This is a genomic window from Pseudomonas sp. SWRI154, from assembly GCF_014268645.1.
GTDB lineage: Bacteria > Pseudomonadota > Gammaproteobacteria > Pseudomonadales > Pseudomonadaceae > Aquipseudomonas > Aquipseudomonas marvdashtae.
The window spans coordinates 112,791-169,039 of the sequence record NZ_JABWQW010000002.1 but is presented as its reverse complement, the minus strand read 5'-3'; the positions used below and the strand labels follow the sequence as shown (position 1 = coordinate 169,039).

At 60.1% G+C, this 56,249-nt stretch carries 51 protein-coding genes and 3 tRNA genes (2 of these 54 cut by a window edge); 33 read left to right on the top strand and 21 right to left on the bottom strand.

Translation table 11 applies throughout. The annotated features are described in order from the left end of the window. A protein-coding gene (locus HU806_RS02775; protein ID WP_186609793.1) for a LysR family transcriptional regulator crosses the window boundary here: on the top strand, positions 1–337 show its 3' end. The gene continues 551 nt to the left of window position 1, outside the view; only the last 337 of its 888 coding nucleotides appear in the window; its start codon lies beyond the left edge, outside the window; it ends in the stop codon at positions 335–337. A gap of 6 nt (positions 338–343) precedes the next feature. Here HU806_RS02775 and HU806_RS02770 read toward each other — a convergent pair whose 3' ends face one another. Next, the gene (locus tag HU806_RS02770) at positions 344–1,261 is read right to left on the bottom strand and encodes a LysR substrate-binding domain-containing protein (protein WP_186609792.1); all 918 of its coding nucleotides are present in this window, start codon (positions 1,259–1,261) and stop codon (positions 344–346) included. 227 nt (positions 1,262–1,488) lie between these two features. Here HU806_RS02770 and HU806_RS02765 point away from each other — a divergent pair, with 227 nt between their 5' ends. After that, the gene (locus HU806_RS02765; RefSeq protein ID WP_186609791.1) at positions 1,489–2,784 is read left to right on the top strand and encodes a cation:dicarboxylate symporter family transporter; all 1,296 of its coding nucleotides are present in this window, start codon (positions 1,489–1,491) and stop codon (positions 2,782–2,784) included. Positions 2,785–2,795: 11 nt separating this feature from the next. Then, positions 2,796–4,328, top strand: coding sequence for a cysteate racemase (gene cuyB, locus HU806_RS02760; RefSeq protein WP_186609790.1), 1,533 nt, complete (start codon positions 2,796–2,798; stop codon positions 4,326–4,328). On the opposite strand, the gene HU806_RS02755 is transcribed toward cuyB, so the two are convergent. Further along, positions 4,315–5,232 carry an AraC family transcriptional regulator gene (locus HU806_RS02755; protein WP_186609789.1) on the bottom strand — a complete coding sequence of 306 codons (918 nt, stop codon included), beginning with the start codon at positions 5,230–5,232 and terminating at the stop codon, positions 4,315–4,317. The genes cuyB and HU806_RS02755 overlap by 14 nt on opposite strands. 240 nt (positions 5,233–5,472) lie before the next feature. On the opposite strand from HU806_RS02755, the gene HU806_RS02750 reads away from it, so the two are divergent. Next, positions 5,473–6,696, top strand: coding sequence for an MFS transporter (locus HU806_RS02750; RefSeq protein WP_186609788.1), 1,224 nt, complete (start codon positions 5,473–5,475; stop codon positions 6,694–6,696). 149 nt (positions 6,697–6,845) lie between these two features. Continuing rightward, positions 6,846–7,100 (top strand): hypothetical protein, encoded by a 255-nt coding sequence (locus HU806_RS02745; RefSeq protein ID WP_186609787.1) that lies wholly within the window; start codon positions 6,846–6,848, stop codon positions 7,098–7,100. Positions 7,101–7,150: 50 nt separating this feature from the next. On the opposite strand, the gene HU806_RS02740 is transcribed toward HU806_RS02745, so the two are convergent. Both HU806_RS02740 and HU806_RS02735 read right to left on the bottom strand, forming a co-directional pair. Beyond that, the gene (locus HU806_RS02740; RefSeq protein WP_186609786.1) at positions 7,151–7,630 is read right to left on the bottom strand and encodes a hypothetical protein; all 480 of its coding nucleotides are present in this window, start codon (positions 7,628–7,630) and stop codon (positions 7,151–7,153) included. Between the two features lie 132 nt (positions 7,631–7,762). Continuing rightward, on the bottom strand, positions 7,763–8,905 hold the full coding sequence (locus HU806_RS02735; RefSeq protein WP_186609785.1) for a mechanosensitive ion channel family protein: 1,143 nt from the start codon (positions 8,903–8,905) through the stop codon (positions 7,763–7,765). Positions 8,906–9,100: 195 nt separating this feature from the next. Here HU806_RS02735 and arsN2 point away from each other — a divergent pair, with 195 nt between their 5' ends. After that, on the top strand, positions 9,101–9,526 hold the full coding sequence (arsN2, locus tag HU806_RS02730) for an arsenic resistance N-acetyltransferase ArsN2 (protein ID WP_189672347.1): 426 nt from the start codon (positions 9,101–9,103) through the stop codon (positions 9,524–9,526). Here arsN2 and chrA read toward each other — a convergent pair. Next, positions 9,523–10,878 carry a chromate efflux transporter gene (gene chrA, locus HU806_RS02725; protein ID WP_186609783.1) on the bottom strand — a complete coding sequence of 452 codons (1,356 nt, stop codon included), beginning with the start codon at positions 10,876–10,878 and terminating at the stop codon, positions 9,523–9,525. The two genes, arsN2 and chrA, sit on opposite strands and share 4 nt — an antisense overlap. Positions 10,879–11,058: 180 nt before the next feature. Between chrA and HU806_RS02720 the strand changes: the two genes are divergently transcribed. From HU806_RS02720 to HU806_RS02695, 6 genes are all read left to right on the top strand, one after another. After that, positions 11,059–11,718: a ribonuclease T2 family protein gene (locus tag HU806_RS02720; RefSeq protein ID WP_186609782.1), complete on the top strand. Its 660-nt coding sequence runs from the start codon at positions 11,059–11,061 to the stop codon at positions 11,716–11,718. Positions 11,719–11,905: 187 nt separating this feature from the next. Beyond that, a complete protein-coding gene (locus tag HU806_RS02715; RefSeq protein WP_186609781.1) occupies positions 11,906–13,477 on the top strand; it encodes a sensor domain-containing diguanylate cyclase in 1,572 nt (523 codons plus the stop codon). A 204-nt stretch (positions 13,478–13,681) separates the two neighbouring features. Then, entirely contained in the window at positions 13,682–16,258 is a 2,577-nt protein-coding gene (locus tag HU806_RS02710) for a bifunctional diguanylate cyclase/phosphodiesterase (RefSeq protein WP_186609780.1), read from the top strand. A 70-nt stretch (positions 16,259–16,328) separates the two neighbouring features. Next, positions 16,329–17,123 carry an exodeoxyribonuclease III gene (gene xth / locus HU806_RS02705; protein WP_186609779.1) on the top strand — a complete coding sequence of 265 codons (795 nt, stop codon included), beginning with the start codon at positions 16,329–16,331 and terminating at the stop codon, positions 17,121–17,123. A gap of 111 nt (positions 17,124–17,234) precedes the next feature. Then, positions 17,235–18,056, top strand: a complete 822-nt coding sequence (locus HU806_RS02700) for an arylamine N-acetyltransferase family protein (protein WP_186609778.1) — start codon at positions 17,235–17,237, stop codon at positions 18,054–18,056. Positions 18,057–18,193: 137 nt separating this feature from the next. After that, positions 18,194–19,714 carry a nucleobase:cation symporter-2 family protein gene (locus HU806_RS02695; RefSeq protein ID WP_186609777.1) on the top strand — a complete coding sequence of 507 codons (1,521 nt, stop codon included), beginning with the start codon at positions 18,194–18,196 and terminating at the stop codon, positions 19,712–19,714. An 82-nt stretch (positions 19,715–19,796) separates the two neighbouring features. Here HU806_RS02695 and HU806_RS02690 read toward each other — a convergent pair whose 3' ends face one another. Continuing rightward, positions 19,797–20,147 (bottom strand): hypothetical protein, encoded by a 351-nt coding sequence (locus tag HU806_RS02690; protein ID WP_186609776.1) that lies wholly within the window; start codon positions 20,145–20,147, stop codon positions 19,797–19,799. 246 nt (positions 20,148–20,393) lie between these two features. Here HU806_RS02690 and HU806_RS02685 point away from each other — a divergent pair, with 246 nt between their 5' ends. Next, complete coding sequence (locus HU806_RS02685; protein ID WP_186609775.1) at positions 20,394–21,215, top strand: shikimate 5-dehydrogenase; 822 nt, start codon at positions 20,394–20,396, stop codon at positions 21,213–21,215. Between the two features lie 6 nt (positions 21,216–21,221). Here HU806_RS02685 and HU806_RS02680 read toward each other — a convergent pair whose 3' ends face one another. After that, positions 21,222–21,869 carry a YceH family protein gene (locus HU806_RS02680; protein WP_186609774.1) on the bottom strand — a complete coding sequence of 216 codons (648 nt, stop codon included), beginning with the start codon at positions 21,867–21,869 and terminating at the stop codon, positions 21,222–21,224. A gap of 129 nt (positions 21,870–21,998) precedes the next feature. On the opposite strand from HU806_RS02680, the gene HU806_RS02675 reads away from it, so the two are divergent. Then, entirely contained in the window at positions 21,999–22,508 is a 510-nt protein-coding gene (locus tag HU806_RS02675) for a DUF1993 domain-containing protein (protein WP_186609773.1), read from the top strand. Between the two features lie 63 nt (positions 22,509–22,571). Here the strand turns inward: HU806_RS02675 and sstT are convergent, their stop codons facing one another. After that, on the bottom strand, positions 22,572–23,804 hold the full coding sequence (gene sstT, locus HU806_RS02670) for a serine/threonine transporter SstT (protein WP_186609772.1): 1,233 nt from the start codon (positions 23,802–23,804) through the stop codon (positions 22,572–22,574). On the opposite strand from sstT, the gene HU806_RS02665 reads away from it, so the two are divergent. Beyond that, positions 23,803–23,940, top strand: a complete 138-nt coding sequence (locus HU806_RS02665; RefSeq protein ID WP_186609771.1) for a hypothetical protein — start codon at positions 23,803–23,805, stop codon at positions 23,938–23,940. The two genes, sstT and HU806_RS02665, sit on opposite strands and share 2 nt — an antisense overlap. Before the next feature lie 144 nt (positions 23,941–24,084). After that, positions 24,085–25,245, top strand: coding sequence for an MFS transporter (locus tag HU806_RS02660; RefSeq protein ID WP_186609770.1), 1,161 nt, complete (start codon positions 24,085–24,087; stop codon positions 25,243–25,245). On the opposite strand, the gene nhaR is transcribed toward HU806_RS02660, so the two are convergent. Beyond that, positions 25,242–26,138, bottom strand: coding sequence for a transcriptional activator NhaR (gene nhaR, locus HU806_RS02655; protein WP_186609769.1), 897 nt, complete (start codon positions 26,136–26,138; stop codon positions 25,242–25,244). The genes HU806_RS02660 and nhaR overlap by 4 nt on opposite strands. 136 nt (positions 26,139–26,274) lie before the next feature. On the opposite strand from nhaR, the gene HU806_RS02650 reads away from it, so the two are divergent. Together HU806_RS02650 and HU806_RS02645 are read left to right on the top strand one after the other, a co-directional pair. After that, a complete protein-coding gene (locus HU806_RS02650; protein WP_186609768.1) occupies positions 26,275–26,538 on the top strand; it encodes a hypothetical protein in 264 nt (87 codons plus the stop codon). Between the two features lie 27 nt (positions 26,539–26,565). After that, the gene (locus HU806_RS02645; RefSeq protein WP_186609767.1) at positions 26,566–27,315 is read left to right on the top strand and encodes a TerC family protein; all 750 of its coding nucleotides are present in this window, start codon (positions 26,566–26,568) and stop codon (positions 27,313–27,315) included. Positions 27,316–27,379: 64 nt separating this feature from the next. On the opposite strand, the gene HU806_RS02640 is transcribed toward HU806_RS02645, so the two are convergent. After that, positions 27,380–27,544, bottom strand: coding sequence for a hypothetical protein (locus HU806_RS02640; RefSeq protein WP_186609766.1), 165 nt, complete (start codon positions 27,542–27,544; stop codon positions 27,380–27,382). A 224-nt stretch (positions 27,545–27,768) separates the two neighbouring features. Between HU806_RS02640 and HU806_RS02635 the strand changes: the two genes are divergently transcribed. Then, positions 27,769–28,446: a peptidase C39 family protein gene (locus HU806_RS02635; RefSeq protein ID WP_186609765.1), complete on the top strand. Its 678-nt coding sequence runs from the start codon at positions 27,769–27,771 to the stop codon at positions 28,444–28,446. A gap of 99 nt (positions 28,447–28,545) precedes the next feature. Further along, the gene (locus tag HU806_RS02630) at positions 28,546–28,755 is read left to right on the top strand and encodes a DUF6021 family protein (RefSeq protein WP_186609764.1); all 210 of its coding nucleotides are present in this window, start codon (positions 28,546–28,548) and stop codon (positions 28,753–28,755) included. Between the two features lie 90 nt (positions 28,756–28,845). Here the strand turns inward: HU806_RS02630 and pbpG are convergent, their stop codons facing one another. Both pbpG and folD read right to left on the bottom strand, forming a co-directional pair. After that, the gene (gene pbpG / locus HU806_RS02625; protein ID WP_186609763.1) at positions 28,846–29,784 is read right to left on the bottom strand and encodes a D-alanyl-D-alanine endopeptidase; all 939 of its coding nucleotides are present in this window, start codon (positions 29,782–29,784) and stop codon (positions 28,846–28,848) included. 272 nt (positions 29,785–30,056) lie between these two features. Beyond that, a complete protein-coding gene (folD, locus tag HU806_RS02620; protein WP_186609762.1) occupies positions 30,057–30,911 on the bottom strand; it encodes a bifunctional methylenetetrahydrofolate dehydrogenase/methenyltetrahydrofolate cyclohydrolase FolD in 855 nt (284 codons plus the stop codon). A gap of 281 nt (positions 30,912–31,192) precedes the next feature. Here folD and HU806_RS02615 point away from each other — a divergent pair. The 10 genes from HU806_RS02615 (at position 31,193) to HU806_RS02570 (ending at position 41,570) form a co-directional block, all read left to right on the top strand. Further along, positions 31,193–31,269, top strand: a tRNA-Arg gene (locus tag HU806_RS02615). Between the two features lie 41 nt (positions 31,270–31,310). Continuing rightward, positions 31,311–31,386, top strand: a tRNA-His gene (locus HU806_RS02610). Between the two features lie 58 nt (positions 31,387–31,444). Beyond that, positions 31,445–31,529: transfer RNA gene (locus HU806_RS02605), tRNA-Leu, on the top strand. Between the two features lie 424 nt (positions 31,530–31,953). Further along, complete coding sequence (tig, locus tag HU806_RS02600; RefSeq protein WP_186609761.1) at positions 31,954–33,264, top strand: trigger factor; 1,311 nt, start codon at positions 31,954–31,956, stop codon at positions 33,262–33,264. A 92-nt stretch (positions 33,265–33,356) separates the two neighbouring features. Beyond that, a complete protein-coding gene (gene clpP, locus HU806_RS02595; RefSeq protein WP_186609760.1) occupies positions 33,357–33,992 on the top strand; it encodes an ATP-dependent Clp endopeptidase proteolytic subunit ClpP in 636 nt (211 codons plus the stop codon). Positions 33,993–34,104: 112 nt separating this feature from the next. Then, on the top strand, positions 34,105–35,388 hold the full coding sequence (clpX, locus tag HU806_RS02590; RefSeq protein ID WP_003183176.1) for an ATP-dependent Clp protease ATP-binding subunit ClpX: 1,284 nt from the start codon (positions 34,105–34,107) through the stop codon (positions 35,386–35,388). 161 nt (positions 35,389–35,549) lie between these two features. Beyond that, positions 35,550–37,946 carry an endopeptidase La gene (lon, locus tag HU806_RS02585; protein WP_186609759.1) on the top strand — a complete coding sequence of 799 codons (2,397 nt, stop codon included), beginning with the start codon at positions 35,550–35,552 and terminating at the stop codon, positions 37,944–37,946. 149 nt (positions 37,947–38,095) lie between these two features. Beyond that, positions 38,096–38,368: an HU family DNA-binding protein gene (locus tag HU806_RS02580; RefSeq protein WP_008077714.1), complete on the top strand. Its 273-nt coding sequence runs from the start codon at positions 38,096–38,098 to the stop codon at positions 38,366–38,368. 224 nt (positions 38,369–38,592) lie between these two features. Beyond that, positions 38,593–40,464: a SurA N-terminal domain-containing protein gene (locus tag HU806_RS02575; protein WP_186609758.1), complete on the top strand. Its 1,872-nt coding sequence runs from the start codon at positions 38,593–38,595 to the stop codon at positions 40,462–40,464. 221 nt (positions 40,465–40,685) lie between these two features. Beyond that, complete coding sequence (locus HU806_RS02570; protein WP_186609757.1) at positions 40,686–41,570, top strand: DUF2242 domain-containing protein; 885 nt, start codon at positions 40,686–40,688, stop codon at positions 41,568–41,570. 298 nt (positions 41,571–41,868) lie between these two features. Here the strand turns inward: HU806_RS02570 and HU806_RS02565 are convergent, their stop codons facing one another. The 3 genes from HU806_RS02565 to HU806_RS02555 form a co-directional block, all read right to left on the bottom strand. Next, positions 41,869–42,906 (bottom strand): AraC family transcriptional regulator, encoded by a 1,038-nt coding sequence (locus HU806_RS02565; protein ID WP_186609756.1) that lies wholly within the window; start codon positions 42,904–42,906, stop codon positions 41,869–41,871. A gap of 2 nt (positions 42,907–42,908) precedes the next feature. Further along, positions 42,909–44,039 (bottom strand): carbon-nitrogen hydrolase family protein, encoded by a 1,131-nt coding sequence (locus HU806_RS02560; RefSeq protein ID WP_186609755.1) that lies wholly within the window; start codon positions 44,037–44,039, stop codon positions 42,909–42,911. A gap of 171 nt (positions 44,040–44,210) precedes the next feature. Further along, entirely contained in the window at positions 44,211–45,428 is a 1,218-nt protein-coding gene (locus HU806_RS02555; RefSeq protein WP_186609754.1) for a DUF3422 domain-containing protein, read from the bottom strand. Between the two features lie 240 nt (positions 45,429–45,668). Here HU806_RS02555 and HU806_RS02550 point away from each other — a divergent pair, with 240 nt between their 5' ends. Both HU806_RS02550 and HU806_RS02545 read left to right on the top strand, forming a co-directional pair. Next, the gene (locus HU806_RS02550) at positions 45,669–47,708 is read left to right on the top strand and encodes an NADPH-dependent 2,4-dienoyl-CoA reductase (RefSeq protein WP_186609753.1); all 2,040 of its coding nucleotides are present in this window, start codon (positions 45,669–45,671) and stop codon (positions 47,706–47,708) included. 97 nt (positions 47,709–47,805) lie between these two features. Continuing rightward, positions 47,806–48,714, top strand: a complete 909-nt coding sequence (locus HU806_RS02545) for a 1-aminocyclopropane-1-carboxylate deaminase/D-cysteine desulfhydrase (protein ID WP_186609752.1) — start codon at positions 47,806–47,808, stop codon at positions 48,712–48,714. Between the two features lie 7 nt (positions 48,715–48,721). Here HU806_RS02545 and tssI read toward each other — a convergent pair whose 3' ends face one another. Beyond that, positions 48,722–50,128, bottom strand: coding sequence for a type VI secretion system Vgr family protein (gene tssI / locus HU806_RS02540; protein ID WP_186609751.1), 1,407 nt, complete (start codon positions 50,126–50,128; stop codon positions 48,722–48,724). Positions 50,129–50,359: 231 nt separating this feature from the next. Between tssI and HU806_RS02535 the strand changes: the two genes are divergently transcribed. Beyond that, positions 50,360–51,064: a YebC/PmpR family DNA-binding transcriptional regulator gene (locus HU806_RS02535; RefSeq protein WP_030140051.1), complete on the top strand. Its 705-nt coding sequence runs from the start codon at positions 50,360–50,362 to the stop codon at positions 51,062–51,064. 3 nt (positions 51,065–51,067) lie between these two features. Here HU806_RS02535 and HU806_RS02530 read toward each other — a convergent pair whose 3' ends face one another. From HU806_RS02530 to HU806_RS02510, 5 genes are all read right to left on the bottom strand, one after another. Continuing rightward, complete coding sequence (locus tag HU806_RS02530; protein ID WP_186609750.1) at positions 51,068–52,420, bottom strand: leucine-rich repeat-containing protein kinase family protein; 1,353 nt, start codon at positions 52,418–52,420, stop codon at positions 51,068–51,070. Between the two features lie 156 nt (positions 52,421–52,576). After that, positions 52,577–53,638 (bottom strand): ABC transporter substrate-binding protein, encoded by a 1,062-nt coding sequence (locus tag HU806_RS02525; protein WP_186609749.1) that lies wholly within the window; start codon positions 53,636–53,638, stop codon positions 52,577–52,579. An 18-nt stretch (positions 53,639–53,656) separates the two neighbouring features. After that, positions 53,657–54,772 (bottom strand): NAD(P)/FAD-dependent oxidoreductase, encoded by a 1,116-nt coding sequence (locus tag HU806_RS02520; RefSeq protein WP_186609748.1) that lies wholly within the window; start codon positions 54,770–54,772, stop codon positions 53,657–53,659. Then, positions 54,769–56,124 carry an FAD/NAD(P)-dependent oxidoreductase gene (locus HU806_RS02515; protein ID WP_186609747.1) on the bottom strand — a complete coding sequence of 452 codons (1,356 nt, stop codon included), beginning with the start codon at positions 56,122–56,124 and terminating at the stop codon, positions 54,769–54,771. Before HU806_RS02515 ends, HU806_RS02520 begins: the two co-directional genes overlap by 4 nt. Next, positions 56,121–56,249, bottom strand: partial view of a (2Fe-2S)-binding protein gene (locus tag HU806_RS02510; protein ID WP_186609746.1) — the final stretch only. The gene runs 162 nt beyond the window's last position; 129 of the gene's 291 nt are visible here — the last part of the coding sequence; its start codon lies off the right edge, out of view — the gene reads right to left on this strand; its stop codon occupies positions 56,121–56,123. Before HU806_RS02510 ends, HU806_RS02515 begins: the two co-directional genes overlap by 4 nt.

Here is a 56,249-nt window from a genome sequence, read left to right as displayed (position 1 = left end):
ACTCAACGACCATCGATTGCTGACCTACGGGGTAGCCACTCAATGGACGCTCGGCAATGAAGGCGGCGAATCGACCACGCTGGATTGCCAGGGCACATTTCATACGGACACCATTACCGCCTTGCACGCCTGCGCCCGCGCGGGTGGTGGCATCGCCGCGTTCACCTTGACGACGGTGCAGGATGACTTGCTGGCGGGTAGGCTGGTGCGGATCCTGCCTGAGCACACCCTCGGGGAGCGGCACTACTACGCGCTTTATCCTCATGCCCGGCATCTGCCAGCCAAGGTTCGGGCGTTCGTCGATTACATGGCGCAGTACTACCAGGGTAAGGCCTGACCAGGACTAAGCCGACGGACGCAACGAAGCCCCTTCCAGGGTCTTCCATAACTTGCGCATCGTCGGATTGCGATTGGCAATCGCGCAATACGAGCGAATCTCCAGCCGCGTACTCCATTGCTCGTCACCGGCCCTGACCAGCAACCCTCGCTCCAGCTCATCGATCACTGCGCTTTGCGGCAACCAGGCCACGCCGTAGCCTTCGATTGCCATGCGCATCAGCAGCATCGCCATGTCGGCTTCATAACAGCGCTCCAGCGCGGCCGGGGCCTGGCCGTTCCTGATGACAATGTCGGCGACACGGCCGAGGAACGTCGTGGCCGTGTAGGCGAGGTACGGGACGGCTTTGCCGGAGCGGCCCGGCAGACGGAACAGCGGTTCGCCCTTGCGATTGGGTGCACAGAGTGGAACGAATGCGTCGTGGCCGAGGGTCAGGCTGCCAAAACGCTCGGCGTCCAGCAGAATGGGCGCGAGCGGGTGATGGTAGACCATCATCAAGTCGCAACTGCCTTCTTCCAGGGCGATGACCGCGTCGTGGATATTGGCGGCCACCACCCGGGCGTTGAACTGCTCGTTGTGTTGTTGGAATTGCGAAAGCCACTTGGGCAGGAAGGTCATCGACAGGCTATGGCCTGCGGTGATCTGGATCGAGCGTCCCGGCATGCGTTCCACATCGCGCAAGGTTGAGCGCAACCTCAAGAGTCCGGCCAGCGCTTCTCTGCTTTCATCGCAGAAGGTGATGCCCGCCGCCGTCAATTGGACGGGGTAGGTTCCACGGTCCACGAGCTTGACCCCCACCCATTCCTCAAGCGAACGAATGCGCCGTGACAAAGCCGATTGCGTCACGCACCGGACTTCGGCTGCCCGGGAGAAGTTCTTACATTCGGCAATCGCCAAAAGGTCGTCCAGCCATTTGAGTTGCATCTCGGAATCTCCCGCTGCGATCGACAGATTCTAGAACTCATTGCCCCGGCCTATCGCAGCGAATTCGAAACTATTCCAAAAACGCATGGCGTCAGCCGGATTACTCATCATGTCGCTCAATCCGCTCCCTAGAATCGTCCTCGTAGCGTTGATGACTCGCAGCAGTGTGCGGTCAGCGTATTCCCCGCCAAGTAAAAAAAATCCAAGAACTACTTGAGGACAGTACCGTGAAGAAGAACAAGCTCCCGCGTCGAATAGCAATGGGCATCGCCTTAGGCGTGCTGACGGGTTGGGCGTGTCATCATTTCGCAGGGAGCGAGCAAAACGCCAAGGAGATTGCGGCGTACTTCTCGATGGTCACGGATATTTTCCTGCGCATGATCAAGATGATCATCGCGCCGCTGGTGTTCGCGACGCTGGTAGGGGGCATCGCCAGCATGGGCAATTCCCGTTCCGTGGGCCGGATTGGCGCCCGGGCAATGGCCTGGTTCGTGACGGCGTCGGTGGTCTCGCTGCTGATTGGGATGGGGTTGGTGAATTTGTTTCAACCCGGTGCCGGATTGAACATGGAAGTGGCCCAGCATGCGACCGCCGCTGTGCCGGTCAACACCGGCGATTTCAGTCTCAAGGCGTTTATCGGTCATGTGTTTCCTCGCAGCATTGCCGAGGCGATGGCCAATAACGAAATCCTCCAGATCGTGGTCTTTTCGCTGTTCTTCGGCTTCGCGCTGGCTGGCGTCAAACGCGCCGGTTTCATGCGTATCACCGATTCCATCGAAGAACTGGCGAAAGTGATGTTCAAGATCACCGACTACGTCATGGCTTTCGCGCCGATTGGGGTGTTCGCCGCCATTGCGTCTGCCATCACCACCCAGGGGCTGGGCTTGCTGGTGGACTACGGCAAGCTCATCGCCGAATTCTACTTGGGCATCCTGATTCTCTGGGCACTGTTGTTCGGCGCCGGGTACGTGTTCCTCGGACGTTCCGTGTTCCACCTTGGCAAGCTTATCCGCGAACCGATCCTACTGGCGTTTTCTACCGCCAGCAGCGAATCCGCGTACCCGAAAACCATCGAGGCGCTGGAGAAGTTCGGCGCGCCCAAGCGCGTGTCCAGTTTCGTCCTGCCCCTGGGGTATTCGTTCAACCTGGACGGCTCGATGATGTACCAGGCGTTCGCTATCCTGTTCATCGCCCAGGCCTACAACATCGACCTGAGTTTCACTCAACAGATGCTGATTCTCCTGACGCTGATGATCACCAGCAAGGGCATGGCCGGCGTCGCGCGTGCATCGGTCGTGGTGGTCGCGGCAACGTTGCCGATGTTCAACCTCCCGGAGGCGGGGCTGCTGCTGATCATTGGTATCGACCAGTTCCTGGACATGGCGCGCACTGCCACCAATGTGGTGGGCAACAGCATTGCAACGGCAGTCGTCGCCAAAGCCGAGCCGCACGAGGAGCCTGCTGAGGAAGGCCGCGGGCAGGCTACCGTCCGGTCAACCGCCGAACCGGTTCCGGTGGTTTGAGGAGCCAGGATATGAGAGCGAAGGGGGAGTCGATTCGCAACGCGCTTGCGGTGCGCAAGCTAGGCATCGTCGGTGGCCTGGGGTCGCTGGCTGGCGCTGATTTGTTCAATAAGCTGGTCAAGTCCAGGGCCGTGCTGGAGGAGCCGGATCGCTACCATTTCCTGTTTGAACAGCACCCCTTCAAGGACGTGCTGCTGCCCTTGGACGAAAGCGCGAGCATGACGTCGCGCAAGTTCTACGTCTTCCAGGTCTGCAAGGCATTCGAGGCCAATGGCCTTGATGCGGTGATGCTGCCATGCTTCGCGAGCCAGACTTTCCGCGCGCAGATCGAGGCTGAATTGGGTATCGCGGTGCTGGACATGATGGCCGCCCTGAGCCGACACGTCCGCCGCCGCGTACCGGTCGGGGCAACGTTGGGCGTGATTGCTTCCGACTTCGTGCGCCATTGCGGTTTGTTCGAAGATCACTTCGGCAAGGACTTCTCCATCGTCTACCCCGCCGTCGAAGCACAATCGAATGTGATGGAGGCGATGTACGGCCTCGATGGCATCAAGGACGGTCACTTTGACGGCGCACCGTTCGAGGCGGTTTTCCAGGCGTGCCTTTCGCTTCAAGCCCAGGGCGCCACGCTGATTCTGCCCGGCATGACTGAGCTTTCGCTCATCGGCAATGACTTGCAGCGCCGTGGGATCGCCGTGCCGGACATCAATCAGCTTTACGCGGATTTCGCGACGACGGACCGCGAGCCGCCGAGCCGTCCGGCGTTCAAGCTGGGTGTGGTTGGCGGTGTCGGGCCTGCGGCCACGGTGGATTTCATGGCCAAGGTGGTCAGCCATACGCCGGCTGGCAAGGATCAGGACCACATCAAGATGGTTGTCGAGCAAAACCCGCAGATACCCGATCGAACGGCCAATTTGCTGCGCGCCGAAACCGACCCGACGATGGCGTTGTACGCCGCGTGCAGGCGTCTTGAAGCATCAGGCGCCCATGCCATCGCGATCCCCTGCAACACCGCCCACGCGTTTGTCGAACGTATCCAGGCGCATTTGACGGTGCCGATCGTGAATATGCTGACCGAGACGGTGGACTGGATTGTGGACGCGTACGGCGCCGGCAAGGCGGTCGGCCTGCTGGCGACCTCGGGTACGTTGCAAAGCCAGGTCTATCATCAGGCTGCCAGCCGCGCCGGGCTTGAGCTTGTTACGCCCGGTGTCGATTATCAAGCCATGGTGATGGAGGCGATCTACGGGCCCCGCGGTATCAAGGCCGGCTACACCGAAGGGCTTTGCAAGGAGCAATTGCTCCTCGCGGCCGAACACTTGTGCGAATTGGGCGCGAAGGTGTTGATCCTCGGGTGTACGGAGTTGCCGCTGGTGCTCGGCCATTGCCCGGCTTATGAGCTCAACGGCCATCGCGTGGCGTTGGTAGACCCGACGATGATCTTGGCGTTGAAATGCATTGTGCTGGCCGGGAAGCTGGATGAGGCGCCGGGCGACTCCAAGGCTCCGTCGCCACAAGGGTTCAGTTTAATCAGACGGTTTTGATGACGCTTGGCGGCCTGCGCAAGGCGGCAATGTCACGCTTGGGGGATTCGCCGAACAGGCGGCTGTATTCACGGCTGAACTGCGAGGGGCTTTCATAGCCGACCCTGTAGGCGGCGCTCGCCACGTCCAAGTGCTCATTGAGCATCAAGCGCTTTGCCTCGTTCAACCGCAGCCACTTCTGGTATTGCAGCGGACTCATCGCGGTGAGCTGGCGGAAATGATGATGGAACGTCGGCGCGCTCATCTGCACTCGCGCCGCGAGGTCGTCGACGCGGATTGGCCCGGTGTAGTTCAGTTTCAGCCAGTCTATCGCCTTGGCGATCCGATACCCCTGGCTGTCGACGGAGGCAATCTGCCTCAGTCGCGCCGCCTGGTCGCTCATCAACAGTCGATAGTGGATTTCACGCTGGATCAATGGCGCCAGTACCGGGATCGCCTCGGGCTCATCCAACAAGGCCAGCAAACGTGCGAACGGCGCCAGGAAATCAGGCGTAGCCGTACCGATTCCGGCGCCAATCCCGACCGGGCGTTCAACGCGTGGCGCCAGGCCGCCCTGGGCGACCAGATCGGCGACCATGCGCAAGTCCAACCTCATGACCAAGCCCAGGCACGGCTGTTTCGGGCTTGCCATCAGCACTTCGGAATTTGCGGGCATATCCAGCGATGTCATGAGGAAGCGCGTGGTGTCATAGCCATAAGCCTGGCCGCCGATCCAGACTTGTTTCATGCCCTGGGCGACGAGGACGACGCTCGGTTCGATCATGCAGGTCGCGGGCGGGGCAGGGGCGTCGCGGCGGAAAAAACACAGGCCGGCAATCGACGTCTCGAAGTCGCCCGTTCCGGTCGCCCGGGTACCGATGAGGCCCGCGAGGCGCTCTTGTGGCGATCTGCCTTGAGTGGTCATGTCGATCTTCTGTCGGGTTGATAGTTATGGGCAGAACATTAACCCGCCAAGCGAAGCGTTGCCTACGCCCTACAGATACGTTCACAGGATCAGGCAAGAACTCCAGTGAAACGTTCTACCGACCAACGGCGCGAGTCCTTGAAAATGCAGAATCCAATCAGTGGCTGCGAGCCGTTGTTTTCATCTTCGGGCGTTGCATAGCCCGACGCTTAACCCATCGATAATTCAAGGCTTTCATCAATGACCACTACCTCATTGCCCAAACCGCAGGGCCAGCCTGCGTGGGGTGCGGTGCTCGCCATGTCGCTTGCCGCCTTCGCGCTCGTGGCCTCGGAGTTCATGCCGGTCAGCCTGCTGACGCCGGTAGCGACGGATCTTCACGTCAGCGAAGGGCAGGCCGGCCAAGGCATTGCCGTCTCCGGCGCATTTGCGCTGGTCACCAGCCTGTTCATCGCATCGGTTGCCGCGCGAGTCGACCGCAAATGGCTACTCTCGGCGCTGACAATGCTGATGATCGTGTCTGGAACAGTGGCTGCCATGGCACCCAATTACCCGATATTCATGGTCGGCCGTGCGTTGATTGGCGTTGCGATTGGCGGCTTCTGGTCGCTGTCGGCGGCCACGGCCATGCGCCTGGTACCGGAGGACAAAATCCCCCGCGCCTTGGCTATCGTCAATGGAGGCAATGCCTTGGCGACGGTGGTGGCCGCGCCGTTGGGCAGTTTTCTCGGGGCGATCATTGGTTGGCGCGGCGCGTTCTTTTGCATCGTGCCTGTCGCCGCGCTTGCCCTCGTCTGGCTGCTGTTGCGCCTGCCTTCGATGCCCGCCAACGCGAAACGAGGCACTGGCAACCCTTTCAAATTGATGGCTCAGGCGCAGGTGGCATTGGGCATGCTGGCAGTCAGCACGTTCTTCATGGGTCAATTCATGTTGTTCACTTATCTGCGACCGTTCCTGGAAACAGTGACGCAGGTGAGCGTGTCGCTGCTGTCGTTGATGCTGTTGGTGATTGGTTTGGCGGGTCTGCTCGGCACCTTCCTGATCGGCTCATTCCTGACAAATGGCTTGTATCGAACGCTCGTCATCATCCCATTAGTGATGGCTGCAATTGCCCTCGCCTTGGTTGCGTTCGGTGAGTCGGTGATCATCACCGCCTTGCTGCTGGGTCTATGGGGCCTGGTGGCGACAGCGGCCCCTGTTGGCTGGTGGACCTGGCTGGCCAGGTCCTTGCCCGAGAATGCCGAAGCAGGCGGCGGATTGCTGGTGGCGATCGTCCAGCTTGCCATCGCCACGGGCGCCACCGTTGGGGGCGCCCTGTTTGATGCGAGCGGCTATCGTGCGACGTTCGAAACCAGCGCCGGCGTGCTGGGCATCGCTGCCGTCCTGGCCTTCCTGGCGGCCCGCGCGGCGGCGCGCCAGTCGCCGCCCGTCTCGAGCGCGGCGACGTCCGGTGCGTTGGGTTGATCAGAGACGATGCGGCGAGTGCAACGCCAGATAGTGCGTGAGTGAACCGCTCGGCGGCTGCGGTTGGTGGCACATTGATATCTTGGTAAGCTTTGGACTCGTTACCTACCGAGTTGGTTAGTTTTGTGTCTACCGAGAGAGTTTCCCAATTGGAGCAAGCGCTCCTCGCAGTGATCGCCGCTGCGGGCAAGATGGGCATCAGTTGCGATGAGTTGTGCGCTCAGGCAGTGGGCGGATTGGTGTCCGAGCGCTACTGGAGCTGGGCGGATGCCCAACATGCACAAGGCGCCGCCGACGAGATCGATAACGCCTGGACAACTCTGGTTGGCAGACAAACAACGATCCACGGGACTCGGGCATCTGAATCAGGGCCTGACGCCGAGCTTGAATCGGCGGCCGGCTAAACGCTTCAGTCTTCGCGAAAATGGGCGACTCAAGGTCGCCCATTTTCTTTTCAGAGCCCCAGGCCTTCCTCGACAACCGAGAGGAAGGCATCTTCATCCAGCGTCAGCGGTTCTGAGCGCTGCGGTCCGGTTGACCGCAAATGCCAGATCGATTCGCCGTGCCCACCCACGGTGCGCAGGATGCAGCGCTCCAGGCCCGTCATGTGGATTTCGATGCAGCCGTCCGAGCTGGAGGAAAAGCGCGCGATCGGGTCGAGCACGATGCGCCGATGATTGCCTTCGATCACCAGTTGGTCGATGGCGTAGTTGTAGGTCGAACCACTGCAATGGCGTTCAAATACGTGGGTCGGGTTGTTTCGGATGTCCAGGCCGGCCTCACAGACCGGCGCCAGCCAGGTTTCGATCTGACGGTACAAGTCATAGACCTGGCCGGGCCAATGTTCAATGGCCAGGTCGGCGTAATTGTCGGTATCGGCCGGGGTTCGTTGGGCCTGCCTCAGCTTGGCCGCGAGTTCGTCTGCCTTGCTCATGTCTATTCCCTGTCGTGGTGATAGGTTGAGCTTAGCTGAAGGGGCTGAGTGTTCATTTGCGCTGGATCATGAGTCGTTTCATTTTGATTGGCGAAGGGCCGGATTCGGGCAGCTCACACGGGATAAGGCGCATCAATGCCGCGCCTCAAACGACGCCGCAGCCTGCGCGGGCACGTTGTCCGTGGACATTCGCCCGGGTATATCCGGCAGCGAAGCGATGTGCACGGCGCGGGACGGCATGGCGAAGCGCACGCCGATCTTGGCGAATTCCTCCATCATGCCCAGGTTGATGGCCTGCTGGATGTCCATGTACACGTTGTAGCTGGGATCCAGCACGATATACACCGTCTCGAATTCCAGTGCGCTTTCGCCAAACCCGCGAAAGTGCGCGCGGTCGAAGCGGGTCTTTTCCTGAGCCTTGATGATGCGTTCGACGATAACCGGCACTTGGCGCAGTTGTTCTGGCGAGCATTGCTGGGGCAGAGAAAATTCGAAAACGATGCGCCGCTCCTGGAGCCGCTTGTAGTTCTGGATCGTGGTGCTGATCATCCCGGCGTTGGCCATGACGATCTGCTCGCCGCCCAGGCTGCGGATCCGCGTGGTTTTCAGGCCGACGTGTTCTACGGTGCCGGCCAGGGAGCCCACCACAATGAAGTCACCGACTTCGAAGGGTTTGTCCACGGCGATTGACAGCGAGGCGAACAAATCCCCGAGGATGTTCTGCACGGCGAGCGCCACGGCGATGCCGCCAACCCCGAGGCTGGCGATAAAGGCCGTAATATTCACGCCCAGGTTGGAAAGCATGGCCAGCAGCACCACCGCCCACAGGAACACCTTCGCGCCCCATAGGCTCAGGGTGGCCAAGGCACTTTTCTGATGAATATCGGTATGGCTGTGACGGGCGAAATAGTGCAGCAACGCCAGGGCGATCGCCCGGTTTGCCCACAATCCCACCTGCAAGGCGGCCACCACGAACCAAAGGCTGCTGACCCGGCCCAACCAGCGTTCCGGTAGGTCCAATATGCCGATGCCAATCAGAATCGAGGCCAATAACAACAAGGTATTGCTGGTACTGGAAAGCACTTCGACAGCGATGTGGCTGAGGTAGGCATCAGGTTTTTGAGCCCGGGCACGCACGTTTTTCAGCAGGAAACCGACGCCTGTCCTGGCGATGATAAAACTCACCGCTGTCACGGTCAGTGCCAGTAACCAGTTGGCGATGGAGATGCCCAGCAGTTGGGTGTCGGTAAAGATTTCGAGGGAGGTTGAATCCATTGACGGGTCACCTGTGCCATTGCTGTTCAGGTCGGGACCCAGGCCGATTTGACGCGAAGGCCTTGGCCGGGCCATGAACCTGATTAGTTCGCCTCGGCCACGGGCCGTTCAATTTTCTTACTGGAGCTGTTGCAGGTTCCGGTAGAGGCGGCGTAGTTTCCGAGCAGAGCATAGGACAGGACATTCGCCGTGCAGATGACAGCATTAAACAGTGACGCACTGGGGCCGCTGCTCAAGGCGCTCGCCTTGGCTGGCCTTCCGGTAGAAGACCTTGATCAACCTGGCCGGCGCTTTTTCAGCTTCAGCCAGCAGGGCGTCGACGTGGCGTTCGGCGGCCTTGAGGGCGAGGGCTCCGACAGATTGTTGCGTTCACTGGTTGTGCTGGAAGGGCAACGACGGCGAGGCACTGGCGCAACGGTGTTAGCCGTCCTCGAGGCGTTTGCAAAAAACGACGGGGTAGAGTGGCTTCACTTGTTGACGGACAGCGCCGCGGCGTTTTTCGTTGCACAGGGCTATCAGGCGCGAGACCGCTCGCTGGCGCCTGCTGCAATCGGCGCCACCGCGCAATTCAAGACCCTGTGCCCGGCTTGCGCAATCTATCTGAGCAAACGCCTCGTCTAGCGCAGCAAATGCACCGCCAACCCGGCAAGCCCGCACGCCAACAGCACTTGGATCACCCCGCGCTTGTAGCGAAATAGCGCAATGGCCGCTGCTGTCGCGATGATTGCCGAGGGCCAGTCCAGCGCACCGGCGAACCCGTTGGGCCAAAGTACGTGGTAGCCAAAGAAGCAGGCCAGGTTGAGGATCACGCCGACTACGGCGGCGGTGATGGCGGTCAATGGGGCGGTGAACTTCAACGAATCATGAGTCGATTCCACCAGCGGCCCGCCTGCCAGGATGAACAGGAAGGACGGCAGGAAGGTGAACCAGGTTACCAGCGAGGCCGCCACGGCGCCGGCCATGAAAGCCTGATCGGGACCGAACACTTGCATCACGTAGCCGCCGACGAAACCGACGAATGCCACCACCATGATCAGCGGCCCGGGCGTGGTTTCGCCCAGCGCCAGGCCGTCGATCATCTGGGTCGGCGTCAGCCAGCCGAAGTGCTCGACGGCGCCCTGATACAGATAGGGCAAAACCGCATAGGCGCCACCGAAAGTCAGCAACGCGGCCTTGGTGAAGAACCAGGCCATTTGCGTGAGAGTGCCTTCCCAGCCGAAAAACATCGTTAGCAGCCCCATCGGCAATGCCCACAACAGGGCGCCGATCATCGCCAACCGAACGAGTCGAGCGCTGCTGAACCGAGCATGTTCCGGTGGCGGGGTGTCGTCGTCTATCAGTGCCGGGCCGTAGGATCGATGATTGGCCCCATGGCCACCCAGGCTGAATTTGTCCGGTGCCCAGCGGCCACCGAAATAGCCGATGACAGCGGCGGCCAATACGATAAGGGGGAAGGGAGTATCAAACGCGAATATGGCCGTGAATGACGCCGCAGCGATGACCCATAACCAGCCATTCTTGAGCGCGCGCGAGCCTATCCGATGCGCAGCATGCACCACGATTGCCGTTACTGCGGGCTTGATGCCGTAGAAAACTCCCGCCACTGCCGGTACTTCGCCAAAGGCGACATACAACCAGGACAACGCAATCAGGATGAACAGCGACGGCAGCACGAACAACGCCCCGGCAATCACCCCGCCCCAGCTGCGATGCATCAGCCAGCCCAGATAAGTAGCCAACTGCTGCGCCTCCGGCCCTGGCAGCAACATGCAGTAATTGAGCGCATGCAGGAAGCGTCGTTCGGAGATCCAGCGACGACGCTCCACGAGTTCCTGATGCATGATCGAGATCTGTCCCGCCGGGCCGCCAAAGCTGATGAAGCCCAACTTGAGCCAGAACCAGAAAGCTTCCCGCAGACTGACGGTAGCGGGGCGGGTCAAGGGGATGTCGGCGGCCGGGGTCGGTTTGCTCATAGTCGTCGGGAATTTGTAGTCAAGGGCTGCCAACGTTATGGCGCGTTACGCAATTTAGATAGCCCCCGACAAGGTTTGCTTGTAAAAAAGCGCACTTTGATGGGGTTGGACAGCCGACGCAAAATTAATCCGGTCCGTCCTCATTGCCGTCTTTCGAGATATTCACCAAGGAATGGGTCGATGAAGCAATGTTTTACGGTCGTCATGCTGGTTGCGATGATATTAGGTTCCATCGGCGCGGCCAGTGCTCGGGAGCCGCATCAAGTTCGCGCACCATCCATCGCGGGAGTGTTCGACTATTACGTACTGGCGCTGTCCTGGTCGCCGACTTTTTGCCTCACTCACCAGAACGACACGCAGTGTTCCGGCAAAGGCTACGGTTTTGTCCTCCATGGCCTCTGGCCGCAATATGCCAAGGGCGGCTGGCCTCAATCCTGCTCGCCCAAGGTGGCCTTGACCGCGGCCGAGCGAGAGAAGGGCTTGACGCTGTTTACGACCCGCAAGCTGTTGGAGCATGAATGGTCCAAACACGGGACTTGCAGCGGGCTCGGCGCCGTGGGCTATCTGGAAGCTTCGGACAAAGCCATCGGCACGGTAAAGATTCCCGCGCAATTGCAACCCTTCAGCTCTTCTACTTATCTTGAGGCTGAGGAGATTGCCCGGCTGTTTCGCCAAAGCAATCCTGATATCGACTCCAACGGCTTCGCGGTGATTTGCAGCGGGCCGCAACTGTCGGAAGTGCGAGTGTGCATGAGCAAGGACCTGGCGTTCACCGAGTGTGGCAAGGGCGTCAAGACACAATGCCGCGCTGGGGAAATCCGGATTCCGCCGGTGCGATGAAACCAGCGATACATCACCTTCAAGAGAAGGTCGGGCGTCAGAAGCGACGATGGGTTTTTGGATCCATTCAGCCACCCATCGGCTTCGTTCCAATGGCTAATTGCCGCCTTACAAGCGGCAGGCTAAGCTCACGAATATTGGGGGCTTTGAGCGATTCGCTCATGTATTGCCCTCTTCAGGAATTCGCTTGCCTATCCCCATTTTTGATCCGTTCCACGCTCCCGGTGGTGCTCTCAAGCGCCTGCCGTTGCTCAAGGCAGCGGTTGCGTTTATCGCCGCTGTCTGCCTGTGCCTGTGTGGCTTGCTCTACCTGCAATTGGAACAGTCCCGTCGCTACGACCTGGCGTCGGCCCGCGTCGCCTCGGCCAACCTGACGCGGGCCATGGCCCAGCAGGCCCAGGACACGTTCCAACAGACTGACCTGGTCCTCGCCAGCCTGGCAGACTGGATGCAGATCGACGGTTTCGGCCCTGCGTTACAACCGCGTCTGCAACAGACGTTTGCCCGGCGCGTGCAGTCGCTGGAGCAGTTACATGGGCTGTTTCTGTTTGATAAGGACGGACATTGGGTCATCACCTCCTTTGCCAATCTGCACAGGGGAGCGGGGGTCGCGGATCGCGAGTATTTTGCTTTCCATCAACAGAATGCTTCCCTGCTTGCGCATATCGGGCCGGCGATTCGCAGTCGCCAGAATGGTGAGTGGATCATCCCCGTTTCACGGCGATTGAACGATTCGGACGGCAATTTCCAGGGCGTGCTGATGGCCGGGGTCAAAATGGCCTATTTCGACCAGTTCTTCAAAAGCTTCAGCCTCGATGACGAAGGCGAGATGGTCCTCGCGCTGGCCGACGGAACCTTGCTGGCTCGCCGGCCTTTCGATGAGGCCAAGATCGGCCGTTCCCTGGCCCAGGAAGCGATCTTCCAGCATGAGACGCAAGGGACCGCCATCGGCAATGCCGTGATCCGCTCCGCCGCCGATGGGGTCATCAGGCTTTATGATCATCAGCATTTGCGCGCGTATCCATTGGTTGTCACCGCCGCGATGTCTGAAGAAGCGATCCTCGCGGGCTGGTACGACAGGGCGTTCCAATCCAGTCTCATCGTGGGCCTGGTCGTGCTGGGCATCTGCCTGTTCGGCTGGGTATTCGTGCGCCAGGTGCGTAACAGCGAGCGAATTGAAGCCGATCTACGCAAGGCCCAGGAGGCGCTGGAGCTGATCGCCACCCATGACAGCCTGACCGGACTGGCAAACCGCCGCTTGTTCGAGCGCGCCCTGGACATCGAATTCGGTCGAGGCGCCCGTCAGCGCAGCCCGTTGAGCCTGATCATGCTCGACATCGATTTTTTCAAACGCTACAACGATACCTACGGGCACGTTGCCGGGGACCACTGCCTGGCGGAAGTAGCGACCGTGCTCAAGAATTGCTGTCATCGCAAAGCCGACCTGGCGGTGCGTTACGGCGGTGAGGAGTTCGCTGTGCTGCTGCCCGACACCAACCTGCAGGGTGCGATGGCATTGGCCGAGCAGATCCGTCGCAGTGTGATCGACAAGCACATTACCCATTCGGCTTCCCCCTCTGGTTATCTGACCGTGAGCCTTGGCTGTTATGCCTTCGTGCCTAGCAGCCTGGACAGTACCGAAGCGTTTATCCAGCGCGCCGATGCGGCGCTCTATCAAGCCAAGCACAGCGGTCGCAACTGTGTCGCGGCCTTGTCCAGGGAAGGCGTGCTCGATGCTTTGGAACGCTCCGATCGTTGAGATCCGTTGGAATCATCAGTCGCGCAGAACGGTCCATTGTTCGACCCGTGGCGCAAGCGATGCGTAGGCCCTTTCGTCAAATTCCGTGGGCTCGTCATCTGTCACAGCGGTGCCTGCTAAGGTTAAGAAAACACCAGGGCCGAGCGCCGCTCATGAAATAAAGCTGTACGGCGAAGCCAGCGCCGCAAGGACAGGAGCACGTCAATGGACACCACTGCCGCTACCCCCTCTGATGCCAAGCGTCACACGCCGATTACCCGTCGCCTGGTGGTGGCCGTCGGCGGATTGTTTGTCCTGGGGGTTCTGGTGGCCGTTGTCGCGCTGTTCAACATCGCGCAAAAGCTGGATACGGAGGATGTGCGCAAGACCCATTTCTATATCGAACGCGCCCTTGATAATCGCATCACCGCCTCGAAAAACTACATCGCCAGCTACGCCTACTGGACCACGGCGTACGATCACCTCAACGGTGAAGTCGACGTGCAGTGGGCCTATGCCGAACAGAACATGGGCAAGACGCTATTCACCAATGATGACTACGAGGGGGTATTCGTCATTGACCGTGAGCGCACCAAATACGCCGTGGTGCGAGGGCAGCATGTCCGGGCAGAGGCAACGGCCTACATGGATGCGCCGCTGGCGGACCTCACGGATCAGCTCCAGGCGCAAGCTGACCTGACGACATCCGCGATCCGTTACACCTTGTTCGAAGGCTGGCCGGCCGTTGTTACGGCTTCGGTGATTCTTCCCAATGACGAACGCCCCCGGGTGGCGCCTGAAGGAACGTCGGTGTTGCTGTTCGTCGATCAATTGACGCCCGCCAAACTTCGCAAGCTGGGCAAGAGCTACGGCCTTACCGAGTTGACCCTCGTCAAAGACACCGCGTTGGGGCCCGGCCAGGCCGCCGTGCCGCTGGATAGCACGGGTTATAGCCTGGTGTCGCGGCTGGAGCGGCCGGGCCGGCAGTTGCTCTGGTCCCTGCTGCCGCCACTGGGTGGGGCGTTGCTGATCCTGGCATTGCTCACGGCTTACTTTTTTCGCTATGCCATGCGCACGGCTCGACAGGTAGACGCCAGCTACGACAGCCTTGAAAAGTCGAAACAAGCACTTGAAGCCAGCGAAGAGCGCTTTCGCGCCGTGGCCGAGGCCGCGTCCGACTGGATCTGGGAAATCGATAGCCAGCAGCACATCACCTACCTGTCGGGTCGCTTTAATACCGTCACGGGATTTTCCGACCAGCAGTGGCTGGGCCAGGACATCGAACAACTGTTGTATTGCGATACGACGCCGATCGCGCTGTGGCTAGGCAAACTGGCGGAGGATCAGAACGCCAGCAACCTGCGTTGTTCCTACCGCGATCATTCCGGGCAATTGCGATTCTGTCGGGTTTCGGCGCGGCCGATCTATGACAAGGCGGCCGTTACGGGGTATCGCGGCACCGCCAGCGACATCACCGACGAGGTGGCCGCCCATGCCCAGGTCCAGCACCTGTCGCTACACGATGCGTTGACCGGCCTGCCGAACCGCAACAAGTTGGCGAGGCACCTGGACGACGCCTTGGTCGCCAAGGAGCATGCCGCGCCGTTGGCTTTGCTGATGGTGGATCTGGACAACTTCAAGCCGATCAACGATTCGCTTGGCCACCCGGCCGGCGATGCGGTGTTGCTGGAAGTTGCCCAGCGCCTGCGCGACAGCACGCGTGAGCAGGACCTGGTGGCGCGCCTGGGAGGCGATGAGTTCGTGGTGGTGCTCAGTGGCGTGGAGCACAGCGCTGAAATTGATCGATTCTGCGCGCGATTGATCGACAGCCTGCAACAGCCGATCCACTACGAGACCCATTCGTTGCACATCGGCGCCAGCATCGGCATTGCCGTCAGCCGCCGCCAAGGCTATGTGCCGAGTGAGTTGATCCGCTGCGCCGACATCGCCCTGTACCAGGCGAAGTCGGAGGGCAAGAAGACCTGGTGCTATTTTGTCTCGCACATGAACGACCAGATCCAACACCGACGCCAGCTGGAAAGTGACCTGCGCCAGGCGGTGAAGAACAACCAGTTCATCCTGCATTTCCAGCCTCGCTACAAAGTCGATGGCAGCGAAATCGTCGCGGTCGAGGCACTGGTTCGCTGGCAGCATCCGACCCAAGGCTTGTTGGGTCCCGACGCGTTTATCCCGCTGGCCGAACAAACCGACCTGATTGTCCCGCTTTCACGCTGGGTATTGCGTGAGGCCTGTCAGACCGCGCTGACCTGGCCGGGAGCGTTGATGGTTTCGGTCAATCTTTCCCCAGCACAATTCGAACGCAGCGATGTCGTGGAGGATGTCCGCCAGGTACTGATCGAAACCCATTTTCCGGCGAGTCGCCTGGAGCTGGAAATTACCGAAAACGTCATGCTGAACGATGTGAATGGCGCGCTCCAAGTCATGAATGCACTCAAGGAGTTGGGCGTGCGCTTGAACATGGACGACTTTGGCACCGGTTATTCATCCCTCGGTTATTTGCGTACCTATCCATTCGATGGCATCAAGATCGACAAGCGCTTCATCGCCTCCATGAGCAACAGCAGCAACGATCGGGCCGTGGTCCAGGCGATCATCAACCTGGGCAAGGCGATGGGCCTGACCGTCACTGCCGAAGGCGTTGAAACGCTGGCCCAACTGGGGTCGCTGGGCTCGGATGAATGCCACGAAGTCCAGGGATACTTCCTCAGTCGGCCCATCGACAAACAGGCATTTGCGAACTTGCTCGAGAGCGGCCAGTCGTTACCGCGAACCGGTTCCTGAACAGTGGTTGCAACCTGGGCGGCTTCCTCACGGTCACAACCAGTGTGTTGGCATTCAGAGTTTTTGGCCCATGAAGAACCTGCGAATCGCAACCTTCAATATCAACGGCATCCGGGCCCGGTTGCCTAACCTGCTGGAATGGCTGGAACGGGAGAAACCCGACGTCGTTTGCCTGCAGGAGCTCAAGGCGGCGGATAAGGATTTCCCGGCAGCGGAACTGGAGTCGGTAGGGTATGGATCGATCTGGCATGGCCAGGCTTCGTGGAATGGTGTTGCGATCCTGGCGCGCGATGCGCAACCGCTGGAGAGCCGGCGCGGCCTGCCGGGTGGCGACGACGACAGTCACAGTCGCTACCTGGAAGCGGCGGTGCACGGTGTCCTGGTGGGCTGCCTTTACCTGCCCAACGGCAACCCGCAGCCAGGCCCCAAGTTCGACTATAAATTGGCCTGGTTCGAACGGCTGATCGATTATGCGCAGGCGCTACAGGCAAGCGATCATCCGGTGGTGCTGGCCGGAGACTACAACGTAGTGCCCACCGACATGGACATCTACAACCCGCGTTCCTGGCTCAAGGATGCGCTGTTGCAACCGCAAAGCCGCGAATGTTATCAACGCTTGCTGGACCAGGGCTGGACGGACTCGTTGCGTCACCTCTACCCGGACGAGCGCATCTACACCTTCTGGGATTATTTCCGTCAGCATTGGCAGAAGAATTCCGGGCTGCGCATCGATCATTTGCTGCTCAACCCGGCGGCCAGCGCTTACCTGAGCGAGGCGGGCGTGGACGCTTGGGTCAGGAACCAACCTCATCCCAGCGACCATGCGCCCACTTGGATCCGGTTGTCTTCGCGAAAGCGGCCTTAAACGTAGAAGGGGCGGTCGCCGCAGATTGTCCGCAAGAGGGAAATGCCTTATACCTGCGCACTGCCGCCAGCTTACCGCTGGCCCTGCACCTGACAGGAAAGGACCATCCCCATGAGCGAGTCGCGACTGAACGATACCGGCCGTTATTTGCGCCGACTGGGCTTCGATACGGCCCCGCCGCCAACCCTCCATACGTTACGTGTGCTTCAACAGCGTCATACGGCCGAGTTTCCTTTCGAGACCCTCTCATCGCTGCTGCGTCAGCCGGTGCCCATCGACCTCGAATCGGTCGAACGAAAGGTGTTCGAGCAGGGGCGCGGTGGTTATTGCTATGAGCTCAATCAGTTGTTCCTCGCGCTTTTGCAGGTGCTCGGCTTCAGCGCCCGCGGCATCACCGGACGGGTCGTCATGAACGCGCCCGAGGGCGCCTGGACCGCGCGTACTCATCGGCTGAGCCTGGTGACGCTTGACGACGTGCGCTATATCACCGATGTCGGCTTTGGCGGCATGGTGCCCACCGCGCCGCTGTTGCTGGACAGTCGCGACGTTCAACCGACGCCCCACGAGCCGTACCGCATCGAGGCCAATCAAGACGGCTATCTGCTGAGGGCCCAGGTCGCCGATGAATGGCGGCCGATGTATCTGTTCGACCTGCAACGCCAGGAGGAAATCGACTATACCGTCGGCAATTGGTACGTCTGCTCCCACCCGGAATCACCCTTCATGGGCCGGTTGATGGTCGCTCGTACTGGGGAAGGGCTGCGCAAGACCCTCAATGGCAACAGCTACGCCGTGCACCGGATTGGACACGACAGCGAACGACGCACCATTAACGATGCCGACGAACTGATCGACCTGCTGGAAAACCAGTTTGGTTTGAGGGTGCCGCCCCGAGAGGAGCTGCGGCCAGCGGTGCAGCGGCTTCTGGTATAAAAAGCTGAACTTTCTGGTTCGGCAATTGCAACCCTGTAGACGATGTACGGGTAACAAGTTGTATACAACTCTATAGACATTTGTCGCGAGTTTTGAATACAGTGTGCCCATAACAAAAAACAGGGAACCCCCGAACCATGAAAACGCCCCATGCTTCACTCCCACGGCCCGAGGACGAAAATCTCGGTGCCGGCGCGAATATGGCTTACGGCCTGCAACATGTGTTGACCATGTATGGTGGAATCGTCGCGGTGCCCTTGATCATTGGCCAAGCGGCGGGGTTGTCACCGTCGGACATCGGTCTACTGATCGCCGCGTCGTTGTTCGCAGGGGGGCTGGCAACTTTGTTGCAGACGCTCGGCGTGCCGTTTTTTGGCTGTCAGCTACCGCTGGTACAAGGCGTCTCGTTTTCGGGCGTCGCCACCATGGTCGCGATCGTCGGCACCGGTGGAGAAGGGGGCTTCCAGGCCATCCTCGGCGCCGTGATCGCCGCATCCCTGATCGGCCTGCTGATTACACCGGTGTTTTCGCGGATCACCCGATTCTTCCCGCCATTGGTCACCGGCATCGTCATCACCACCATCGGCCTGACGCTGATGCCGGTGGCGGCGCGCTGGGCAATGGGCGGCAACAGCCATGCGCCCGATTTTGGCAGCATGGCAAACATCGGCCTGGCTGCGGTGACCCTGGTGTTGGTGTTGTTGCTGAGCAAAATGGGCAGCGCGACCATCTCGCGGCTGTCGATTCTGCTGGCGATGGTCATCGGTACGGTCATCGCTGTGTTCCTCGGCATGGCGGATTTTTCCTCCGTCGGCGAAGGCCCGATGTTCGGCTTCCCGACGCCGTTTCATTTTGGGATGCCGACCTTTCACATCGCCGCGATCCTGTCGATGTGCATTGTGATCATGGTGACGTTGGTGGAAACCTCCGCCGATATCCTGGCAGTGGGTGAGATCATCGACACCAAGGTCGACTCCCGACGGCTGGGCAACGGTCTGCGGGCGGACATGCTGTCGAGCATGATTGCGCCGATCTTTGGTTCCTTCACCCAAAGCGCGTTTGCCCAGAACGTCGGCCTGGTGGCGGTGACTGGGATCAAGAGCCGTTTCGTGGTGGCAACTGGCGGGGTGTTCCTGGTCGTGCTCGGCCTGTTGCCGTTCATGGGGCGGGTGATCGCCGCAGTGCCCACCTCGGTGCTCGGTGGCGCCGGAATCGTGCTGTTCGGCACCGTGGCCGCCAGCGGCATCCGGACCCTGTCGAAGGTTGATTACCGCAACAACGTCAACCTGATCATCGTTGCCACATCCATCGGTTTTGGCATGATTCCCATCGCTGCCCCGAACTTCTACGATCATTTCCCCAGTTGGTTCGCGACGATCTTCCACTCGGGCATAAGCTCCTCGGCGATCATGGCGATCATCCTGAACCTGGCGTTCAATCACTTCACCACCGGCAACTCCGACCAGCAGTCCGTCTTCGCCGCCGGTACCGAGCGGGTGTTGCGTTACCAGGACCTGGCGGCGCTGCGCGAAGGGGATTACTTCAGTGACGGCAAGCTGCACGACTGCGACGGCAACGAGATTCCGGTGGTAGCGGTGCCTGAACAGCTGGAGCCAGAGCACGGCTCGGTGCGGCTTAAAAGCAGCGAGCACGTCTGACCTCGTAACAGATGTCAGCCCAAAAAAAAGCAGCCGGTGATCACTGATCGCCGGCTGCTTTTTTGTTTCGCTTAAACGGTGATTACCAGCGACCGTAGTGGCCACGTGGTGGACCGTAGTAATAGCCCCGTGGCGGTCCGTAATACACCGGTGCCGGGCGGTAGTAGATCGGCTGTTCCACGTACACCGGTTGCGGCTGGTAATAGACCGGTGGCGGCTGTTGCACATAGACCGGCTGCGGCTGCACGTAAACCGGTTGCTGGACGTACACCGGCCGGTCACGGCTGATCAGCGCCGAACCAACGATGGCCGAGCCGACGATGGCGCCGAACACTGCAGGCCCCTCCCAACCACCGCGACCATGGGCGGATGCCTGGCCGGTGACCGCGAGAGCCCCCACAAGCAGGGCGATGATGGGGAGTTTGCGTTTCATGGCGATTCCTCGTTCCGGCCCCGGCGCCTGTGGTCTGCAACAGACCCAAGTAGGGGCGCGGGGATACTTGCTATGACCGCGATTTTCCCAGGATTTGCAGCGCCGTTGGGTAAATGTTGTGTAAGGTCTGTGGCGGTTTTTTTTACAAATTGCCGAGTCGCCGCGCTGCGCCCGGTGTCTGATCATCGAAATAAACTGTCGGGACGGTGATCCCGCCTGTCCGAAAGTGGCATCAAGGAGACGAGCATGCAGATCAATCCCAACAAAGACACGCAATTGTGCATGTCGCTATCGGGGCGCCCAGGCAATTTTGGCCTGCGCTTTCACAATCATCTGTACGAACAACTGGGGCTTAATTTCTATTACAAGGCCTTCAGCAGCCAGGACCTGCCTGGTGCCGTGCGCGGGATTCGTGCCTTGGGCATTCGTGGCTGCGGCGTATCGATGCCGTTCAAGGAGGCGTGCATTGCCTTGGTCGACGAATTGGACCCTTCCGCCGCAGCGATCCAGTCCATCAATACCATTGTCAATACCAACGGGCACTTGAAGGCCTACAACACCGACTACATCGCCATCGCTCAGTTGCTGCAAAGTCATGCCGTGTCCAAGGATTCGACCTTTGCGCTGCGCGGCAGCGGCGGCATGGCCAAGGCCGTCGCCAGCGCCTTGCGCGACGGGGGCTACAAGAACGGGTTGATCGTCGCTCGCAACGAAACGACTGGCCGAGCCCTTGCCGATTCGCTGGGTTACGACTGGCAGGCTGGACTGGCTGACCGACGCCCGCAGATGCTGATCAACGTAACGCCAATCGGCATGACCGGCGGCCCGGAAGCGGATCACCTGGCGTTCGACCGCGCCGCGATCGCCGCGGCTGAAACCGTGTTCGATGTAGTGGCGATCCCGTCGGAAACGCCGCTGATCGTGCAGGCCCGGACGGAGGGCAAGCGAGTGATCACCGGGCTGGAAGTCATCGCGATCCAGGCGTTGGAGCAGTTCGTGCTGTACACCGGCGTGCGGCCCAATCTGGAACAGTTCGAAAAAGCCGTGGCCTTCGCCCGGTCCGTGTAGGCCGCGTTATTCCAGTCGTGCCAGGCGTTCTTCCAATGCGGCGATCCGCGCTTCAAGTTCTTCGATGCGCTCCAGCGATACGCCGCTGCCGATGGTGCGTTCTGTCGGTTGGTGGCGGGCGGCGAGGATGGCCTCGATGTCCGCCGGGTCGCCCATCGCATGCACATAACGATCTTCGCGCTGGCCGGCCTGGCGTGGCACCAGCAGCGCCAAGCCCCGGGCAATCAGCCGCTCAAGCTGATGCACGACCTGCTCGGCATCTTCGAAGTCATGCATGCGGCCGCTGCGGGTCAGCAGCTCATTGACCGTTTGCGGGCCGCGCAAGAACAGCAATCCCATCAGGACCACCTGGGCCGGCACCAGCTCCAGCGCTTTGTCGACCCGGTGTTCCCAGCGGTCGGCGCGGCTGCCCATCACCAGTCGGGTGAAGCCTCGACCTTCCAATGCCCGCAGGCTTTGGCCAACCTGGCCCGGATTGAGGTTGGTCACTGGTTCACGACTGGTTTTCTGGTTACAGGCGAGCACCAGCGCGTTGAGCGTGAGGGGATATGTTTCGGGATTGGTCGCCTGCTTTTCGATCAATGCGCCGAGAATGCGGATTTCCGTGCTATTGAGCCGTGGTTCTTCGGCCTGGCTTTGTTCTTCGATGCTCATCGCGCGTTCCCTATGCTGTGGAGGACGCTAGCCTAATCCTTGCGCAATAAAAGACAAGGTGCGTAACAAGCCGCGGCTATAATCGCCCACGTTCGATTCATCTCTTTTTCACCACCGCATGAGACCACCATGACTATTTCCCTGTACGCCGCATCCGTCCCGGTTTTCAAGCAGATGCTCAATGCCCTGAGCGATGTCCTGAACAAGGCCGAAGCCCACGCCACCTCAAAAAGCATCGACCCGAACGCTTTCCTGCAAGCGCGCCTGTTCCCGGACATGTTTCCGTTGGTGCGCCAGGTGCAGATCGCCGTGGATTTCGCCAAAGGCGTGTCCGCCCGACTGGCCGAGATTGAAGTGCCGAAATATGACGACAGCGAGACTACTTTCGCTGAGCTGCAAGCGTTGATCGCCAAGGTGCTGGCGTTCATCGATGGCATCAAACCCGAGCAGATCGACGGCAAGGAAGGCATCGAAATCGTCACCCGTCCGGGTACGCCGAAGGAGAAGCGCTTCAGTGGTCAAACCTACCTGTTGACCTACGGTCTGCCGCAATTCTTCTTCCATGTCACCACTACCTACGCGCTATTGCGTCACAACGGCGTAGAAGTAGGCAAGCGCGATTACATGGGCGCGTTCTAAACCCGCAAGCATGAAAAAGCCCGGAACGGTGTGAGCCGTTCCGGGCTTTTTCATATCTGTCTGTCAGGCAGTACGCTGCGACCGTTCTTCCTCACCCAGGCAAGCCGCCGCGGTGAACAACACATCCGTCGACGAGTTCAGCGCGGTTTCCGCCGAGTCCTGCAGGACACCGATGATGAACCCCACGGCGACCACTTGCATGGCGATTTCGCTGGGGATGCCAAACAGGCTGCATGCCAGCGGAATGAGCAGCAGCGAACCGCCGGCGACACCGGACGCACCGCAGGCGCAAATGGCGGCGACAACACTCAGCAGCACTGCCGTGGGCAAATCCACCGCGATACCCAGGGTATGCACGGCCGCCAGCGTCAGCACTGTGATGGTGATGGCGGCGCCGGCCATGTTGATGGTCGCGCCCAGCGGGATCGAGACCGAATAGGTGTCTTCGTGCAAGCCGAGGCGTTTGCTCAGTTCCAGGTTCACCGGAATGTTTGCCGCCGAGCTGCGGGTGAAGAACGCAGTGATGCCGCTCTCGCGCAAGCAGGTGAACACCAGCGGGTATGGGTTGCGACGCAGCTTCCACAACACAATCAGCGGGTTGACCACCAGTGCCACGAACAGCATGCAGCCGATCAGCACTGTCAACAGGTGCAGGTAACCGAGCAGCGCGCCAAAGCCGGAAGTGGCCAGGGTCGACGCCACCAGCCCGAAGATCCCCAGCGGCGCGAAGCGGATGACCAGGCGCACGATGACGGTCACGCCGTTAGACAGGTCATCCAATACGGTGCGCGTGGTTTGGCCGGCGTGGCGGATGGCGACGCCCATGCCGATGGCCCAGGCCAGGATGCCGATGAAGTTGCCATCCATCAGCGCCCGGACGGGGTTGTCCACCACACTGAGCAACAGGCTTTGCAGCACTTCGCTGATGCCGCCGGGCGCGGTGACGGCGACGTCGGAAGTGCTCAGCACCAGGCTCGACGGAAATAACGTGCTGGCAACGACCGCGACCACCGCGGCGGCGAAGGTACCCAGCAGATACAGGAAAAGGATGGGCCGGATGTGGGTTTCCTGGCCGTGCTTATGGTTGGCGATCGAGGCCATGACCAGTACGAATACCAGGATCGGCGCAACAGCCTTGAGCGCGGAGACGAAGACCTTGCCGATGAACGCGGTGGACTTTGCCAGCTCCGGTGCCAGCCACGCCAGCAAGATACCGGCGATCAGGCCGATGATAATTTGCGTGACCAGGCTGGTGTGTTTGAGGCGGTGCAGAAGAGAAGGGGAGACAGCTGTCATGACGGTATCTCTGATTTTTTATGTGCAACGGTCAGCCAAACAGGGCAACAAGCGGGCAGGCCACATGAGCGGGACCGAAAAGAAAGTAGAGCGTTTGCAGGCCGCGGACTTTATCACAGCCCAACGAAAAATCTGACGGACCTGTGACGATCCGTCACCTGCTTGTTTGAGCGGATTTTTCTGACGGAGGCATTCTGTTAGGCTTTGCCCTTCTCAATTTTCAATTTCTCCAGCGGGCCATTGGGCTAGCGCTGGTGTCGTCGTTTTGTTGGAGTCTTGCATGCTGTTGCCAATCTTTCTGTTGTCCGCCGCTGGTTTCACGGTGTTGACCACGGAATTCATCATCGTCGGCCTGCTGCCGTCCATCGCCCGTGACCTGCACGTCAGCATCCCCCAGGCGGGGCTGCTGGTGACCTTGTTCGCGTTTACCGTTGCGGCGTTCGGGCCTTTCCTGACGGCCTGGTTCGCCCGTGTCGAACGGCGCAAATTGTTTATCAGCGTGCTGGTGATGTTCGGCCTGGCCAATACCCTCGCGGCGCTGGCACCCAACATCTGGGTCATGGCTGTTGCCCGGCTGATCCCGGCGCTGGGCCTGCCGGTATTCTGGGCGTTGGCCAGCGAAACGGCGGTCGACATTGTCGGACCGCAGTTCGCCGGACGCGCGATTGCCCGGATCGGATTCGGCATCGTCTGTGCCACGGTATTCGGCATTCCGGTGGGTACGCTGATCGCCGATGCGTTTGGCTGGCGCAGCGCTTTTGCGATTCTGGCCGTTATCGCGTTTGCCAAGGCGTTGCTGTTGTTTATCTATCTGCCAAAAACCAACCTGCATCAGCATCAAGTGAGCTTTCGCTCGCAGCTCAAAATCCTGCGCAGCCCTTTGATGCAGGGGCATGTGCTGTTGTCGGTCCTGGTGTTCAGCGGCATGTTCACCGCCTATACCTACCTGGCGGATATTCTCGAACGGCTGGCCGGCTTTAACGGCACGCTCGTAGGCTGGTGCCTGATGGGCTTTGGGGCCGTGGGCCTGCTGGGCAATTCTTTGGGAGGCCGCGCGGTGGACCGGCATCCGTTGATCGCTTCGATGGTGTTCTGCCTGTTCATGATCGGCGGTATGGTTGCGCTGGTGCCGAGTATTCATTCGACCCTCGGGCTGGCCGCCGCGCTGGGCATTTGGGGCGTGACCCAGGCGGCGTTGTTCCTGGTCAGCCACGTCCGGTTGATGAAGGCTGCGCCTGAGGCGCCGGCGTTCGCCGCGTCGCTGAACATCGCCGGCGCCAACCTGGGAATTGGCCTGGGCGCGATGGTCGGTGGCCGGGTGATCGATACCCTGGGGTTGGGCAACGTCGGTTTCGCCGCGGCCGGGTTCATCCTGGTGTCGATCCTGCTGACGTTATGGCTGATGACGTTCAGACCTCGCGTCAGTTGCGCGCAGTGCTAGGCACTGAACAACTCGCGGCGTGCCCCTTCGGTGATCGCGACGATGCCCGGATGGCTGACCTTGCGCTCCACGGAAATTGCGTAGAACGACTCGCTCACCGCATCGGTCTGGCCGATGACTTGCACGCCGTACTGCCGCTTCACCTCTTCGGCAATCACGCTGGGGCCGATGAAAATCCCGCTGCCTGACTGACCAAACGCCTGCATCAGCGCGCTGTCGTCAAACTCGCCGACGATACGCGGCTGGATCTGTTGCTCGGCGAACCAACGTTGCAGGCGGCTGCGCACCACCGTCTCCGGCCCGGGAATCAGCAGCGGGGCGTCATGCAAGCTGTGGGGAAAATCCTGCCCATGGCGCTCGGCCAATGCTGCAGTGGCGAAAAAGCTGATCCCGCATTCCCCCAGTTTCTGGCTGAAGCCCTTGATGTCCAGGTGCGTCGGCATCGGGCTGTCTGAAATCACCAGGTCCAGGCGTTGAATCGCCAGGTCTGCCAGTAGCCGCTCGAGCTTGTCTTCGCGGCAGGTGATACGCAGTGGGTCGCTCAGCTCCATGGTTGGCGCCAATAGCCGGTAGACGATGGACTTGGGCACCACATCCGCCACCCCGACCCGAAACAACGTTTGCTGCTCGTTGGGCTGGGCCCGCAGCATCAACTCCAGTTCGCCGCCCAGCTGGAACATGTGTTCGGCGTAGGGCAACGTCTGGCGGCCGGCTTCGGTCAGTTCCAGCTGGCGCCCGACCCGTTGGAACAACTTGATGTTGTATGTCTGTTCGAACAGGGAAATCTGCCCGCTGATGGTTTGTGGGGTCAGGTTCAATTGCTCGCAGGCACGCACGATGCTGCCGGTTTTTGCCACGACCCAGAAATAATGAAGCTGTCGATAATTGAGCATGCGGCGCGCCAGTTCGTAAAAACCGAAGTATAACCGCTAAAAATACGAATTTTCCTGAAGTGTTTGCCTCTCTAGAATGCCGGGCCATCGGTGAGCCATCTTCGGCTCCGTCTATTCTCTGAGAGGCACAGTCTGCATGACGTACAAATCCTTGGGCCTAGCGGCCTTGCTATCGTTGTCGTCGCTGGCGCTCGTGGGCTGCGAACAAGCCGAAAAAAGCGCCCAGCACTTGGCGGAGCAGTTGAAGGAACAAGCGGTTGAAACGGCCAAGCAGGCCATCGACGATACTCACAAGGCTGCCGAACAAGCCATCAGCGAGCTCTCCGGTGGGTTGATCAGCCCCAAGGAAGAACCCGAGGACGACGCTGAAGCAGCCAAACCTTCCACCCAAACCCTTTAACCCGTCTTATCGAGTCAGGACTGAACCATGGATTATCTGTTACAGCTCGCCGCCAGCCCAACCGCCTGGATTGCCTTGGCAACCCTAGTCGTCATGGAAATCGTGCTCGGCATCGATAACCTGATCTTCATTTCGATTCTGACCAACAAGCTGCCCGAACAACATCGGGCCAAGGCTCGGCGGATCGGTATCGGCATGGCGTTGATCCTGCGCCTGGGCTTGTTGAGCACCATCGCCTTCATCGTGCAGTTGACCGAACCTGTCATCGAGATCCTCGGCCAGGCATTTTCCTGGAAGGATATGATCCTGATCGCGGGCGGCCTGTTCCTGCTGTGGAAGGCCACCACTGAGATCCACCACAGCATGGATCCGGCGCCGAATGATCCGAAATCCGCTACGTCCGGCGTGACCCTTGGGTTTGCCGCCGCGATCGGTCAGATCCTGATGCTCGACCTGGTGTTCTCCATCGACAGCATCATCACGGCGGTGGGTATGACCGAACATTTGCCGATCATGATCATTGCCGTGGTGGTTTCGGTCCTGGTGATGCTGCTGGCCGCCGAGCCATTGGCGAAATTCATCAACGACAACCCTACCGTGGTGATGCTTGCCCTGGGCTTCTTGATCATGATCGGCATGACGCTGATTGCCGAAGGCTTCGGTGCCCATGTGCCCAAGGGCTACATCTACGCGGCCATGGCCTTCTCGGCAGCGATCGAGGTGTTGAACATGCTGTCTCGTCGGGCCAGGGAAAAGGCAGTCGCCGAAAAAGCCTAGCCAGATAGATAAAAGCCGCCCGGGTCGAAGGTCCCGGGCGGCTTTTTCATGGATGACGTAAAGGTCAGTGCGCGGTGGCGTGGCGGCCGGCGGTTTTCGGGTTCTGTTGCGCTTGTGGCTGCGGCGCGGGGTGGTGGCGCCGGGCGATCCGCAGCACGCCCCACAACATGGCCGCCGCTACGCTCAGCCAGCCGAATATCAGCATCAGAACAGTCATCATCAGGCTCATCTGCGCCTCCTTCTGCCCGGAAGCGGGCAATACACTCTCTACATGGACAGTCTAGTCGCTCAAGTGTTACGAGCAGTCGATCCGTGGTGCGCGCCGACGGATCGGTTCGTTCTATCGCGGTTGTGAAACTGTTGCTTATGGCTATACCCGGGCCGATGCGCGCCTTATGATCGTCGGCCCACGCCCGGCTCGAATGCCGGGTCTGCCTGAACAAGAGAGTCATCATGTCGCCAGTAATTTCATCTTTTCGATCACTGGTATTGGCGGTGTCCTGCCTCGCCGCCCTGGCGGGGTGCGCCGGCAGCGTGTCGCCGCAGATCAAGCGCCTGCCCGAGCGGGTGGAGCTCAACAGCGTGCCGTTCTTTCGCGGTGAAATGCACCAGGGTGCGCCGCAATCGATGGCGGCTCTGTTGACCTTGCAAGGAACGGTAATCACGCCCGGGCTGCTGGAGAAACCTTTGCACCTGCCCGGTGGCGAGGCTCGTTTGCAGCAGAACCTGCAAACCCTGGCGCGTGAATACGGGCTGGTGGTGTACCCCCTCGATGGTGAACTTGCCGCATTGCTCGAACAGGTGGCGGCGGGCTATCCGGTATTGCTGCGCTACACCAAGGGTTCGGCGTTCTGGTCCGAGCCGCGCTACGCGATCCTCGCGGGTTATAACCGGCAGAAACACACGGTGTTGCTGCGCTCTGGAATGAATCGGCGCTCGTTGATGAGTTTCGATGCATTCGAGTCGGCTTTTAAAGGTGCTGGGGGCTGGGCAGTACTGATCCAGAAGCCTACGCAACTTCCTGCCAATGTTGATTCGCAACGCTGGTTACAAGCCGCCGAGCAATTGGCCGGGGCAGGGCAGGAGCAAGCAGCGGCGCGGGCGACCAAGGCTTTGGACGCTGCACGCTGATGCGATCCCCGTTCGTCACCTCTCGGGCACAACCTGGCATGCCTCGGGTTCTTATCGTCAGGGCCTGGAAACTCCGGGCCATGATTCAAGGAGGCAGCTATGGCACAGTCGAAAACACCTTCGGGGCCCCATTCGTCCGAGCATTCGTCTAGTAATGATGATTTGGGTTTCGATCCGGACTCGCCGGATCTCGACGATCCACAGGTCGATCCGATAGGCCCGGCGAAGGCGCCCCGGGATGACGAGAAGGACTCGCAGGATGCACCCTCTTCCAGGCCTTACGATCCTTTGGGAGATCTCAAGCCCTGAATAAAATAGCCCCGACACGTCGGGGCTATTTTCATTCAGGGCTATTTGCTCGGGGCTATTTCTCTGAGGCTATAGGATTGTTGCGCCACGCTACTTGGATGCTTCAACCACACCGCTTTGGCGGCTCTTGAGATTCTTCGCGGCTTTGTATTGAAGGGCCACGGCCGGGACGCTGGCGCTCTTGCCTGTCTCGACCCAACTGCGGATGCGGCTTGCATCGGCAAAATGGGTGTATTTGCCGAAGGCGTCGAGAATGACCAATGCCATCGGACGATTACCCATTTTCGTGACCAGTACCAGGCAATGACCGGCCTGGTTGGTGAAGCCGGTCTTGGTCAGTTGAATGTCCCAGTTGGCCTTGTGGACCAGGTGATCAGTGTTGCGAAAGCCGAGGCTGTAGACCGGCTTGCGGAACGTTACGGTCTTTTCCTTGGTGGTGCTCAATTCGCTCAGCAACGGGTATTTGCGCGCAGCGATCAACAGTTTCGTCAGGTCACGGGCGGTCGATACGTTTTGGGTAGACAGGCCGGTGGGCTCGACATAGTGGGTGCTGGTCATGCCCAGCGCCTTGGCCTTGGCGTTCATCGCCGCAATGAACGCCGCGTAACCGCCGGGATAGTGATGGGCGAGACTGGCGGCGGCGCGGTTTTCCGAGGACATCAGTGCGATCAGCAGCACGTCCCGGCGTGACAGTTCACTGTTGAGCTTGACTCGGGAGAACACGCCCTTCATTTCTGGCGTGTTGGCGATGGTCATCGAGATGTATTCGTCCAGGTTCTGCTTGGCGTCCAGGACAATCAGGCCAGTCATCAATTTGGTCACCGAAGCAATCGGCACCACGACGTCCGGATTGCTCGAGTAGACGACTTTATCTGTCTGTAGATCGAGGAGGATTGCGCTGCCTGAGGCGACTTGCAATTTTGAGGTGTCTCGGGGAGCTGCAATGGTTTCCTGCGCGCTGACGTTTTGCGTGATGAGAATGCCTGTGAAAACGAGAAGCAGGCTAATGACCGAAAGACGAATTTTCACGCGAGTAGACTCGATAGAGTTGAAGATGCCGTTGAACAGCGGCTTGTTAAAAAGCACCGCATTTTATGAGTATGGGCGAGGACAGCGCTATATGCCTGTGCCACCGGGACTCGTGAATAAATAAAGTTTAATGAAGGGCGATTCTGGCGAATCGAATCTGAAAAAATTTGGCGAGATAGAGAATCAGCTGCTTGGCGGAGCAGGATCCGTCGATCGGGATACCGCGGAGCGAAGAGGCTCGCTCCACGGAATTGGGCTGATCGTCCCGTCTGTCAGCTATGCAGCGTCTCGGCTGCATAGAGTGTGTTCTCCAACAGGCAGGCGCGGGTCATCGGTCCCACTCCACCGGGTACCGGAGTGATCCAGCCGGCGCGGGGCAGGGCGGTCTCATAGACCACGTCGCCCACCAGCTTGCCATCGTCCTGGCGATTGATGCCCACGTCGATGACGATGGCGCCTTCCTTGATCCATTCGCCCCGGACCAGGCCAGGCTTACCGGCGGCGACGACCACCAGGTCGGCGCGGCCGACGTGCCCCGCCAGGTCTTTGGTGAAACGATGGGTCACGGTGACGGTGCAACCGGCCAGCAGCAACTCCATGGCCATCGGGCGGCCGACGATGTTGGAGGCGCCCACCACCACGGCATCGAGTCCGTAAAGGTCCACGCCGGTGCTTTCCAGCAAGGTCATGATGCCCTTGGGCGTGCAGGGGCGCAGCAATGGAATGCGTTGGGCGAGGCGACCGACGTTATAAGGATGGAAACCGTCGACGTCTTTGTCCGGGCGGATACGCTCCAGCAGTTTCGAGGCATCGAGGTGCTCGGGCAGGGGCAACTGGAGCAGCACGCCGTCGATGTTCGGATCGTCATTGAGGCGGTCGATCAACTCGGCCAGCGCTTGCTGGGTGGTTTCGCAAGGCAGGTCGTAGGCCTGGGAAAGGAAGCCGACCTCCTCACAGTCTTTACGCTTGTGCGAGACATAAACCTGAGAGGCGGGATCGCTGCCGACCAGGATCACCGCAAGGCCGGGCGTGCGCAGGCCCTGTTGGCGGCGCTCGGTGACTCGTTGGGCGATCTGCTGGCGCAGGCTGGCGGCGATCGATTTGCCGTCGATAAGTTGTGCAGTCATTGCGCGTGGTTAACCATCGAGAGGGGAAAAAAAGAGAACGCATTCTCGCATGCCGAGGCGTGAGGGCAAAGGCGCTTGGTCTGCAAATTCCCCTAACTCCTTTAATTAAATGAATTTTTTTTAAAAAAGAGTTGACGACCTATCGGGTCGTCTATAACATTCGTCGCACTTGTCGGGCACAGCCTAGCACTGGTTAAGAAGGTCGAGCGGAGTTGGTTGTTTCAATTCGGCGAAACTGAAAGCACTTAGTTTGTAATCGTCCAAGAATACAGATTAAAAAGGCGCCCGTAGCTCAGCTGGATAGAGCATCCGCCTTCTAAGCGGATGGTCGCAGGTTCGAGTCCTGCCGGGTGCGCCAATTAGGCAGCTTTGGCACAAGTAACGCTACAAGGCAATATGGTGGGCGTAGCTCAGTTGGTAGAGCACGGGATTGTGACTCCCGTTGTCGTGGGTTCGATCCCCATCGTCCACCCCATATTCTAGGAAGGCGCCAGATTTAATAGTCTGGCGCCTTTGCTTTAAAAGCTTGATACGCGGATGTGGTGGAATTGGTAGACACACTGGATTTAGGTTCCAGCGCCGCAAGGTGTGAGAGTTCGAGTCTCTCCGTCCGCACCATACAAGTCGCTATTTAATTAGCAGAGAACGGCGCAGAACCTGAAAAGGGCTGCGCCGTTTTTGTTTTCAAGGATCGTGTATACGCCTCGGCCTGGTTCTGGCGCGAGTGCGAAGCATGCGATTCGTCGCAAAATGTGTTTCGTGATGATGCTCGACTTCCCGTCGGGCTTCCGGCGCGAGTCGTATGCCGGGGTAGAAAGGAGGCGGTGCTTCTATATATAGAAGTGCCGCCCAGAGCCCTGGCAATGACCGACTGTATTTGCAAACCGGGCGGGGCATGACGCATTGTCCCGCTTCTAAATTCGGCGCCTGTTTCCTGCGCGTTTTCAGTAGGGTGACTTCTTGAGTTTGACCTACTAGAATGCATGCCCTTGATTCTGGGGTCGGAAACGCCCGGCCAACGTCTGTGCAACGAGGAATATCCATGCAAGTTTCTGTTGAAAATACTTCTGCTCTTGAGCGCCGCATGAGCATCACCGTGCCGGCTGAGCGCATCGAGACTCAGGTCAACAAGCGTCTGCAGCAGACTGCCCAAAAGGCCAAAATCCCAGGTTTCCGCCCAGGCAAAGTGCCAATGAGCGTAATCCGCCAGCGCTACGAAGCTGATGCACGCCAGGAAGCCGTGGGCGACGTGATCCAGTCTTCGTTCTATGAAGCGGTCGTCGAGCAGAAGCTGAACCCGGCTGGCGCTCCTTCCGTCGAGCCTAAAGTGCTGGAAAAAGGCAAGGACCTCGAGTTCGTTGCCACGTTCGAAGTGTTCCCTGAGTTCACTGTCGCCGGTTTTGAGTCCATTGCTGTCGAGCGCCTGAGCGCTGACGTTTCGGACGCTGACCTGGACAAGATGCTCGACATCCTGCGCAAGCAGAACACCCGTTTCGAGGCGACCGATCGTGCCGCCCAGAACGAAGACCAGTTGAACATCGATTTCGTCGGCAAGGTCGACGGTGAAGTGTTCGCCGGCGGTTCCGCCAAGGCTACCCAGCTGGTGCTGGGCTCCGGTCGCATGATCCCTGGTTTCGAAGATGGCCTGGTTGGCGCCAAGGCCGGTGAAGAGCGGGTGCTGAACCTGACCTTCCCCGAGGACTACCAGAACCTGGACCTGGCCGGCAAAGCCGCCGAGTTCACCGTGACCGTCAACAGTGTTTCCGAGCCGAAGCTGCCTGAGCTGAACGAAGAGTTCTTCGCCCAGTTCGGTATCAAGGAAACCGGTCTGGAAGGTTTCCGTGCCGAAGTTCGCAAGAACATGGAGCGTGAACTGCGTCAGGCCATCAAGTCGAAGATCAAGAACCAGGTCATGGATGGTCTGCTGGCCTCCAACCCGATCGAAGTGCCAAAGGCTCTGCTGGACAACGAAGTGAACCGTCTGCGCGTACAGGCCGTTCAGCAGTTCGGTGGCAACATCAAGCCTGACCAGCTGCCGGCCGAGCTGTTCGAAGAGCAAGCCAAGCGCCGCGTCGTGCTGGGCCTGATCGTCGCCGAAGTGGTCAAGCAGTTCGAACTCAAGCCTGACGAAACGCGCGTTCGCGAGCTGATCCAGGAAATGGCTTCGGCCTATCAAGAGCCTGAGCAGGTGGTGTCCTGGTACTACAAGAACGAGCAGCAGCTGAACGAAGTCCGTTCGGTTGTGCTGGAAGAACAAGTTGTGGATACTGTTCTGCAGAAAGCTAGCGTGACCGACAAAGCGGTCTCTTACGAAGAAGCGGTCAAGCCGGTGGAAGCTCCACAAGCCGATTGATGGTTCTGCAGTAAGAAACACACACCATAAGCCAGCCTTCGCGCTGGCTTATGCGTATTCAAGACATAACTATTTGGGAGTGACTGCGAGACATGTCCCGCAATTCTTTTTATCAGCAGAGCTCTGACATCCAAGCCGCTGGCGGCCTGGTCCCGATGGTTATCGAGCAGTCCGCCCGTGGCGAACGTGCCTATGACATCTATTCGCGTCTGCTCAAGGAACGAGTGATCTTTTTGGTGGGGCCGGTAGAGGATTACATGGCCAACCTGATCTGCGCGCAGCTGTTGTTCCTTGAAGCCGAAAACCCGGACAAAGACATCCATCTCTATATCAACTCTCCAGGCGGTTCGGTGACGGCGGGCATGTCGATCTACGACACCATGCAGTTCATCAAGCCTAACGTTTCGACGACCTGTATCGGTCAGGCGTGCAGCATGGGCGCGTTTTTGCTGACCGCCGGCGCTCATGGCAAGCGTTATTGCCTGCCGAACTCCCGCGTGATGATTCACCAGCCGTTGGGCGGTTTCCAGGGCCAGGCATCGGATATCGAAATCCATGCCAAGGAAATCCTCTTCATCCGCGAGCGCCTCAACACCTTGATGGCCAAGCACAGCGGGCGCACGCTTGAGGAAATCGAGCGCGATACCAATCGCGACAATTTCATGAGCGCTGAAGCCGCACGCGAATATGGTCTGATCGATGAAGTGATCAGCCAGCGCCCCGCTTAAAATAAGCAGCTCAAAATGAGGTTGATCGGCAAGTCCGATCACCTGCGGGCTTGAAAAAGCCCGCAATTGCCTTCATCTTGTGTTGCAAGCCTATCGGATTTGGATCGATCGAATGACTGACACCCGCAACGGCGAGGACAACGGCAAACTGCTTTATTGCTCCTTCTGTGGCAAAAGCCAGCATGAAGTACGCAAATTGATTGCCGGCCCCTCGGTCTTCATTTGCGACGAGTGCGTCGACCTGTGCAATGACATCATCCGCGAGGAGGTGCAGGAAGCCCAGGCCGAAAGCAGCGCGCATAAGTTGCCTTCGCCTAAAGAAATCAGCGGCATCCTCGACCAGTATGTAATCGGTCAGGAACGCGCGAAAAAGGTACTGGCCGTAGCGGTGTACAACCACTACAAGCGCCTGAACCAGCGTGACAAAAAGAACGACGACGTCGAACTCGGCAAGAGCAACATCCTGCTGATCGGCCCGACAGGTTCGGGTAAGACCCTGCTTGCCGAAACCCTGGCGCGCTTGCTGAACGTTCCGTTCACCATTGCCGACGCAACCACCCTCACCGAGGCGGGTTACGTGGGTGAGGACGTCGAGAACATCATTCAGAAGCTGTTGCAGAAATGCGACTACGATGTGGAAAAGGCGCAGATGGGCATTGTCTACATCGATGAAATCGACAAGATTTCCCGCAAGTCCGATAACCCGTCCATCACCCGGGATGTTTCCGGCGAGGGCGTGCAGCAGGCCTTGCTCAAGTTGATCGAAGGCACGGTCGCTTCCGTTCCACCCCAAGGTGGTCGCAAGCATCCGCAGCAGGAATTCCTGCAGGTCGATACCCGTAACATCCTGTTCATCTGCGGTGGAGCGTTCTCTGGCCTCGAAAAAGTCATCCAGAACCGTTCTACGCGCGGCGGCATTGGTTTCAACGCCGAAGTGCGCAGCAAGGAAGAGGGCAAGAAGGTGGGTGAATCCCTGCGTGAAGTCGAGCCTGACGATTTGGTCAAGTTCGGTCTGATCCCGGAGTTCGTCGGTCGTCTGCCGGTCCTGGCGACTCTGGATGAGTTGGATGAAGCAGCATTGATGCAGATTCTGACCGAGCCGAAAAACGCCCTGACCAAACAATATGCCAAGCTGTTCGAAATGGAAGGTGTAGACCTGGAGTTCCGTTCCGACGCGCTGAAATCCGTCGCCAAGCGAGCCCTGGAGCGTAAGACCGGTGCCCGTGGGTTGCGCTCGATTCTGGAAGGCGTACTGCTCGACACGATGTACGAAATCCCCTCGCAGTCCGAGGTGAGTAAAGTCGTGATCGACGAAAGCGTCATAGAAGGCAAGTCCAAGCCGCTGTATATCTACGAAAACAGTGAGCCGGCTGCCAAGGCTGCACCGGACGCCTGAGCGTCCAGGTGCCGAAATAAAGAAGGGGCCTTCGGGCCCCTTTGCTATTAGCGCGTTTTAGACGTGTCTTAGCGCTTGTTTTTTTTAAAGGCTGCCCCCATCTTGGTTTCAAGCTTACTTCCATCTGTTTACGGCCTTATGGCCGCCGTAGAGGCGAAATCATGAAGACAACCATCGAATTGCCTCTCCTGCCATTGCGCGATGTCGTGGTGTATCCGCACATGGTTATCCCGCTGTTCGTGGGGCGCGAGAAGTCCATCGAAGCCCTTGAGGCCGCGATGACGGGTGATAAGCAGATTCTTCTGATTGCTCAGAAAAACCCTGCTGACGACGATCCCGGCGAAGAGGCACTTTATCGCGTAGGTACGATTGCAACGGTCCTGCAACTGCTCAAGCTGCCTGACGGCACTGTCAAGGTGCTGGTCGAGGGCGAGCAGCGTGGTTCGGTCGAGCGTTTCAGCGAAGTGGACGGTCATTGCCGTGCCGAAGTCTCGTTGATCGATGAAGTCGATGCGCCGGAGCGTGAATCCGAGGTGTTTGTCCGCAGCCTGCTGTCGCAGTTCGAACAGTACGTGCAGTTGGGCAAGAAGGTGCCTGCCGAGGTGCTGTCGTCGCTTAACAGCATCGATGAACCCGGACGCCTGGTCGATACGATGGCTGCCCACATGGCCCTCAAGATCGAGCAGAAACAGGAAATCCTCGAAATCATCGATCTGTCGGCGCGCGTCGAGCACGTACTGGCGTTACTCGACGGTGAGATCGACCTGCTACAGGTCGAGAAGCGCATTCGCGGTCGCGTCAAGAAGCAGATGGAGCGCAGCCAGCGCGAGTACTACCTGAACGAGCAGATGAAGGCCATTCAGAAAGAGCTCGGCGATGGCGATGAAGGTCACAACGAGATCGAAGAGCTGAAAAAGCGCATCGATGCCGCTGGCCTGCCCAAGGACGCCCTGGCCAAGGCCCAGGCCGAACTGAACAAACTCAAGCAAATGTCGCCGATGTCAGCCGAGGCCACCGTGGTGCGCTCCTACATCGACTGGCTGGTCCAGGTGCCGTGGAAAGCCCAGAGCAAGGTGCGCCTTGATCTGGCGCGTGCCGAAGACATCCTGGATGCCGACCATTACGGTCTGGAAGAGGTCAAGGAACGCATCCTTGAATACCTCGCCGTGCAGAAACGCGTGAAGAAAATCCGTGGTCCGGTTCTGTGCCTGGTCGGTCCTCCGGGGGTTGGTAAAACTTCCCTGGCGGAATCGATTGCCCACGCAACCAACCGTAAATTCGTTCGCATGGCCCTCGGTGGCGTGCGCGACGAAGCCGAAATTCGTGGTCATCGCCGTACCTACATCGGGTCTATGCCGGGAAGATTGATTCAAAAGATGACAAAGGTTGGCGTGCGCAACCCGTTGTTCCTTTTGGATGAAATCGACAAGATGGGCAGCGATATGCGCGGCGATCCCGCATCTGCGTTGCTGGAAGTTCTCGATCCCGAGCAGAATCACAATTTCAACGACCACTATCTGGAAGTCGACTACGACTTGTCGGATGTGATGTTCCTCTGCACCTCCAACTCCATGAATATTCCGCCAGCGCTGCTGGACCGGATGGAGGTGATTCGTCTTCCTGGCTATACCGAAGACGAGAAGATCAACATTGCCGTCAAATACCTTTCGCCCAAGCAGATCCAGGCCAACGGCTTGAAGAAAGGCGAGCTGGAGTTCGACGAGGAAGCGATTCGCGACATCATTCGTTACTACACCCGCGAAGCCGGTGTGCGTGGCCTGGAGCGACAAATCGCCAAGGTCTGCCGCAAGGCGGTGAAGGAACATGCGCTGGAAAAACGCTTCGCGGTCAAGGTGACGGCGGACTTGCTCGAGCACTTCCTTGGCGTGCGTAAATTCCGCTACGGCCTGGCCGAGCAGCAGGATCAGATCGGTCAGGTAACAGGCCTGGCGTGGACGCAAGTCGGTGGTGAATTGCTCACCATCGAAGCCGCTGTGGTACCGGGCAAAGGGCAGTTGATCAAGACCGGTTCCCTCGGTGATGTGATGGTGGAGTCGATCACCGCGGCGTTGACGGTTGTCCGCAGCCGAGCGCGTAGCCTGGGCATCCCCTTGGATTTCCACGAGAAACGCGATACCCACATCCATATGCCGGAGGGGGCGACACCCAAGGACGGACCGAGTGCTGGCGTGGGTATGTGCACCGCCCTGGTTTCTGCGTTGACCGGTATTCCGGTGCGCGCGGATGTTGCCATGACGGGCGAAATCACCCTGCGCGGACAGGTGTTGGCGATCGGCGGTCTGAAGGAAAAACTGCTGGCGGCTCACCGTGGCGGGATCAAGATCGTGATCATTCCGGAAGAGAATGTCCGTGATCTGAAGGAAATTCCTGACAACATCAAGCAGGATCTTCAGATCAAACCGGTTAAATGGATTGACGAGGTCCTGCAAATTGCGCTGCAATACGCGCCGGAGCCCTTGCCGGATGTGGCTCCGGAGATTGTCGCGAAGGAAGAAAAGCGAGAGTCTGACTCTAAGGAAAGAATTAGCACGCATTAATACGCATTTGCCTGGGGGGCTTCCTTGACAGTTTTTTAGAGCCCTTGTTATAAAGCGGCTCTTAAGTGTCTGCAGGCCATTCAGCACTCGTTTTTGCTTTCACCAAAAAAACTTAGAATCATCTCAAAATAGATATAAGGGGACTTAGAGTGAACAAGTCGGAACTGATTGATGCTATCGCTGCATCCGCTGATATCCCGAAAGCTGCTGCTGGCCGTGCGCTGGACGCTGTAATCGAATCCGTCACTGGCGCTCTCAAGGCTGGCGACTCTGTTGTTCTGGTTGGTTTCGGTACGTTCTCCGTTACCGATCGTCCAGCTCGTGTTGGTCGCAACCCGCAGACCGGCAAGACGCTGCAGATCGCTGCTGCCAAAAAGCCAGGCTTCAAAGCTGGTAAAGCACTGAAAGAAGCCGTTAACTAAGGTTTCACTGAGTTTATCCGGGTCGGGGTCATGCCTGGCTTGGCAGCGGAGCGGTAATGCGTCCGGTAACAACCGGGCTGTCACGCCAGGGCTCGCGGGTTCGAGCCCGGTCCGCTCCGCCAGTTACGAGAAGGCGCATCCTCGGATGCGCCTTTCTTCTATCCGGATTCTACCCACGCTCCACGGTTGCCTAAATTTGAAGTTCAACCGTTTCTGGGGGACGCATGCTGCAGAATATCAGGGACAATTCACAAGGCTGGATTGCCAAGACCATCATCGGGATCATCGTCGCATTAATGGCGTTGACCGGTTTCGAAGCCATTTTCCAGGCGACCACCAGCAGCAATGACGCGGCTAAGGTCAATGGCGAAGAAATCAGCCAGAACGAGCTGATCCAAGCGGTAGATATGCAACGCCGTCAGCTCATGCAACAGTTGGGCAAGGATTTCGACGCTTCCTTGCTGGACGAGAAAATGCTGCGCGACTCGGCCCTCAAGGGCCTGATCGATCGCAAGCTGCTGTTGCAAGGCGCACATGACGCTAAATTCGCTTTCTCCGAAGCCGCGCTGGACCAAGTGATCCTGCAGACGCCTGAGTTCCAGGTCGACGGCAAATTCAGCCCTGAGCGTTTCGACCAGGTCATCCGTCAGTTGGGTTACGGCCGTTTGCAGTTCCGTCAGATGCTGACGCAGGAAATGCTGATCGGCCAACTGCGCGCCGGTCTGGCTGGCAGTGGCTTTGTCACTGACGCCCAGGTGTTGGCATTTGCCCGGCTGGAGAAGCAGACTCGCGACTTTGCAACTCTATCCATCAAGGCGGACCCATCGGCTGTGAAGGTGACCGATGATGAGGTCAAGGCCTACTATGACCAGCATGCCAAGGAGTTCATGACGCCTGATCAGGTGGTCATCGATTACGTAGAGCTGAAAAAAGCCTCTTTCTTCGACCAAGTCACCGTCAAGGACGAGGAGCTGCAAGCGGCGTATCAGAAAGAAATCGCCAACCTGTCCGAACAGCGTCGGGCTGCGCACATCCTGATCGAAGTGAACGACAAGGTCACCGAGGCCCAGGCCAAGGCGAAGATCGATGAAATCCAGGCTCGGCTGGCCAAGGGCGAGTCGTTTGAAGCCTTGGCGAAGGAATTTTCCCAGGATCCGGGCTCGGCCAACAACGGCGGTGACCTGGGCTTTGCCGGTCCGGGCGTTTACGATCCGGAGTTCGAAAAGGCGCTGTATGCCTTGAACAAGGATCAGGTATCGGCACCGGTACGCACCGATTTCGGCCTGCATCTGATCAAGCTGCTGGGAGTCGAAGCACCTGAGGTCCCGAGCTTTGCGAGCCTGAAGGACAAGCTGACTCGCGACCTGAAGACCCAGCAAGTGGAGCAGCGCTTTGTCGAGGCGACCAAACAGCTGGAAGATGCCTCGTTCGAGGCTTCCGACCTGGCGCAGCCGGCCCAGGACTTGAAGCTGACCGTTCACACGTCGGCGCCGTTCGGTCGTGAAGGCGGTGAAGGAATTGCGGCTAACCGTGCCGTGGTCACCGCTGCGTTCAGCCCGGAAGTGCTGGAGGAGGGTGCCAACAGTACCGCCATCGAGCTGGATCCGGAAACCGTCGTGGTGCTGCGTGCCAAGGAGCACCGCAAGCCTGAGCAGCTGCCGCTGGACAAAGTCGCCGGGCCTATTCGCGCCCAGTTGACCAAGGAACATGCCAGCTCGGCTTCCAAGACCCAGGCCGATGAGCTGATTGCCAGCCTGCGCGATGGCAAGACAGCGCTGGACAAACCGATCAACGGCCAGAGCTGGAAGATCTTCGAAGCGGCAACCCGTAGCCAGGACGGTATCGACCCGGCCGTGCTGCAGGCGCTGTTCCGCATGCCCAAGCCCGAGGCTAAGGACAAGCCGACGTTCGCCAGCGTGACCCTGCCTGACGGCAGCCTGACGGTCCTGCGCTTGAACGGTGTGAACGAAGCTGCGGCACCGACCGAGGAAGAAAAGGCCGAATATCGCCGCTACCTCGCTTCACGCGTCGGCCAGCAAGACTTCGCGGCCTATCGCAAGCAGTTGGAAAACCAGGCGGACATCAAGCGTTTCTAACGGTTCTTGATGCGTTGCCCACCAGACCCCGGCCGAAAGGTCGGGGTCTTTTTGTATCCGTGTATTGCCACGACAGGGATGTTCATCGATTCATCGAGATTGAGTCTTTTTCCCGCAGCCAACCCCCCGTAGACTTGTCATCCCTTTGGGCGAGATACCCACGCTGCCCGGCAGCGTTCTGTTGCACAATACGCCCCGGATTGTTTTCCTCAGGATGTTCAATGTTCAGATCATTTCACATGCGCACCGTTGGGCTGGCCTTGCTGCTGGCGGTTGCCGCCGGTTGTTCCTCCAAGAAAGCCGCCATCTACGAGCATGAAAACTTCGATGATTCGGGCACGTTTTCGCGTACTTATTCAGTGACTGATGTGGCGACCTGTGAAGCAGGGCGTCGTGCGCTGCTCAGCCAGGGCTACATCATCACCAGCAGCGACCCTAAACTGGTCAGCGGCCACAAGAGCTTCCAGCAAACCGGCGATACCCATATGGAGATCAGCTTCAACCTGGTCTGCGCCGAAGACGGCGGTCCAGGGCATCGGGCGACCCTGTTCGCCAACGCCTTGCAGGACCGCTACGCACTGAAGAAAACCAACAACTCCGCCAGCTTGGGCGTGGGTGTCCTGGGATCGGTGTCGATGCCGATTGGCTCCTCGGACGATTCGATGGTCAAGGTCGCCAGCGAAACGGTGTCGGCGGACAAGTTCTATGAGCGTTTCTTTACGCTGGTGGAGGCGTTCCTGCCTCCGGAAGCGAAGGAAACGAAGAAGTCCACCGAGAACCTCGAAAAACCCAAGACCGAGCTGGGCGTTCCGGAATCGAAGGCCGAACCGGCCGCGGCGATGCCCGCTCCTGAGCCGGCTGCGCTACAGGCCCCTCAACCAGCGCTTGCGCCAGTACCTTTGGCTCCGGTCCAAGAAGTTGCGCCGGCGCCTATGGAACCGGCTCCTGCCGTGTCGGAGCCGGTCGCGCCGCCAGTCGAGCCTGCGCCGATCGCCCCTGGCGAGCCGGACTCCTACGCGCCTTCATCGACGGAAACCGTCACTCCGCCACCGGCCAGTTCCTTGCCGCCTCCCTCCGAGCCAATCCAGCCACTTCCGGCGTCCTGAGTTGTGGTGGCAGGGTTGTAATCCCTTGCCACACTTCATTCATTAATTTCCCAACGCTGTGCTACGTTTAATTCATGAAGCCACGGCTTCATGTTTTGTTCATAAAGCAGCTTTATGCTGATTCGAGGCCATTAAGCCCTCGGTTTCAACATTTATGGGAAGGATTCGTAATGGACGATTATCAGGAAGAGCTGCTGGAATATCAGGCGTATGAGCTGGACCCATTGGAGCCCGCCGAAGATGCCACCGAGCTGTAGGCGCGCAAGTTAACTGCAGACCGTACGGCACGCCGGGCAGCTCACGCTCTCTTGCGACTGCGGCGAAACTCTCCCGGCGTCTGGTTGTTCCAGCGCTTGAAGGCGCGTTGAAACGCTTCGGCCGAGGCGAATCCGAGCAAATAGGCGATTTCGCCGAATGCCAGTTCCGTGTCGCGAATGTACGTCATGGCGAGGTCTCGGCGGGTGTCGTTGAGGATCGCCCTGAATCGCGTACCTTCTTCAGCCAGTTTGCGACGCAACGTCCAGGTCGGCAGCTTCAGGCGTGTCGCCACTTCTTCAAGCCCCGGTTCCCGTCCGCCGCTGAGTAGCGGCCCCAGCAACTGGATGATGCGTTCGCGCAGGGTGCGGGTGCGGGTCAGTTGCTCCAGCTCCCGTTCGCATAATTGGATCAGGTGCCGCCAGGTGCTTGGGCAATGTTGTGGATTGCGCTGGGCGAGGCTTTCCAGGCCAAGGCGCAGTTGATTCTGTTCGGCGCCGAACTGGATGTGGCAATCGCCCAAGACCCGATAGGCTTGCGCATAGGCAGGTTCCTGGAACTCGATATCGATGCGTTCGGCGCGCAGCGCGACATTGCTCACGCTGGATAATTGCTGGAGCCAGCCAGCGATGATGGAATCGACGACGAAGCGGTTGTAGGCGTTATACGGGCTGATGGAATAGAACCGCAGCCACGCGCCTCGGGTGTCCTCATGGAAACTCGACTGCCCACGATAGTTGGAGCCGTACAGCGCCTCGAAACGGATCATGCAGCGAGCGGCTTCGCGTACATTCGGCGCCTGGGCCGCGGTGACGCCAGCGAGCCCGGCTTGGCTCAAGCGGCTGAGCTGACCCATGCGCAATCCCAGGGCGGGATCTTCGGTCAATTGGATCGCAGCGTGGCCCAGGCGCATGTAGCGCGGAATCGACAGGCGAGCCCCGGGCTCGGCCAGGCGTGCCGCATCGAGGCCGTATTGTTCGAGCAATGGCTGGGGATCCTGTCCGTGGCTGGCCACTGCATCAGCAAGGCTGTGGACGAAGCCTACGGACAGGTCTCCCAGGCGCATCGGTTGCGGCTTCATGTTCACAGCCAGAGGTTCAGCAGGCGGGCGCCACGGGATTGGCCATCGGAGAATTGCTCGCCGTTGTGGTTGATGAAGCTCTGTCCGGCGCTGCCGTTGTCCCAGAATTGCCCGCGCAAGAACACGCTGACGCCGCCCCGCGCCTGGCTGATAGGCAACTGGCTGGTCAATGTCAGGCGAAGCCAGGCTTGGCCTTCAGTCAATTCGCCGGGCTTGAGGCTCACTTCGTCCGGAGTGGACAGGCCTTTATAGCCGCTCCATGGCTTGTCCCACGTGTCGCGACCCATGACAAAAGCGGGCACGGCGATCAATTGCGCGCCCTGTTCGTTGAGCTGCCGATAATGAAGCGGGTACCAACTGTCACTGCCGATCAGTATGCCCAGGCGACCCGCGGGGGTCTCGATCACTCGGCTCGCGTCCGAGTGCTCGGCCTCAAGCACCTCCTGCTGGTCAAACACCGGATGTCGTTGGCGCTGCGGTTGGCCGATCGGTCGGCCATCGCGACCGAACACCAGGCTGCTGTTGTACAGCGCGCCGCGACCAATCTTCAGTTCGCCTTCGCTGACGCTGGGTTCGGGCAGCACGATGGAGCCGGCCACCAGGGTCACGCCGAACTCCTTGGCCAGCCCGCCGAACAGCGTCTGGTAATCATGAGCCATGGTGGCTGCTTTCATGCGCAGGTAGGCGTCATCCAGGCGGCTATCACCTTTGGCGCCGGCCAATGCCCGGATGAAAGCCAGCGGATTGCTGACGGCCAGCCAATGCATGGCTTGCTTGAACGTGGTGGCTTGGTACACCTCGTCTTTCTCACCGCTGACCATTAGCCAGGTACCGATGTGCTCTGGCAGGACCACGATGGTCTTGTCGTTGAGAAACCCTTGGTCACGAGCCGTCTGCAGATAGGCCGCCAACTTGCGATGCAGGCGTTCCGGGCTTTGGTAGTCGGTGGGAAACAGTTCAGGCTGGATGCCCAGCAGATTGCCTCGATCCGCCGGCGTGCCCTGGTCGATCGCCAGGTTTATCCGAAGGTCAGACAGGTAATGACCCGCCGGACGATCGGTCGTCCACAGTGCGTAGGTGACCAGGGCGGCAATCAAGGCCAGTGAAAACAGCAGGTACAGAAATTTGCGCATGGGGGAACAGTCAGCGGCCGTGTACAGGTTCGTGATTTTTCGTCAGGAGCTACGGGGCAGGGTACGGTAAAACAAGGGATTAGCGAAGGGCGGGCACTGATTTGTAAGCGACGCAAATAGACGCAAGGGTGTCCGGGAAACCTCGGACGCCCTCTGCGCTGGCAGGGCACGCTAGTGATTTTTGGCCTTCCTGATCCGGATCAGAATCAACAGCAGAATCAACAGCACCGGTGGCGTCATGCCCAGCAGCGCTTCACGGGGCGAGAGGCTGGCGCCCAAGGTGTTCAATCCGCTATAGATCAACTTGAACAGGTTGATCAGGTAGTAGGTGATGGCAATGATCGACAGGCCTTCCACCGCGCGCTGGATCTTGATCTGGGCATCGGCGCGGGCGTTGAGGCTGCGCAGGATCTCGGCGTTCTGGTCTTCCATCTCGACTTGCACGCGGGCTTGCAGCAGGTCGCCCAGGTTGGCGACGCTCATGGCCAGTTGTTCGAGGCGCTGTTCGGTGGCTGCGCAATAACGCACGGTGGGTTTGAAGCGTCGTTCGATGAACACACCCAGCCGCTGGCAATCCCCCAGGTGACTTTCGCGCAACTCCCCCAGGCGCTCGAACACCAGTTGTGCGTAGGCTCGGGTCGCGCTGAATCGGTGGCGATTCCTGACCGTGCTGCCGACGACTTGGCGCGACAGCAGGGCGATGTCCTCCAGCAGAGCCTTGGCATGCACGCCACTGGCATTGGCGTTGCGCTCGGAAAGGCTTACCAGGGTGCGATCGAATTCGTTCAGTTGCGGGTCCAACGCCTTGGCGATATCGAGCGACAAGGACGCCATCATGCGATAGGTCTCGATTTCCAGCAGGCGGCGGATCATGCGCCCCTGGCGATAGGCGTTGAGCCGTCGATTGATGAACAGCAGGCGATTGGTGCCGTCCTCGGTCAGGCGAAAATCGCTCCAGACCACCGCATCGCCGCCGCCCACACACGAGCCGCAAGGGTCCTTGAAGCCGTAGCTGGGCAGGTCGAGACCGGCTTCTGCGCGCACCACTACCTGAACGGCATTGATGAGCTGCTGGGCGTGATCTTCGATACCCCGGGCAAGGCTTTCGGGCAGCGTGGTCCATTGCAGCTCGTTGCTGCTGGCGGGAACGACCAGGGTCAGGGTGAAAAATTCGGCGTGGCGCTCCCACTTGAGCGGGTGTCCGTCCAGGCGCGTGATGCCTTGCGCGCCTTGCGCGGCGACGGTATCAGGGCAAAGTCGCTCGAGCAAAGAGTTGCACTGGCTGTTGTCGCCCAGAAACGCCAGGTGGAAGACGTGGGCCGGCTCGTCAAAATACAACGACGGGCGGGCGTGCAATTCGTTGTGCAGCATTTTTCGTTGGGGATGCATGCGAGGGCGACCATGTTATTAGGGTTGTTTTAGGGTTGAGCACCTGAGCCAGCATTGATAGGACTGGCCCGCTCCGTCGGGAGTCACCCACGGTAGATCGGTCTCTTGCGCATCTGGATCATTAACTTGTCACTTACGGTCATTGAGCGTCCGCACGACGGCTCTTACGCTGTGGGCCATGACAGACGGAGGCCGCAGAGCTTCCGCATTTTTCCGTGATCGCCCGTAGTGGAGTTACCGATGACCGCCGCTCCTTATCCGAATTTGCTGGCCCCGCTGGACCTGGGCTTTACCACGCTGCGCAACCGTACACTGATGGGGTCGATGCACACTGGCCTCGAAGAGAAGCCCGGTGGTTTCGAGCGCATGGCGGCCTATTTTGCCGAGCGGGCCCGGGGTGGGGTGGGCCTGATGGTCACCGGTGGGATTGGGCCTAACGATGAGGGTGGCGTCTATTCCGGCGCGGCGAAGCTGACCACTGAGGAAGAGGCCCTCAAGCATCAGATTGTCACCCGGGCCGTGCACGAGGCGGGTGGCAAGATCTGCATGCAGATTCTCCATGCGGGTCGCTATGCCTACAGCCCCAAGCAGGTGGCTCCGAGCGCGATCCAGGCACCGATCAATCCGTTCAAGCCCAAGGAACTGGACGAAGAGGGCATCGAAAAGCAAATTGGCGATTTCGTCACCTGCTCGGTCCTGGCCCAGAAGGCCGAATACGACGGTGTCGAGATCATGGGCTCGGAAGGCTATTTCATTAATCAATTCCTGGCCGCTCACACCAACCATCGAACCGACCGTTGGGGCGGCAGCTACGAGAACCGCATGCGCCTGCCGGTGGAGATTGTCCGCCGGGTGCGCGAGGCGGTGGGCCCGAACTTCATCATTATCTTCCGCCTGTCGATGCTCGATCTGGTGGAAGGGGGCAGCACCTGGGACGAAATTGTCCAGTTGGCCAAGGCGATCGAAGCGGCCGGTGCGACGATCATCAACACCGGTATCGGTTGGCATGAAGCGCGTATCCCGACCATCGCCACCAAGGTGCCGCGGGCGGCGTTCAGTAAGGTCACGGCCAAGCTGCGTGGCTCAGTGGGCATTCCATTGATCACCACCAACCGTATCAATACGCCCGAAATCGCCGAGCGGATCCTGGCCGAAGGCGACGCCGACATGGTGTCCATGGCGCGACCCTTCCTCGCCGATCCGGAGTTCGTCAACAAGGCCGCTGCCGGTCGCAGCGATGAAATCAACACCTGCATCGGTTGCAACCAGGCCTGCCTGGACCATACGTTCGGCGGCAAGCTCACCAGCTGCCTGGTGAATCCGCGGGCGTGCCATGAAACCGAACTCAACTACCTGCCGGTGACCCAGGTGAAGAAAATCGCCGTGGTCGGCGCTGGTCCCGCCGGGTTGTCGGCGGCCACCGTGGCGGCCGAGCGTGGGCACCAAGTGACGCTGTTCGACTCGGCCAGCGAAATCGGTGGTCAGTTCAACGTCGCCAAGCGCGTGCCGGGCAAGGAAGAGTTCTTTGAAACCCTGCGCTACTTCAAGCGCAAGTTGCAGACCACCCATGTTGAGCTGTGCCTCGATACCCGCGTCGATGTAGCGCAACTGTTGGCCGGCGGTTTCGACGAGATCATCCTGGCCACCGGTATCGCGCCGCGTACACCGGCTATTGCGGGTGTGGAGCATGCCAAGGTGTTGAGCTACCTGGACGTGATCCTGGAGCGCAAGCCGGTTGGCCGCAGCGTCGCAGTGATCGGGGCCGGCGGGATCGGTTTTGACGTGTCGGAGTTTCTCGTTCACCAGGGCGTCGCCACCAGCCAGGACCGTGAAGCTTTCTGGAAGGAGTGGGGGATCGATACCCAGCTCGAAGCTCGTGGCGGTGTCGCTGGGATCAAGCCCGAACCCCATGCACCGGCGCGCCAGGTATTCCTGCTGCAGCGCAAGACCTCCAAGGTCGGCGACGGCTTGGGCAAGACCACCGGCTGGATTCACCGCACGGGCTTGAAAAACAAGCAAGTGCAAATGCTTAACAGCGTCGAGTACCTGAAGATTGACGACGAGGGCTTGCATATCCGCATCGGCGAAACGGGTGAGCCGCAAGTGCTGGCGGTGGACAACATCGTGATCTGCGCCGGCCAGGATCCGCTGCGCGAATTGCAGGAAGGCCTGGAAGCAGCTGGGCAGACTGTCCATCTCATCGGCGGTGCCGACGTGGCGGCGGAGCTGGACGCCAAGCGTGCGATCAACCAGGGTTCGCGGTTGGCGGCGCAGCTGTAGCGCTCGGGCGGTTCCTGCGGTAGCGAACAGCTTCGCTCCCGCAGGTGTTTGAATCGAGCTGCTAAGATGCTGGCCTGTTCCCCCTCGGCCTGCTGCGATGTTTCTCCCCGCCCTTGATTGGCAACCTGAACCGCGCCTCAAACCCCTTCACCTGGACTGGCTCGACCGTGCCAATATCGAGGTGGCGGTGTTGCGCCTGGACCAGATCGATTCGCTGGTCAGCGGCAACAAGTGGTTCAAGCTGCTTCATCATTTGCGCGATGCCCAAGAGGCCAGTGCCGAAGGCGTCATGAGCCTGGGCGGTGCTTATTCCAATCACTTGCATGCACTGGCCGCGGCGGGTGAGCGCTTCGGTTTTGCGACCGTTGGACTGCTGCGCGGCCATCCCCAGGACACGCCAACGGTGCTCGACCTGAAAGCGTTCGGCATGACGCTGCATTGGTTGGGATACGAAGGATACCGAAGACGGCATGATCCGGATTTCTGGGCGCCCTGGCAGGCGCAATATCCGAGGTTATGGCCAATACCCGAAGGGGGCTCTGGATTGCCTGGCGCCGAAGGCTGCATGACGTGGGTGACCAGCGTCAGCGCTCAGTTGCAAGGGTTGGGTTGGGACGATTACCACGGTTGGTGGTTGCCCTGCGGCACCGGAACGTCGCTGGCGGGGCTGGTGCTGGCTGAAGCCGGCAAGCGTCCCGTCTATGGTGTCCTGGCGGTGCCCGAAGATCATGGGGTGAAGCCGCAGGTTGAAAAAATCGTCGAGGCAGCGGGACTTGCCAATCCGCTGTATGAACTGCTCGATGGCAGCCGGGGCGGTTTCGCCCGGGTGGATGCAGACCTTATCGCCTTCATCGAAACCACCCGTGTTATCGAGTTGGAGCCGTTGTACACCGGCAAGGCGTTGATGTTGCTCAAGGCTCGGGTCGAGGCCGGGATGTTTGCATCCGGCACCCGCTTGATCTTCGTTCATACCGGCGGCTTGCAAGGCCGCCGGGGACTTGCGTGACCGGTCGTCAAGGCGAGGCGTCCGGCGGGTTCATGAGCCAGTCGAACAGCAGGCCCACATCTTTGCCGCCTGGCTCCGACGGGGGCGCCGGGGATGTGCCGTCGCTGCTCAGTCCCGAACTGGACATTGCCGGGCACAGTACTGGCCGGTCGGGATCGCCCTCGAGAAAACTGACCAATACTTCACTGCCGGCGATCAACCGGGCACGCTCCTCTGGCGCCTGCCACGACACGGGCAATGCGATTGCTTCTTCGGCCGGACTCCAGAGACACACGTCGACCTGGCCATGCTCATCGGACCCGGCCGGCTGGCCGGCCGGGCCGAGCACGTAGGCGACGTGATAACCGGGTATGCGCGGCCTCGGGTGCTTCAGGGGTGGTCGGAACACAGCGGACCAGGGTATCGCGGAAAACCGGTTGCGGTAGTTCCGTTCGGGCGGTGTGGCCGGCAGGTTCGTTTCAAGAATGGAAAACTGTCGTCCGCGATGCTGGACCTCGACAATCAACCATTGGTCATTGAAGGCCGATATCGGATGGTTGCAAATCTGTGCGATATGACCGCTGCGCAGCGCCGGTTCGATGGAATGGCCGTGTATCTCACCGTGTCGATAGCGCAACCGCTCAAGGCTACGGCCACCGGTCTGAAAACGATGAAGCTGCGCCGGATCTTCACGTATTCCCTCGCCGCCCGCGCCTGATGCGAGGGCAGTGTGCGGGACGGATTCGGCAGGTGCTCGGTCCCGGGATCCGGCGGAAGGGCCTGCGGTTATCGAGCGATGCCGTTGGTATAGCTGCCTGAGAGTCGAGCGCCGGTCCGCATCCGGGCGCATGACCAGCTCAACCGCCTGCGCCGGGAAGCTTATGGCGTCCTCGGCAAATACCGCGACATGTCCTCGGGCGTTGTGTTCGAAGTGATAATGGATGCCTTCTTCCTCGCACAACCGCTGTAATAGCGTCAGGTCGCTTTCCTCATATTGAATACAGAATGGACGACTCGGGTAACGCCCGTGCGGCAGCTCAAAACGATAGCTGTGGGAAGGCACCGCATTTTCCTCTAGCAGACGCTGCAGAATCTGTACGACGCTGAGCCGATGGAAAACCCGTCGCCGCGGGCCCTGGTCCAGTTGCTGGAGGTAGGGAACCAGCGTCAAGCGGTAGTCGACCTGGTGTGCAGTGTCAGCGGCCAGGCTGACGCTGTGCACAATCCCGTGGACCCCTGAGGCTTCACCCAGGCGCAGGAAGGCCACTTGTCCGAGCAACGCTTCAGGACTGATCGGCGGCACCAGGCCAATCAGGTCGAGGTCGAAGCGGTACGGCCGATTCAAAGCCTCCCGGCCGTTGAGCCTGAGGACTTGCAGGCGCATATCGCTTTCGATGATTGTCAGGCTGAAGGGGTATTCCGTATCGTTGCGCATTGCAGCCCATACTTGCTGAGAGAGAGGTGCAAAGGGTACGAAACCCCAGCGTGCAACGCTGTCCCCGAATCGCTGTTTCAGAAACGCCCTACAGCACAACGGGAAAATGTCGATTCAAGACTGGCTGCGAGGGGAGCGATTTTTTGGTCGATCAGCCGGTATAGGCCGTATAAACTTGCGCCACAGCGCCGGCCGGCAGATGTCTCGGCGCGTCAGACAAGAGAGTGAGTAATGGGCGCACAGTGGAAGGTTAAACACAAAGAAGCGGCTGCCAACGCCAAGGGCAAGATCTTCGGCAAATTGGTGAAGGAGATCACCATTGCCGCGCGCAACGGCGCTGATGTCGCGACCAATGCGCACCTGCGATTGGTGGTCGAACAGGCGAAAAAAGCCTCGATGCCCCGCGAGACCCTGGAGCGTGCGATCAAGAAAGGCTCTGGCCAGCTCGGCGAAACCGTGCAGTACCATCGCGTTACCTACGAGGGGTTCGCGCCCCATCAGGTGCCGCTGATCGTCGAGTGCGTGACCGACAACATCAACCGTACCGTCGCGGAGATTCGCGTTGCGTTCCGTAAGGGACAGCTCGGCGCGTCGGGTTCGGTCGCCTGGGACTTCAATCACGTCGGCATGATCGAGGCCGCCCCGGACAGCCCCGACGCCGATCCGGAAATGGCCGCCATCGAGGCCGGTGCCCAGGATTTCGAGCCGGGCGAAGATGGCGCAACGTTGTTCATCACTGAACCTGCCGACCTCGATGCTGTGCAAAAGGCATTGCCGGAGCAGGGCTTCACGGTATTGTCGGCCAAACTGGGCTATCAGCCGAAGAACCCGGTCAGCGGCCTGACCGACGAGCAGATGGCCGAAGTCGAAGCCTTCCTTGAAGGCCTCGATAACCATGACGATGTGCAGGATATGTTTGTCGGCTTGGCCGGCTAAGCACTACCCGCGATTTCCTCTGGTGGGGGAGTTAGCTCCCTCGCCACGTCCGCGCAGTAAACCTTCAATCTCATCGAACCCCGGCCGTGCCAGTACTTCCGGCTGACAACAGCGCGCCTGCAGATCCTGCAACGTCGCCAGCTCTTCAGCGCCGAGCGCCGGTTCGATCCGCGCCAGCAACTCCCCCAGCAAAATCCCGAAGGCCCGCACCTCGATGCGCTGCAGTGCGCGGGTCTGTACGTTGTCGGTGGTGGCATGGAAAGACGCCGCGCCGAGGTCTCCGAGCAGGCAGTCGCCCTGATCATTGCAAAGGATATTGTGCCCGTACAGATCACCGTGGGTAATGCCCTGGCGATGCAGGTGAGCCGCCGCCGAAGCAATGCCCCGGGCGATGCGCAAAGCCACATCCGCGTGCAGGCGCAGCTCATCGTCATACACGTCGCGGGTACAGGACGCCAGGCTCGGTAGTCCGGCCAGGTTGTAGTAATCGGGGCCGATCAGCGTCATCACCAGCCCGGCCTGTTGCTCGGGATGGCCGTCGATCTGGCCCAGCACCCCGATCAGGTTCGGATGTTGACCGGCTGTGATGCAGGCATGCATTTCATGCAACGGGGAGCCGTCGCTGGTCATCTGACCCTTGTACAACTTGACGGCGACGTTTCGCGCGACCTGGCCGGGCGGTTGCCACAACGCTTGATGAATCACCCCTGAAGCCCCTTCGCCCAATGAAGCTTGCAAGCTCAGTTGCGCCCAATCGACAGGCGTGGCGCCGTGAAGTGCGGCGGCCTCGGCTTGGGCTTCCAATGGATTGCCGGCATAGGCCAGCCAACTGAGGCTGGGCATCTGCAGCAGCCACGACGGCAGTTCGCCCAGTTGATTGGCGGCGATGCGCAGCAGTTCGAGGCGATGACACTGGGCCAGGCTCTCGGGCAATTGGCGAAGGCGATTGCCCGCCAGCATCAACTTTTGCAAGTGTGGACGCTGGCCCAGCTCATCCGGCAGTCGGCTGATGCGGTTGTCGGTCAAGATCAGCCAGCGCAGCAGGGGCGGCAAGGCGGCGCCGCGCACGCGTTCGATGCGGTTGGCCTTGAAGCCGATCATCGTCAATGCGCTACAGCGCCCGAGGCATTCGGGCAATTCGGTGAAGCGGTTGTCCGAACAGAACAGGATGCGCAGGCGCGTGAGTCGATGCAGGTCGTCTGGCAGCGTATCGAGTTGGTTGCCGCTCAGGTCGAGGATTTCGAGCGAGTCCGCGAGGTTGAAGATTTCTCGGGGGAACTGCGTCATGTCGCACGACAGCTTCAGCCGGGTGATGCCCGACAGTTGGCCGCTGCGCAGTTGGGTGAGGGTGTGCATGGATGGGGTCGCATAAGGGCCGTGAGGGGAACGCAAGTATCGGACTCGGCACCGGACCCGTGGCGAGGGAGCTTGCTCCCTCGCCACGGGGATCAAGCTCCGAGTTCGTTGGCGTTGTTGATCTGAATGATAAACAAAAAGACCGGCGCCTGTTGCCTAGCGCTCGATGCTACGGTTCCAACGGGCATTCCAGGCCGGACGCTGTTCGTTGACCTGATCCCAATCCACCGCGATAGCGGTCTCCAGGTATTGCTTCATTGCTTGCACCTGGCCACCGGTCTTGTCGGTGGTCGGGGTGTTGGGGTTGGAGGGGATCTGGTCACCTTCTTCAAGGGCGATGGCCTGGGCTTCGGGCGTCAGCAGGAAAGCGGCGAGCTTCTGCGCCAATTCAGGTTCGCTGTTTTTCGCAACGGCGCACTCGGCGACGTTCAGCACCACCGCGCCTTCCTTCGGTTGCGCGTACTCCACCGGCATGCCCTTGAGTTTCAACGCAGTCACTTGGGTCGGCGTCAGCGGGAACAGCGCCGCTTCGTCCGTTTGCAGCATTTCGGAAATTTTCGCCGAACTGGGGATGTATTCCAGCACATTGCGCCCGATCGTGTTCGGCCAAGCCTTGAAGCCTGGCTCGACGTCGGTTTCGCTGCCGCCCTGGATCCGGTTGAACATCAGGAACCCGTGCAGGCCGAAGGTGGACGAAGCCATGGATTGGAACACCACTTTGTCCTTGAAGCGCGGGTCGGCCAAATCCATCCATGAAGTCGGCGCGCTCCAGCCTTTTTCCTTGAACAGCCGCGTGTTGTAGGCCAGCCCGGTGACCCCGAGGCTTACCGCAACGGCCTGATCCTTGATCCGCCCCTTGGCCGGAATCTGCGCCAGGGGCGGGCTGTCTTCCAGCTTGTCGCACAGGCCCATGGCGATGGCGCGGTACATGATGCCGTCGTCGAGGAACATCACGTGCATCTGCGGATTGCCTTTGCTCGCCTGGACTTTTGCCAGGATATCCGCAGAGGTGCCGGGCACGATCACCACTTTGACATTGTTGGCCTTCTCGAAAGCCGGCAAGACCTTGTCGGCATACAGCCGCTCCATGGTGCCGCCGTTCATGCCCAGGTAGAGCGTCGGTTCGGCCAACGCCTGGGTGACCGGGAGCAGGGCGCCCAGGCAAGCGGAACCCAACGAGCAGAAACCGAACAGTGCACTGCGTTTGACGTTATTCATTGGCGCGACCTTCCTCTATCAAGCAACGGAGATGGAGTGGAACCGGGTGATGGAAAACGCATCCAGCGGCGTGGTTGAGGCGCCGCTGCAGATGATCTCGGCGAGCGCCTGGCCCACCGCCGGGCCGATCTGGAAACCTGCGCCGGCAAAGCCGAACGCGTGCAACAGACCGGGTTGGGTACTGCTGGGACCGATCACCGGTTGGCGATCGGGTAGATAACCTTCGGTGCCGCTCCAGGTGCGGATCGCCTGGGCGCCTTTGAGGAACGGATAGAGCTCGACGGCTTGGCGCAGGATCTCGACGACGGCGTTCTGGCCGGGGCGGGCACGGGCATCGTCCAAGGCGAAACCCTGACCACCGCCCAGTACGCAATTGCCACGGGCGACCTGACGCGCATAGATGCCGCCGCCCTCGACGCCGGTGCTGGCGTCCATCACGACGGGCAGCGGCTCGGTGACCAGCATCGCCGGATGACCGGCGTGCATCGGTACCGCTTCGCCAAATTGCGCGGCGAACCGGCTCGCCCAGGCCCCGGCGCAGTTCAGCAGCCACGGCGCGCGCAGCTCAAGGCCGGTTTCGGTCCGCACGGCAAAGCGCTGCCCGTCGTGCGTAACGCTGCTGACCGGGCATTGTTCGTGAACCTGTGCGCCATGCCGGCGGGCGGCCTGGGCAAACGCCGGCGACACCAGGCGTGGATTGGCGTGGCCGTCGCCAGGGCACAGGGAGGCGCCGACCGCGACGCTGCCGACCCAGGGGAACCGCCTGCGCAGTTCGTCGCGATCCAGCAACTGCAAATCGAGGCCGAAGCCCTGGCTGCTGGCGGCATAGTCGTGCAATGCCCGCAGGTCGTCGAGGCTGCGGGCGAGCTTCAGATGGCCGCTGCGCTGATACTCACCGTCGATGCCAATCAGTTGCGGCAATTGGCCCCAGATTTCATGGGCGCGTTGCGACAGCGGCAGCTGCGCCAAGGGTCGGCCCTGACGTCGCACGCCGCCGTAGTTGACGCCACTCGAATGCGCGCCACAGAAATCCCGCTCCAGCAGCGCCACGCGACGTCCGGCCTTGCTCAGGAACAGTGCCGCCGAGGCGCCGACGATGCCACCGCCGACGATCACCACATCCACCTCGATCATGGCTCGACCTCCAGGCCGAACGGCACGGGCTTGATCGGTGCCTGCGCGCGCAGGCGACCGATCTGATCGACCGTGCGCGCACTTTCACGGGCGATGATTTCCGCTGCCGCGGCACCGCACATCCGTCCCTGGCAACGGCCCATGCCGACCCGGCAATGGGCCTTGACCCGGTTGATCTCCCAATGGCCTTCGCCGACGACGCGACGGATGTCGCCGACGCTGACTTCTTCGCAGCGGCAGATCATCAGATCGTCGGCGGCACGGCTTGCCCAGTCCTCGGGAAAGGTAAACGCGCGCTCCAGGCCTTGCCGGAAATGGCCGATGCGTTCGAGGGATTGTTCCAATTGCGTGCAACGTTGCGGGTCGATCTGGTAACCGAGGTCTTCGAGCAACGCCAGGGCCGCCCGTTCGCCCGCCATCTCGGCGGCGTCGGCGCCCATGATGCCGGCGCCGTCACCGGCCAGGTAAACTCCCGCCGCGCTGCTGCGGCCGGCGCTGTCGCGTTGCGGCAGCCAGGCGCGATTGAGCGGGCTCCAGGAAAATTCGCAGCCCAGCAGATCGGCCAGTTGGGTTTCGCTGCGCAAGCCATGGGCGAAGGCGACCGCATCGCAATCGAGCACGTGCTGGCCTTTTTTGTTTTGCCATTGCAACGACTGCACTCGACGCTCGCCGTCGATGCGCGAAAGGCTCGCGCCTTGATGCACAGAGACGCCATGGGCCGTCAGCCAGGCGCGGTAGTAAATCCCCTTGGCCAGGGTCGCTGGTTGAGCGAGCAGGCCGGGCAGGGCGCGGGCCTGGGCGTTGAACGGGGAGCTGTCGAGTACCGCGACCACGTTCGCGCCGGCCTTGGCATATTGGTAAGCCACCAGATACAGCAGCGGTCCACTGCCCGCGAACACGATGCGCTCACCGATGGCGCAGCCCTGGAATTTCAGGGCGATCTGCGCCGCGCCCAGGCTGTACACCCCCGGCAGGGTCCAGCCAGGGACCGGCAGGATCCTGTCGGTGGCGCCTGTTGCGACGATCACGCTGGTGTACGCCAGGCGAGCGGCGCGGCCCGCGTGCAAGGTGTCCAACTGCCCGGCCTCGGCATTCCACACCAAGGTGTCGGGGCGGTAGTCGATCCGTTCGCGCAATTCATCCACGGCTTGGTGAATGGCGCTGGCCTTGCGCGCTTCGAAGCCGTAGAGCTTGGCCGGCGAGCGCTTGAAGTGGGCCGGCTGGCGCCGGTAAATCTGCCCGCCGCCGCGTGCGGCTTCGTCGAGCAGGATCGGGTAGATGCCGTGGCCAACCAGCGTCTGCGCGGCACGGATACCGGCGGGGCCGGCGCCGATGATGGCGATGGATTTCATACCTGGCGTCCTGGTTCGCGGCTGATCTGCTGGCCGGCTTCGAGCAGGGTCGAACAGGCGCGCACGCGGCGGCCGTTGCCCAATCGGACCCAGCAATCCTGGCAGGCGCCCATCAGGCAGAAACC

What these genes read in the sequence shown, in the direction of transcription:
- HU806_RS02770 (WP_186609792.1), bottom strand. Translation starts at nt 1,261, where the DNA reads ATGCAACTCAAATGGCTGGACGACCTTTTGGCGATTGCCGAATGTAAG.
- cuyB (WP_186609790.1), top strand. Translation starts at nt 2,796, where the DNA reads ATGAGAGCGAAGGGGGAGTCGATTCGCAACGCGCTTGCGGTGCGCAAG.
- HU806_RS02755 (WP_186609789.1), bottom strand. Translation starts at nt 5,232, where the DNA reads ATGACCACTCAAGGCAGATCGCCACAAGAGCGCCTCGCGGGCCTCATC.
- HU806_RS02750 (WP_186609788.1), top strand. Translation starts at nt 5,473, where the DNA reads ATGACCACTACCTCATTGCCCAAACCGCAGGGCCAGCCTGCGTGGGGT.
- HU806_RS02740 (WP_186609786.1), bottom strand. Translation starts at nt 7,630, where the DNA reads ATGAGCAAGGCAGACGAACTCGCGGCCAAGCTGAGGCAGGCCCAACGA.
- HU806_RS02735 (WP_186609785.1), bottom strand. Translation starts at nt 8,905, where the DNA reads ATGGATTCAACCTCCCTCGAAATCTTTACCGACACCCAACTGCTGGGC.
- arsN2 (WP_189672347.1), top strand. Translation starts at nt 9,101, where the DNA reads ATGACAGCATTAAACAGTGACGCACTGGGGCCGCTGCTCAAGGCGCTC.
- chrA (WP_186609783.1), bottom strand. Translation starts at nt 10,878, where the DNA reads ATGAGCAAACCGACCCCGGCCGCCGACATCCCCTTGACCCGCCCCGCT.
- HU806_RS02720 (WP_186609782.1), top strand. Translation starts at nt 11,059, where the DNA reads ATGAAGCAATGTTTTACGGTCGTCATGCTGGTTGCGATGATATTAGGT.
- HU806_RS02710 (WP_186609780.1), top strand. Translation starts at nt 13,682, where the DNA reads ATGGACACCACTGCCGCTACCCCCTCTGATGCCAAGCGTCACACGCCG.
- xth (WP_186609779.1), top strand. Translation starts at nt 16,329, where the DNA reads ATGAAGAACCTGCGAATCGCAACCTTCAATATCAACGGCATCCGGGCC.
- HU806_RS02700 (WP_186609778.1), top strand. Translation starts at nt 17,235, where the DNA reads ATGAGCGAGTCGCGACTGAACGATACCGGCCGTTATTTGCGCCGACTG.
- HU806_RS02695 (WP_186609777.1), top strand. Translation starts at nt 18,194, where the DNA reads ATGAAAACGCCCCATGCTTCACTCCCACGGCCCGAGGACGAAAATCTC.
- HU806_RS02690 (WP_186609776.1), bottom strand. Translation starts at nt 20,147, where the DNA reads ATGAAACGCAAACTCCCCATCATCGCCCTGCTTGTGGGGGCTCTCGCG.
- HU806_RS02685 (WP_186609775.1), top strand. Translation starts at nt 20,394, where the DNA reads ATGCAGATCAATCCCAACAAAGACACGCAATTGTGCATGTCGCTATCG.
- HU806_RS02680 (WP_186609774.1), bottom strand. Translation starts at nt 21,869, where the DNA reads ATGAGCATCGAAGAACAAAGCCAGGCCGAAGAACCACGGCTCAATAGC.
- HU806_RS02675 (WP_186609773.1), top strand. Translation starts at nt 21,999, where the DNA reads ATGACTATTTCCCTGTACGCCGCATCCGTCCCGGTTTTCAAGCAGATG.
- HU806_RS02665 (WP_186609771.1), top strand. Translation starts at nt 23,803, where the DNA reads ATGACGGTATCTCTGATTTTTTATGTGCAACGGTCAGCCAAACAGGGC.
- sstT (WP_186609772.1), bottom strand. Translation starts at nt 23,804, where the DNA reads ATGACAGCTGTCTCCCCTTCTCTTCTGCACCGCCTCAAACACACCAGC.
- HU806_RS02660 (WP_186609770.1), top strand. Translation starts at nt 24,085, where the DNA reads ATGCTGTTGCCAATCTTTCTGTTGTCCGCCGCTGGTTTCACGGTGTTG.
- nhaR (WP_186609769.1), bottom strand. Translation starts at nt 26,138, where the DNA reads ATGCTCAATTATCGACAGCTTCATTATTTCTGGGTCGTGGCAAAAACC.
- HU806_RS02650 (WP_186609768.1), top strand. Translation starts at nt 26,275, where the DNA reads ATGACGTACAAATCCTTGGGCCTAGCGGCCTTGCTATCGTTGTCGTCG.
- HU806_RS02645 (WP_186609767.1), top strand. Translation starts at nt 26,566, where the DNA reads ATGGATTATCTGTTACAGCTCGCCGCCAGCCCAACCGCCTGGATTGCC.
- HU806_RS02640 (WP_186609766.1), bottom strand. Translation starts at nt 27,544, where the DNA reads ATGAGCCTGATGATGACTGTTCTGATGCTGATATTCGGCTGGCTGAGC.
- HU806_RS02635 (WP_186609765.1), top strand. Translation starts at nt 27,769, where the DNA reads ATGTCGCCAGTAATTTCATCTTTTCGATCACTGGTATTGGCGGTGTCC.
- HU806_RS02630 (WP_186609764.1), top strand. Translation starts at nt 28,546, where the DNA reads ATGGCACAGTCGAAAACACCTTCGGGGCCCCATTCGTCCGAGCATTCG.
- folD (WP_186609762.1), bottom strand. Translation starts at nt 30,911, where the DNA reads ATGACTGCACAACTTATCGACGGCAAATCGATCGCCGCCAGCCTGCGC.
- tig (WP_186609761.1), top strand. Translation starts at nt 31,954, where the DNA reads ATGCAAGTTTCTGTTGAAAATACTTCTGCTCTTGAGCGCCGCATGAGC.
- clpP (WP_186609760.1), top strand. Translation starts at nt 33,357, where the DNA reads ATGTCCCGCAATTCTTTTTATCAGCAGAGCTCTGACATCCAAGCCGCT.
- clpX (WP_003183176.1), top strand. Translation starts at nt 34,105, where the DNA reads ATGACTGACACCCGCAACGGCGAGGACAACGGCAAACTGCTTTATTGC.
- lon (WP_186609759.1), top strand. Translation starts at nt 35,550, where the DNA reads ATGAAGACAACCATCGAATTGCCTCTCCTGCCATTGCGCGATGTCGTG.
- HU806_RS02575 (WP_186609758.1), top strand. Translation starts at nt 38,593, where the DNA reads ATGCTGCAGAATATCAGGGACAATTCACAAGGCTGGATTGCCAAGACC.
- HU806_RS02570 (WP_186609757.1), top strand. Translation starts at nt 40,686, where the DNA reads ATGTTCAGATCATTTCACATGCGCACCGTTGGGCTGGCCTTGCTGCTG.
- HU806_RS02565 (WP_186609756.1), bottom strand. Translation starts at nt 42,906, where the DNA reads ATGAAGCCGCAACCGATGCGCCTGGGAGACCTGTCCGTAGGCTTCGTC.
- HU806_RS02560 (WP_186609755.1), bottom strand. Translation starts at nt 44,039, where the DNA reads ATGCGCAAATTTCTGTACCTGCTGTTTTCACTGGCCTTGATTGCCGCC.
- HU806_RS02555 (WP_186609754.1), bottom strand. Translation starts at nt 45,428, where the DNA reads ATGCATCCCCAACGAAAAATGCTGCACAACGAATTGCACGCCCGCCCG.
- HU806_RS02550 (WP_186609753.1), top strand. Translation starts at nt 45,669, where the DNA reads ATGACCGCCGCTCCTTATCCGAATTTGCTGGCCCCGCTGGACCTGGGC.
- HU806_RS02545 (WP_186609752.1), top strand. Translation starts at nt 47,806, where the DNA reads ATGTTTCTCCCCGCCCTTGATTGGCAACCTGAACCGCGCCTCAAACCC.
- tssI (WP_186609751.1), bottom strand. Translation starts at nt 50,128, where the DNA reads ATGCGCAACGATACGGAATACCCCTTCAGCCTGACAATCATCGAAAGC.
- HU806_RS02535 (WP_030140051.1), top strand. Translation starts at nt 50,360, where the DNA reads ATGGGCGCACAGTGGAAGGTTAAACACAAAGAAGCGGCTGCCAACGCC.
- HU806_RS02530 (WP_186609750.1), bottom strand. Translation starts at nt 52,420, where the DNA reads ATGCACACCCTCACCCAACTGCGCAGCGGCCAACTGTCGGGCATCACC.
- HU806_RS02525 (WP_186609749.1), bottom strand. Translation starts at nt 53,638, where the DNA reads ATGAATAACGTCAAACGCAGTGCACTGTTCGGTTTCTGCTCGTTGGGT.
- HU806_RS02520 (WP_186609748.1), bottom strand. Translation starts at nt 54,772, where the DNA reads ATGATCGAGGTGGATGTGGTGATCGTCGGCGGTGGCATCGTCGGCGCC.
- HU806_RS02515 (WP_186609747.1), bottom strand. Translation starts at nt 56,124, where the DNA reads ATGAAATCCATCGCCATCATCGGCGCCGGCCCCGCCGGTATCCGTGCC.